The organism is Bradyrhizobium sp. LHD-71, from assembly GCF_031157255.1.
Lineage (GTDB): Bacteria > Pseudomonadota > Alphaproteobacteria > Rhizobiales > Xanthobacteraceae > P52-10.
Genome location: NZ_JAVIFX010000042.1, coordinates 1 through 49,841 on the forward strand (window position 1 = coordinate 1; position 49,841 = coordinate 49,841).

Below are 49,841 nucleotides of genomic sequence, written 5' to 3' on the forward strand. Positions count from 1 at the left end.
TGCGAATTTCTGATCCATAAACGACACTAGAATCATAAACTTGCTAGTGTCCTGATCGAATCCGAAGTTCGCTCTGAGCTCGCTGCAAAGTACAGCGAACTTCGGATTCGGGACACTAGTGTCGTGGATCAGAAATTCGCGCCATCGTTGCCGCGAGTCCATCGTGCGAGTTTCTGATCCATAAACGACACTAGAATCATAAACTTGCTAATGTCCTGATCGAATCCGAAGTTCGCTCTGAGCTCGCTGCAAAGTACGGCGAACTTCGGATTCGGGACACTAGCGACAAGCTCTGCAACATCGAACTGTCGGAGTGACTTCATGGGCCTACGGATCAACCGCTGCGTCGAACTCTTGGCGCAGAACCAGGCGATCTATTATGACGGTCCGCACAGCGGACATGTGCTGACCTATGAGCAAGGTCGCATCGATGCCGGTACCTGGGCCGATTACATGAATGTCGGCATGGAGCACGGCTGCTTTGATATGACCGGGCTTGCGGATTACATCCGCGGCATGGTCGATGCTGGGCCGACACGGTCGGGTCACCGCGCGCCGACGGTGATCGTCGAGGCACCCGTGAATGGAATCGACGCAGCGCATGTGCGCTACAACGCCTGGCAATTTCGGCAGATCCTCGGCCGCGGGGTCCACGGTATCCTGCTGTGCCAGGCGGAAAGCGCCGACGCAGTACGCGCGTTCGTGGAATCCTGCCGCTATCCGCACAACACCATCGGTGTTGATCCCGCGATCCCGTCGCCGATGGCCCGGATGCAGGGAGCGACGCGCGCCAAGGAAGGTGGCATGGATCCCGCCGATCGCAAGCTGCTCGGCGTCGGCACCCGGGGGCGTGGATCAGAAACCACTGCGGCGCCGATTTGGGGACTGTCGACAGAGGACTACATGGAGCGTTGCGATCCTTGGCCGCTCAATCCCAAAGGTGAGCTGTTGCTCGGCGTGAAGCTGGAAAGTCCCGAAGGCGTCGCCAACTGTGAATCGATCCTGGCGGTGCCAGGACTCGCATTTGCCGAGATCGGTCCGGGCGACTTAAGTCTTTCGCTTGGCTACCGCACGATTCCGCGCGAGCCTTTTCCGCCGGAAATGCAGGCGGCGCGCGATCGCATCCTCGCGGCCTGCCGCGAGAATGGCGTAGCTTTCCTTCAAAGCTGCACGGTGGACAACGTGACCGTTCGGATCGACGAAGGAGTGCGGGTGATTGCGGGACATAGCGAGGCATCCGCACGTAAGGGTCGCGCCCACCAGAAACGGACCTTGCCCGTCTAAAACGTCATCCAAGCGAGCCACGACCGTGTCGCGCCCGGCGCCTTTTGCCGAGCCACACGACCAACCGCCGCCGCCATCGGCGAACGCGTGGAATATCGATCGACAGTATTGTCAGTGCAGGCGGCAGCAGGATAAATCCGGCAGGCGGCAGGACGCCACGAATGACAAGAGCGATGCCGAGCGCGATGCGGACGGCGCGGCGCTTGGGAATACGAAGGCGTCTCTTGCCGATGCGCAGGTAGGCCGGCGGCGCCTCACTCGTGCTCGGCGTCATCGGGCACCGCCGCTCCGGCGAGAGCGAGACTTGCAAGACGCTCTGCCTCCTCGACCGTCGCCACGACCCGGAAACGCAGCCCGAAGGTTGCAGCGATTGCCGCACCCTGCACGCGTTTCAAGAGACGGATCGCCTTGTTTGGTTCGACGGCGAAGATTCCGCTGCACTTCGCAGCGAGCCGCGCCTTGTTGGCTTTCAGGAAGACCGTACGCAGCTTCCTATCCGCCTGATCTTCGTCTTCCACCGAATTCGGGAAGATCATCACGAAGGATCGATTCTGACTGAGGAGCGCTTCCAGCTCCCTCGCCCACGTTAGTCCGTAGCCGTGCGGCAACCCACGGCCGTGCAATACCACAACCGGAAAACGCGACAGGTCGTGCAGTTTGAAATCCTCTCGTCTCATGACGCGCTCCTGTTACCCGGCCGTTCAGAACTGAGCCGTCGCGCCGGCGCCGATGAGGCGGCCCTGGTCGACACGCACGGATTGTGTCGTCGGGCCGAAGCTCTGTCCGAATGCCTCGTAGCGCTCATCGAACAGGTTGTTTGCAAAGACGTAGGCGCCAAAGTTCTGACCCTTCCAGCCCAGCTTGCCATTGACGATGCCATAGGATGGAAGGTCGAAGGTGTTGGCGACGTCCGCTGCGCGGGTGCCGACGAACTGATAATTTGCACGGAAGAAAAAGTTGCCGGCCAGCCCGACGGACTCGGCCGAGACCTGATACTGGAATCCGAGATTGGCCGTCAGCGCCGCGACGTTCGGGACACGCGCACCATTCTTCGCACCCGTCGCACTTCCGATTGGGACATTCACCAGCTCGGCCTCGGTCACGCCGACACCACCGAACACTTCGAATCCGGGTGCGACGCGGACGGCCGCTTCTACTTCACCGCCCCACGATTGATAGTCGAGCGTCGCCACCGTAAAGGCCGCTGCAGGAACATTGAACACGAACAAATGTCCGTTCTTCACATCGTTGAAGAACAAGGCCCCGGTCAGCTTCAATCGATGGTCGAACAGTTCGGACTTGAAGCCGGCCTCATAGGTCCAGCTTGTTGAGGCGGCGAACGGGACTTCGGGCTTGCCAAGCGGATTGTTCACAGAATTGGCGGGAAAGCCGCCCGTCACATAGCCGCGAGCGACCGTCGCATAGGTCATGAAATCCGGGGTCCAATCCTGGCTCAGGCCAGCGCGCCCGGTGAGGAAATCGTCAGTCAGGCTGAGATCTTGTGCGTAACTCGGCACCGTGCCTGGCGTGCCGACGCCGCGGTAGCGGTAGAAGGCATCCTTCTCCTCATGCGTCGCTCGCAGGCCAAACGTTCCCTTCAAGGCGCCGACGATCGGAAAGGTCGCTTCGCCGAACGCGGCGTAGCTGTTGGTCGCAAAATCATTAGCGCGATTGCCGGTGGCGGTCGCGAAAGCCGGAGTGACCGAACGCGCATTACCGTCGAGCGCGACCTCCGTGCGAAAGAAGTTCAGACCTGCAGTCCAAGCGACCGAGCTGTCTTTCGATGCCGACAGGCGTAGTTCCTGCAGCCAGGTGTTCTCGTTGATGCCGATACTGGCGAGGTCTGCGCCGGGCACGCTAAAGACCGCAGGCGGCAGGCCGGTCAGCTTCGAAAACACAAGAGAGTCAGTCAAATCCGACAGCTGGAGCGACGTGGTGTGCTGGAAGTTTGAGACCGATTCAAAGACCATCGATCCGAAATCGTGCCGGATCTTCAGATTATAGTTTTCGCTCTCACGATTCACTTCGTTGCGCGGATCGATGGCACTGACGGGAAAATCCACAGCGCCCCGCAGCAGCCAGCGCGGCGCCGTGTCGTCGTCCTTGGCGTACGACCCACGAAACGTGATAGTCGTGCGCTCGCTTGGCGCGAAAAGGAGACTGCCGCGGAAGGCGCCGACCTGCGTCGCCGCATCATTGCCACCGAGCAGGATGTTCGGAACGTCGCCGCCGAAGTTCGAATATCGCAGCGCTACGCGTCCGGCGAGGACGTTGGGAATTAACGGCGAATTCGCGATCAGCTCGCCAGTGCCATGCGTGCCCCACTCTCCGGAGAGAGAGAACGAGCGATCAAATGTCGGAAGGCGCGAGATGATATTGACCGCACCGCCTTGCGCATTGCGGCCGAACAGGGTGCCCTGCGGGCCGCGCAGCACCTCGACACGCTCGGTGTCCAGCAGGTTCGGCGCGATGCCGTAAACCGATTGCGGCGCTTCATCGACGTAGAACACCACAGACGTGTCGTCCGGCGACACCGGCGACAGCGATCCGACGCCGCGAATGTTGCCGAGGTTGGATGACTGTCCACCGAGGTCGACGAAATTGAAATTCGGCACCGAACGGGCGAGGTCCGCATTGGAGCGGATCTTGGAGAGGTCCTCGAGCTGCGCGCCTTCGACGTTGGTCAGGCTGATCGGCACATCTTTCTCGGCTTCGGGCCGCTTGCGCGCCGTGACCGTGATCTCGTCGAGTTGAACCGCCTGTTGAGCGAAAGCAGGACCAGGCAAAACTCCCGACGAGATTGCCACCAGTGCCCCAGCCGTCGAAATGGCCCGACGCCGATACACGGTATCCGTCCCCTTCCGGCTTCCAGCACGCTCGCTCGTCATCGCTCACCAATTTACTGACTGCTTGACCAGTCACCACTGACCGGTTGACCTGTCAAGATCAAATTCGTAAGCAATTTAGAATGCTTAGAAGGTGAGAGATGAAATCGGGCGAGTCCGCAATCGCACTACATCCCGGGCGGCAGGCCATCCTTCAGGCGGCCAGGAGCGAGTTCGCCAAAGCCGGGTTTCACGGCGCGAAGATGCGTGAGATCGCGCAGCGCGCCGGGGTTTCGCAAGGCCTGTTGCACCATCATTTCCAGGGCAAGGAAGGGCTCTGGAACGCAGTGGGCGAGCAAGCGTCTGCTGAATTTCTGGCTTATGTGTCCGGTGTTGTCGCGCAAGACACGCTCGATTCACAATCGATTCCGACCGCGATCCGGACCTATTTGCAGTATTGGCGTGATCATCCTGACGCCTTCAGGATCAATTTGTGGCGCCTGCTTGATGGTCCTACAGACGAACGAAAATCGCGCTCGCGCAGTCTGAACGAACGGGTGGTTCCGCTCATCAAACAAGCGCAGCAATCGGGCTTTCTGCGCACCGATATGCCGACCGGCGTGGTGCTCTGCATTGCCGGCGCCTTGGTCCAGTTCTGGCTGCACAACCGGATTGAAATGCAGGATGCGATCGAGATCGGTGGTGAGGAGATGCCCGATGACGAGACCTTCATTCACCACATCATGCAATTGATCCAGAGACCGACATCCGATGCATCAGTTGTGAAGGGTCCGAAGACGGACTAGTGTCGTGGATCAGAAATTCGCGCCATCGTTGCCGCGAGTCCATCGTGCGAATTTCTGATGCATAAACGACACTAGAATCATAAACTTGCTAGTGCCCTACGGGCGGGCAGCGTTGTAGAACTCCACGTACATTCTCATCGCGCCGAGCGGCTCGACCTCATGTGGTTGATCAGGCCGGACAATGCCAGGTTTGCCAGGCGTGAGCTCAATTTCACATGGCGGTTCTGCCACGCGATACAGAAGACGGCCCTCGATGACATGGATGAGCGCCCAAACGCCGGGCTTCGTTCGGTGCGCACGACGAAGCCCGGCGGGCAAGGTATCCTGATCGAACACCGGGGTCCGCTTGTACGCCTTCAGACCCGATGGCAGGCTGCTCATCGCGCGACGCGCACTTCGTCATCGAGTTCGGGACGCCGGAGCCGCTCGCCCTTGCGGAGCACCCTGCCGTTTGCTCCAGCGACACCAAGCTCCAAACTCTCCGCGATCCTGCGCGCGCGTTCGATGAAGTGATCCGCGGCCTTGGACGAACAGAGATCGCGAGCGGTTGCCTCGAACAGCTCGAGCCATCGATCGAAATGGCGCGCATCGACCGGCAGCGGAAGATGTTTCGGCATTGGTTGGCCGTGATAGCGGCCGGTCATCAGGGCGACCGACGACCAGAAGGCGCACATGCGTTGAAGGTGCGGCTCCCAGTCAGCGATGCGGGCAGCGAAGACAGGGCCGATAAGTGCGTCCTGACGGACGCGGGCATAAAATCCGCGCACCAGGCGATCGATCATGGCCTCATCGATCCCGGTCTCGGCCTGAATCTCCGCAGTGAGTTCGGCGCGGCGCTGGCTCACCGATGTCACGGGGATCGTCATGGCCTGGCCTCACTCGTTTGTACATCTGCCAGCAGACGCTTCATGCGCCGCATGGAGCCGGGATTCTTGACGAGGTCGGCCAGAGAGTAGCGATCGAGCACGCCGAGAAATGCCTGCAACGCCTCCTCAAGCGGCCCGCGCAAGCCGCAGGCCGGCGCCACGATGCAGCTATTACGGACATGATCGAAGCATTCGACCAACGCGAAACTGTCCTCGGTCGCACGCACAATGGCACCGAGATTGATCGATCCGGCCGGCCGGCCAAGTCGCAGGCCACCGCCTCGACCGCGCAGACTGTCGATGAGGCCGGCCTGGGCAAGGGTTTGCACCACCTTCATCAGATGATTGCGGGAGATCCGGTATCGCCGCGCGACCTCTTCGATTGTGTGATTGTCATCCGGCTCCATTGCGAGCAGCATAAGCAGGCGTAGCGCGTAATCGGTGTGGTGGGTCAGACGCATCTTGGCTTCCGCTCCATAAAGAGGTATTCGATATACCTCTTTATGGAGCACCGACAAACTACGGAAGGATACGGAGCGTTGCGAACGTGACGGATGTGGACGACAGGCGGAACTGGAACATGGTGGTCGCCGTCCTCGCACTGGTGTGGGCCGGTCTTGTGATCGGCGTGTCCGGGCTGGCGACTCCGGTAAAGTTCAACGCGCCGTCGCTGACCTTGCCGGTCGCGCTCGATGTCGGCCGCGTCACTTTCAATCTGCTCGCGCGGGTCGAATGGGGACTTGCGACAGCACTCGTTTTGAGCGGAATCGCTGCGCGAGTTTCCTATTGGCGATGGCTGCTGATCGCGCTCGTGGTGGCCATCGTTCTGGCCCAGTCGTTCTGGCTTCTGCCGGCACTCGATGCCCGCGTATCGGCCGTGATTGCTGGGACACCACTACCGCCGAGTTCGCTGCACGGCTGGTACGTTGCCGGCGAAGCCATGAAGATCGGCGCATTGACACTCATCGGCCTTGGCGCGCTGTGGCGTGTTCGCCGCGTTCGCTAAACGTCTAGCAACCCGCGCTTCAGAATTCCACGCGGTCGACCGCTCAGCTCCCGTCGTATTCCGCCCAGCACATCGGCGTCTCGTAGACCCGCACCGCGGCCAGTTGCGGCAATGCGACCTTGGCGCGGCTCCAGATCCAGACAGCGATATTCTCTGCGGTCGGGTTCTCAAGTCCATCGATCTCGTTCAGGCAATGGTGATCGAGCCGGATGAGCAGTGGTCCGAACGCCTGTTCGACGTCGAAGAAATCCACGACGAAACCGCTCTTCGGGTCGACAGGACCCTCAAGCTGCAATTCAACACGATAGGAATGCCCGTGCATGCGATGGCAACGGTGAGTTTCGGGTACGTTCGGCAGGCGGTGCGCCGCCTCGAAGGTAAAGGCTTGAGTGATCCTCATCGAATTCCGATTGTCTTGTGCGTCTGGAGGCTGAGCCGCCATTGCGGATGAGCCAGACAGTAAGCGATGGCCCGCTCGGTGTTTTCGGCGGCTTGCGGCCCGTCCATGGGCTGCAGCGAGAAGCGCTCGAAGGGGAGATCCGCATAGCGGTCGGGCGGTGCATCGTTCTGCGGATAGACGAGCTTGAGCTCATGTCCGCGGTTGATTTTGAGCTCCGTTTTTCCTTTCGGGCTGACGCAGATCCAGTCCAGTCCAGCGGGCGCTTCGACCGTGCCGTTCGTTTCGACAGCGATCTTGAAGCCGCGCTCGTGCAGCGCCGCGATCAGGGCCTCGTCCACCTGCAAGAGCGGTTCGCCGCCGGTCAGGACGCAAAAGCGCTCTCGCTCTTCCCCGACCCATTCGGCCTCGATAGTCGCGGCCAGATCGTCCGCGCCGCGATAGCGGCCGCCTTTCGTGCCATCCATGCCGACGAAGTCGGTGTCGCAGAACTGGCATTGGGCACTGTCGCGATCCGCCTCGCGTCCTGACCATAGATTGCAGCCGGCGAAACGGCAGAACACCGCCGCACGGCCGACCTGAGCGCCCTCGCCCTGCAGCGTCAGGAAGATCTCTTTTACCGCGTAGCCACTCACGCCATCACTCCAACGCATGGTTCGATCGACAGGTTCGCTCGCTTCAGCCGGTCGGGGTTTCGCTGCAGGGCCACGAAAGGACGATTGCCGGAAACAAGCTGTGCGCGGGATGATCGCGCGATCGGCAACTCTTAATCCAGAAATCCCGCGCACACTCAAGTCATCGTCAATTGACGGCGTCCTGACCGGTTCCCGTTTTGGTCGCATGGCCCCGCATTGAGCCCACTGCCCTATATAATGAGCCTTTTCGGATCCATGATTCAAAAGTTGTATTTCTGCACCCCGGCGGAATAGCATTGGTCAGAGAGAACGAGGATCGAATCATGCCGCCCCCGGCGCGCTATAAGAGCACCGCCGATTTCGTGACCGCTGAGATACGGCGCCTCATCCTGTCCGGGGAGCTTCCCGCCGGAGCTCGCGTCGATCAGGAGGAGTTGGCGGATCAGCTGGAGGTGAGCCGGCACCCGGTGCGCCAGGCGATTGACCGGCTGGGAGAGCGCGGTTTCGTCATCCTCCATCCCCATCGCAGCGCGATCGTTGCCGAGATTTCGATCGCCGACATGGAGGAGTTGTACGGCGCACGTCGCATCGTTGAAGACTGGGCTATCCGCGAATCGTGGAAGCGCTCAGCGCCAGTGACAGAGGCGGACCTTGAGCCATTCTTCAAAATTCTCGACACCGTTGATCCCGCAGCCGATCTCGACACCTTTATGGCGGCCAACCGCGACTTCCACCTTGCAATGTACAAGGGTTGCGGCAACCGCCACGTGCTGCGGACGATTACCAGCCTGTTCGATCTCTCCGAAAGATATCAGCGCGCTGCGCTTTATCACTCGCCGCGACAGGACACGTCGAAGCGCGATCATCGCGAGATGATGCAGGCTGTCGCTGCGGGCGATCGGGACCGCTTGCTCACACTGGCGCACAGCCACAATGATGGCACACAGGCGATGGTTCGCGCTCACCACCAGATAACATCGGCCGGCTAGCGCTAAGCGTTACGCCACGCCATCCAGGACCGCGCCCTGATCGCGAAGAACGCCTCGAAGGCGCATGATACCGACCGCACGCATCTCCGCTCTGTGGTTCTGGTTGACCGCGAGCGCCGCAAGCGTGCCTGCGGCCTGGCCCATCGCCATGCAACCACCCATCACGCGCGCCGAACCATGCGCTGCGCGATCTGCCGAAAGGCATCTTCCCGCGACCGCGACATTTGCCAACCCCTTCGGCAATAGGCTGCCGATCGGAATGTCATACGAGCCACCATCTCTCACAGGAATCCGAATCTGCCCCGTTCCATCCTGATGGATGTCGATATGGTGGCAGCCTTTGGCAACGCCATCATCCCGCTTGCGCGCTTCGAAAACATCGTCGCGCGTCAACACATAGTCGCCGACGATCCGGCGCGTTTCACGGATCCCGACGCGCGGCGCTAACCCTGACAGCGAAGCGTTTTCGAATCCCGGTACGTTCTTCTGCAGAAAGGACGCGCACTGACGAACCTGCCCGACCAGCGAGCGCAGCGCCGCGCTCAAGGCCTCCGGGCGTGTCGGATCAGACAAGGAGACGCGCGTGGTGTTGATGCAGACTTCCTTCCGTGCAGCAGATGTCGGCTGCATCATGATGAGAGCGGTCCTGTGCAATTCGCCACGCTCGATCGCAGGCGCCAGAAACGGGCCGTCCCCTTTCAGGAAGATGCACGGCTGACCCTGATCATAGATCGCCTGCGCCAATTGGGCGTCCGTTCGCCCGGCACGGATCGTCTCGCTTTCGCCAACCGCCAGGTACTCCGGATGATCGCGCACGAAAGAGAGGAGCGGCTGGTTCTCAACGCCAGCCATGCGGAACATCATCGAGACCGGCTGCGGCGGTCCATCATCGTCGTGAGGCAGCATCTGCGCGCCGCCCATGAGGCAAAGATCAGCGTCGCCCGAACAGTCGATGAAGATTTTCGCCGACAGCAGCGTCCGTCCATTCTTGTTGCGAACCACAACGCCTTCGATGCGATCTCCTGATTTCACAACGTCATCGGCAAACGTGTAGAGCAGCACGTCGACGCCGCAGTCATAGACGACCTGCGCGATCGCGATCTTGAGAATTTCCGGATCATAAGCGACGTATTGAATCAGGCGAAAATCGTTCAACCGCTCAATGAAACCGCCCATTTCACGGCATTCCTTAAGCAAGTCGTTGACGACGCCGCCAACGACCCATTCGCCGCGGGCATTCAGCGCTCCGTCAATCGTCATACCGGTGAGGAGCTCGCCACCAATCATCGGGCCGGCTTCAACGAGGCACGTCTTCGCACCGTTGCGCGCGGCCGCAACTGCTGCCGCAATCCCCGCACTGCCGCCGCCGACAACGACGACGTCATATTTCCTCGTATCCATCGTGTTATCCGTCCTCCAATTTCATGCTGCGCGGCGACAGCTTCTGGAAAAGCCGATCAGGCGCTTCGCTCAGGGAGCCGCGACGTCGCCGCCCCTCGCCGGCATCGACTTGTGCGAAATGATCGTCCGCAAGACGCGAGACTTGGCGGGCGCCGTCATTGTCTACTCGGCGGTTACGCCGGCGGCCTTCACGATCGGCCCCCAGCGCGCAATCTCGCTCTTCACGAAGGCGGCGAACTCTTCCGGCGATGAACCCACGCTTTCGGCGCCAAGCGTCTCCAGCCGCTGGAGCATGTCGGGCGTCTTCAGGGCCGTGATGATGCCGTTGTTGAGCTGACGGACGATGTCCGGAGACGTCTTCGCCGGCGCGAACACGCCATACCAGGCGGAGGCATCGAAGCCTGCAACACCGGATTCGGAGATCGAGGGCACGTTCGGCAACAACGGTGAGCGGGCTTTCGTGGTCACAGCCAGCGGTTTGAGAGCACCTTCCTTGATGCTGGGAAGCAGCGAAGCCATGTCGCCGAAGGAAAGTTGGATCCGCCCGGTCAGGAGGTCCGGCAGCATGGCCGCTGCGCCACGGTAGAAGACTTGCTGGAATTTGGTGCCCGTCATGCTCTCGAACAGGAGACATGCAAGGTGTTGCGAAGCACCCTTGCCGGCCGAACCATGATTGAGTGCTCCAGGCTTCTCCTTTGCGAGCGCGATGAGTTCTGCGACGTTGGCCACGGGAAGAGCGGGATGGATCGCCAGCACCATCGGCAATCGCGCGACCTGCGTCACCGGCGCGAAATCGGTTTCGATATTATAGGGCATGTTGGCGAACAGGCTGGCATTCACGGCATTTGTGCCGATCGCTCCCATCAGCAGTCGGTAGCCGTCCGGCGGTGCCGTGGCGATCGCTGCAGCGCCGACATTTCCGCTGGCGCCGAGGCGGTTCTCGACAATGACGGGCTGGCTCCAGCGCTCGTGCAAGCGCTCGGCAATGAGCCGCGCGAGCACGTCGGTCGCCCCACCTGCAGAGAAGGGTACGACAATCGTGATCTGGCGGTTTGGGTACGCTTCTGGCGCACCGGACGCAGGGCTGAGCCTTCCCGAAACGGCGAAAGTCATCAGCAACGGCGCTAATCCGGCGACGAACGTCCTTCGGCTGCAACATCCCAAGGATGCTGGCGAGAATTGGATATCGGATTTTGGATCCATGATTTTGTTTTTTAGACAAAGTTTTCGCCGGATACAAGGGCGGACGACGAGGTTTCATCGCTTTTGAGCTCCCGACCCGCTTCACGCGCTTGCTCGGCCCATCCAGGCGAACGTGAACGAGGCGCAGGCCGAGGCATGCTCGGCAGCTTGCACCCGAGCGATAAGAGCTACCGGCGTTAGGGCTTGCTCGCGCGTCTCGCAATTGTTGCGGGTCGTCCAGCAGAGCCCCGATCCGCGGGGTCATAGCCAAAAAGAGTCGGTTCCAATTGAACCTGACCTTCGAGGCGCCGCCCAATGCACACGGCTGCCAGCGGTGCCGGCAAGCACCTCGGAGCTGGATCAAGACAGTTCGTTACGGCGAAGACGACACGTTCGCGAACAGCAATCGTGGCGGGTTCACATGAGACGTCGAGCCTTTATTTCACTGGTCGGTGGCGCGATCGCGTGGCCGTTGGTCGCGCGCGCAGATAAATCATTCGGCCGCCGTCGCGTTCTCTGGATTTCGACCGACTCCCAGCCGGATCCGTTCCTTGATGGATTTCGGGAAGGACTCCACAGCAGAGGTTATGTCGAAGGGCGCAATGTCGTGCTCGATGTCCACTATTCGCAGGGCAATCCCGGCGCATTGCGGCGGATGATCCCTGAGTTGGGCAGCGGGAGCATAGATCTTGTTGTCTCGAGCGGCCCCGCAACGCGTGCCATCAAGGACGTGACAAGCGTCCCCGTTCTTTTTGCACTGAGCGGCGATCCGATCGAATTAGGGCTCGTCAACAGCCTGGCCCAGCCGGGCGGCAACTTTACGGGCAGCACTTTTCTTTCCCTGGATCTGGCGGGAAAGCGGGTCGAGTTGCTCAAGGAGATACTGCCAACGCTTCGCAAGCTGATTGTCCTCTCGAACACGGACCATCCGGGCGAACAATCGGAATGGTGCGCGACGCGACGGGTCGCTCACGCGCTGCGGATCGAACCGATCTATGTTCCGTTCAAGGGTGTGCATGAGCTGCATAACGCACTCGCGGCGGCAGGCAACGCTCGCGCAGAGGCAATGCTTGTCTTCCCTGATGCCGTCACGATGGTGCACCGGGCGCGACTCGCGGAATTTGCGGTGACACACCAATTGCCATCCATGTTTGGATGGAGCGAGTACTGCGACGCAGGCGGATTGGTGAGTTATGGCGCGAACCAGCGCACGACCTACTTTGGGCTGGCAGAGTATGCCGATCGCATCCTGCGCGGCGAAAGGCCTGCCAATCTGCCAGTCCAGCAGCCGGCGGAATTTGAACTGACGGTCAATCTCAAGACGGCTGAAGCCCTCGGCATCGATTTGGTCGCCTCTTCTTTCCTGTTCCGAGCCAACAAGGTGATTGAATGAGGGCGGCATGTTTGGCAACAGGACAACGGTTCTTCATTCCTATTGGACGACCTTGCGGGCAAACCGTCCGCATCGCTCTCTATTCCTCAAATACTTCGTCACGTTATTTGTCGTCGGAGTAGCGCCCCTCATGGTCGGCGCGATCAGCGAGGCCGGGTTCGGCTATCAGGACCGGCGTCGGCAGATCGACGAGGTTCTGGACGTAGAAGCCCGATCGGCTGCCAACCGGATACAGACTTTCATCGACGGAATCCGCGGTCAGCTGGGCTGGACCGTGCAGCTTGCCTGGACGGAAGCGGATGACGAGCGCCGCAGGGTCGATGCGCTACGTCTGTTGCGCCAGGTCCCTGCAATCTCCTCGATCGCATTAGTTGATCATACCGGACACGAGCGGGTCTTCGTCTCGAGGTTGGGCTTGAACCGGATAGGTCGAGGCCCGGACTTGTCGGCTGCCCCCGCGGTTCTCGGCGCGCGCGCCCGAAAGGCCTGGTACGGGCCGTTGCGCTATGAACGAGATTCCGAGCCTTATATGACGATCGCGGTGAGCGGCAATCGTGCAGCAACTGGAGTTGCGATCGCCGAGATCAATTTGAAATTGATATGGGACGTCATCGCCGCGATCAAAATCGGCGATACCGGTCTCGCTTTTGTGTTCGACGACGACGGACGCCTGATCGCCCACCCGGATATCAGTCTGGTCCTGCGTGGCGCTGTAGGCTCGAGTGATTTCGATCAGGTCAAATCAGCGGTTGCGGCCGCGCCGGGAGCAGCGGTCATGACCAAGGATGCGGCCGGAAAAGATGTTGTTGCGGCCTCGGCCCGCATCGCCAGTCTCAATTGGACGGTCATAGCGCAGCAACCTGTTTCGGAAGCCTTGGCATCGATACGTGCCGCATTGTGGCGTTCCTCGGTTCTTATTGCCGTGATGGCCTCCTTCGCGATTGCGCTGGCGTATTGGCTCGCGTACCGCATGTCGAAGCCGATCCGGCAACTCGAAGACGGCGTCCAGAAACTCGGCGCCGGCCAATTCGGTCATCGCATCACGATATCGAGCGGCGACGAACTTGAGCAGCTCGCAGATCGCGTCAACGAGATGGCGAAAGAACTGGCGATTTCCAAGGACAAATCCGAGCGCATCAATCTGCTGAAGCGATTTCTTGCGCCCCAGGTGGCGGAACTGGTCGAACGTTCTGGCCGAGAACGGTTGCTGAGTGGACAGCGGCGTGACGTCGTCGCAATTTTCGGCGACTTGCGCGGCTTCACTGCTTTCGCATCGCGTTCCGAGCCACATGTCATCATGCCGGTGGTGAAAGAGTACTATCGCGCCCTGGGCGCCGTCATCACACGCCACGAGGCAACGCTGGCGAGCTTCACCGGCGACGGCGTGATGGTCCTCGTCAACGCACCCGTGGCCCGCGCAGACCCGGCGCTGCATGGCATTCGGCTCGCAATCGACATGCAGGCGGCGTTGCAGCCTCTCGTCGCCCGCTGGTCCGCCAAAGGTTACACGATCGGCTTCGGCGTCGGCATCGCGATGGGACCGGCCATTGTTGGAACAGTGGGATATGAGGGTCGGATGGACTACACGGCCATCGGAAGCGTGGTCAATCTGGCGTCAAGGCTATGCGACCTGGCAAAGGACACGCAGGTCCTGACAGACCCGGTCATTGCGCGAGAGGTGAAAGACGCCGTCCCGCTCGTTCCGCTCGGTGAGCATCCCATCAAGGGTTACGATCGCCCGTCGCAGGTCTTTATGGTGGCCCCGTGCAGCGAAAGGTCACCCGAGATCACCTTCCGCGCACAGAAATTGACCGAGAAAGCCGAGTGGCGTGAGCATAAAGCGACCGGCCTCGAACCAATCGCGCCCCTTGCCGCACCCTGCCGAGCCGCGCCTGCGGACGTCAGCGCGTAGCCTCCTGTGTCGTGGCAAGCCGTAGGGCGAGCGTGCACGCCCGGTCGTATTCGTCGAGATTGATCCACTCGTCGATCGTGTGCGGCTCGTTCTGCCCGGCGCCGAAGGTCACGGTCGGTACGCCGTGGCGAACCATCCAATTCGCGTCAAGGCCGCCATTCGCAGCGCGCAGGGCTGGCCTTCCGCCGACGTCCGACACGGCTGCGGCCGCACGTTTCACCACCGGCAGGCCTTCCTTCATGCGGAACGGATAATAGTCAGTCTCGGCCTTGAACTTGACCCGGCCTGACTTGCCATCACTGTTCTTGACGCGCTTTGCGGCCTTCTCGAACGCCGCCTTGTAGGCTTTGGTGATCTCCCTGAAGAACTTGCTGTCGTGGCTACGGCTTTCGCCACGCACGTGCACATAGTCGGTGACGACATTGGTGGCGTCCCCGGCCGGCCGCCCATCGCCTCCGGTGACGGGTCCGACATTGCTGGTGCCCTGCCGCTTGCCTTTCACCACTTTGCCGAACCAGCCCCCGGCCTTCACATCGGCAAGCGCGAGCGCAAGGATCATGGTTGAGCTGATGCCGCGCTCCGGCGCGACGCCGGCATGCGAGGCGCGGCCGAAGATCTCGACCTGCCAGCGATCCGCGCCGACGGCACCGATCGTCACATTGGAGGCAGAGCCACCGTCGTAGTTGAAAGCCATGACCGGCGATCCAAGGTCGGCGGTCTTGACGTGGCGCGCGCCCCACAGCCCGCTTTCCTCCCGCACGCAGAACAAGAGAGTGATCGGCGGGTGATCAAGCTGCTGCTTCGCAAGCTCTGCCGCCAGCGTGACGAGAACGCCACAGCCTGCGCGATTGTCGCCGCCAAGCGCGGTCTTTGCCTCGTTGACGATCTTGCGGCCGGCCAGCTTCGGCTTCGCACCGGCGCAAAGCGGCACGGTGTCCATGTGGGTCATGAACATGATCCGCGGCTGGTTGTGCATCGCCCCGCGGCCAGGCAGATCGACGATGAGGTTGCCGGTCTCCGTCGGCACAGGAATGCGTGTGTTGGCATCGTCGAGGCGAATCGCGTCCGACGGCACGCCGCTTTCTTCCAGCGCCGCGGCGAGCTCGCGTCCTATCGCAGCCTCCTTCCCGGTCACGCCCTCGACGGCGAGGAAGCGCATGAGGCGATCAGTTGCGGCTTGAGTGTCGACAGACATGACAAGTTCCCTGATGAGCGGAGCTTGTGAGCATCCTTCGCCACGTCGTGTTTCGCAAGGCTTCTCAGGCCTGTTGTTGCGGTAATTTCGCTCCGGCCCTCGCGTCACGGTGCGGCCGCCGACGGTGCGGCCTCAATCAGTGCCGCCGCGGCTTCCTGACTTGGCCAAATATCGCGAGCCCGGAAGTCTGTTCAACCGGCTTGCGCTTAACGCCCTTATCCTCGAAATTTGAACCTGAGAACGTCAACGGCCAAACTGCTTCGTCGAAACTGCTTTTTGGGGGATCTTCATGCGCACCCTTATCAAGAACGCGACGCTCATCGACTGTGTCCAGCCGACGGCGACGGAGGGAACGACGGTCCTGATTGAAGATGGCCGAATCCGCGAAATTCGCCCCAATGGCGCCCAAATCCAGGTCAGCGACGCCACAGAGATCGACCTGCGCGGCGCATATCTGATGCCAGGATTATGGGACGTACACATCCACCCGGATTATCTTTCCTTACAGGAGATGCCGCTAGCCGACCAGGTCACGTTGTTCGGCCACAGGATGATGGCCGCCCTGACCGAATCTGGAATCGTCGGACTGCGGTGCGCGGGTGCGCACAATCACATGGACGTCGCCTGGAAGCGCGCCTTCGACTCAAGGCAGTATATCGGCCCTCGCCTGTTCGCTGCCGGCCATTTCCTGACGACAACCGGCGGCCATTTCTTGACGTCCGGGCACGCGCTCGAGTGCGATGGTCCCTATGGCTTCGTCAAGGCCATCCGCGAGGAAATCAAGAGCGGCGTCGATCACATCAAGCTCAATCTGTCCGGAGGCATCCTGGGTCCTGCCTGGGACCGCCATCAAAATTCATTTCTGCTGCCCGATGAACTCAAGGCAGCGTTCGAGATCTGCCACCTGCGCGAATTCAAGGTGATGGCGCATGCAACAAATCCCGACGCCGTGAAACACGCCATTCGGCTAGGGGCGCACAGCGTCGAACATGGCTACATCATGGACGACGAATGCATCGAGCTCTTTCTGAAGCACGATACATGGTATGTTCCAACGCTTTCGATCAGCCATCTCACGCCCAAGCAAGCAACGAACAAGTGGGAGCAACTCTGGGCAAAGCATCGCAACTATTCGCACGCATTGTGCTGCCGCGCCGAGGCAGCATCCGATGTACATCGCTATTGGTTCGAAAAGGCGCTCAAGGCCGGCGTCAAGATGGCGGTCGGTTCCGATATTCGGCCGCTCAAGGATGCGGCATTGCTTGAGCTCGGGCTGTGGGTTCGAGATGGAGCCACGCCGTGGCAGGCCCTCGTTGCCGCCACCCGCAATGGTGCCGCTGTCTGTGGAATGGGAAGCGAACTCGGCACGATCGAAGCCGGCAAGCTGGCGGATTTGATCGTGGTCGAAGGCAATCCGCTCGAACGAATTGACAATGTGCGGCGCCTTCAGTTGGTCCTGAAGGAGGGCGTAGTTGTATCTGACAAGCGGAAGGTGATGGATAACGCAGCTGAATTCTCGCGCTAGCTCGATCCTTCGAAGACACGATCACGGCCACGGCGAATACCTGGAAGCGCAACGATCACGATCAGCGTCAGGGCCGCCAACAACAGGCCTGCGCTGATCGGTCGCTCGACAAAGACGGAGAGACTCCCGCGCGACAGGTGCATGGCTCGTCGAAAATTCTCCTCAAGCAAGGGCCCGACCACAAAAGCAAGCAGCAGCGGCGCCGGTTCACAGTCCAACTTGAGAAAGAGGTACCCAAGCAGCCCAAGAACCATGAGCACAAATACATCGAAGGTGTTGTTGCCCACGGTGTAGGTGCCGATGCACGCGAAGACAATGACAGCGGGATAGAGCAGCCGATAGGGAACCTTGAGCAGCATCACCCAGATTCGGATCAACGGCAGATTGATAATCACCAGCATTACGTTGCCGACGAACATGCTGGCGACCAACCCCCAGAACAGCTCGGGCCTGGTCGTGATGACCTGCGGACCGGGCTGAATGCCCTGCATCATCATCGCGCCCGCCATGAGGGCGATGACCGCGTTGCCGGGGATGCCGAGGCTTAGAAGCGGAATGAAGGACGTTTGGGCAGCGGCATTGTTAGCGCTTTCCGGCGCCGCGACGCCTTCCACCGCACCCGCACCGAACCTTTCCGGTGCGGCAGATATCCGTTTTTCCAATGCGTAGGCGACGAACGATCCGAGGTAGGCACCCCCGCCGGGGAGGATACCTAGGCTTGAGCCGATCGCCGTTCCACGCATCGCTGCCGGCCAGGAGCGGCGGAAATCCTCCGCAGACGGCCACAAGCGCTTCACCGTGACCATGCCGGCGCCGCGTGCTTCCGGATCCTCCAGGCTCTTGATCACTTCAGACATGGCGAACACGCCCATCGCCAAAGGAATAAAGCCTATGCCATCCATGAGTGCCGGAACGCCAAACGTGAAGCGTGGAATGCCACTGTTAACATCGGTGCCGATACTGCCAACCAGCAGCCCAAGAACGATCATGGCGAGCGCCTTGTCGATTGGTCCCTGAGCAATCACAACTGCGGCAACCAGGCCCAGTACCATCAGCGCGCAATACTCTGGCGGGCCGAAAAGCAAAGCCAGCTCGATCAGGAGCGGTGAAAGAATCGCAAGAATCAGCGTCGCAACGCAGCCGGCAAAAAGCGATGCCAGCGCTGCGACGGCGAGAGCAGCGCCGGCGCGACCCTGGCGCGCCATTTCGTACCCATCGATGCACGTGACGATCGACGAATTCTCACCTGGCAGCCGGACCAGAATGGCCGTCGTCGAGCCACCATACTGTGCGCCGTAGTAGATGCCAGACAACATGATGAGCCCGGCGAGTGGCGACAAGAAGTAGGTGATCGGCAACAGGATTGCGATGGCAACAAGCGGACCTACTCCTGGAAGCACTCCGATCAACGTTCCGATCAGAGTGCCCAAGAAACAGAACAGCAGATTCTGTGGGACGAGAACTTGATCGAACCCCATCCAGAGTTGGCTGAGAGTGTCCATCGACGAGTGCCTGTTCAGGGCCAAAGCTTGATCGGGAGTCTGAGCAGCATCACGAACAGCAGCGAAGAGAAAATTGCGAGGCCTGCAGCAAGGCTGACGGCTTCGAGACGCCGCCATGCCGGTGACGCTCCGGCAGCGGTCAACGCGGCAAGAAACACCGACAGAAAAAGCCCGGTCCGCTCCACTGTCAGGCCAAACATCAGAGCAGAGGCCAGCACGAAGGAGACAGGCCTTGCATGCCAGCCGGTCAGGGGCGCTGAGCCATTGAGCGCGCCTCGGGCCAGCACGATAAGCCCCAGCCCAGTCAGCACGATGGAGAGCGCTAGCGGCGTGTAACCTGCGCCCATTCGAATCCTGTCACCGATCGGAAGACCAAGTGACAAGGCTCCGCTCAAGAGACCTGCTGCGAGAAACAGCAGGCCGGACAAGGCGTCCTTCGATCGCAGCGCCTTCATCATTACTGTGGCTCAAAGCCTGCGCCGCGCAGCAACCTCTTGCCCTGCTCCGACTCCTGCTTGACGAACTTCTGAAAGTCAGCCTCCTTCATGAACGTGGTGGTCAGGCCGAGGCTCTCAAACCGGCTGATGAGGTCCGGGGAAGCAGCCGTCTTCTCGATCGCGGTTGCGAGGTGCCGCACGATATCATCCGGAAGTCCCGGTGGGCCCCAAACCCCATACCAGGAGGAAATGACCAGATCCGGTATGCCGGCCTCTGCCGTTGCCGGTATTTCCGGCGCAAGCTTGCTGCGCTGCTTGCTTGTCACGGCATAAGCACGGACACGACCAGCCTTCACCTGCGGCAACAGAACGGTCATGCCCTCGACCATGAGCTGTACGTTACCGGAAATGACGTCGGTCAGGCCGAGACCGGTGCCGCGGTAAGGTATCTGCTCCACCTTTGCGCCGAGGTGATGCAGGAATGCGAGGGTGCCAAGGTGACCCGCGGCGCCGGGTGAAGAAATGGCCACATTGAACTGATCGGGCGCATCCTTGATCTTGGCAGAAAGCTCGCTGAGGCTCGTCGCCGCAACCTTGGGGGTCGATATAACGAGAAGCGGAACGTCGCCGATCTGCGCAATCGGCGAGAAGTCCGTAATGGGGTCGTAAGGCACGGACTTCATGACCTGCGGTCCCATGATGAAGACGCTGGCATTGAACATCAGCGTGTAGCCGTCCGCAGCCGCGCGCCGCACCGAATCGCTGCCGACGATGCCATTGCCGCCCGGCAGGTGGGTGACGACCACGGGCACTCCGAGCACCTCGCCTAGCTTTTCACCGACAATGCGTCCTACTGCGTCGACACCCCCACCGGGCGGATAGGGGATCACCCACCTGATCGGCTTGTTTGGATAAGGCTGCGCATGCGCTGCGCCGACCAGCACGAGTGAAAGGATCGCCGCAATCAGGATACGTAAGGTCATGGGTCGCTCCGTATCGACAGTTGAACCGCACAAGCGAGCGGCACGGAATCAATGACTGACGAGATTCATTCCCGTTACGTGTCGACGTAGACTCTGTCTTCATTGATCAAGTCGAACCGAGGCGCAAAGGTCGCAGCAAGGATGCATGGCGTTCGCGCGCATAGGGTCGCGTGGACCACGCCGGCGGGGACGCTGACGACATCGTTCGCCCTGACCTCGCGGATCTCGTCGCCAATTCGAAACGTTGCTTCGCCAGCTAGGAAAACGATGATCTCGTCATGCTCGCGATGATAATGCGGCCGCAGCCCGCCGCCGGGACGAATGAACGCAATGGCAGTGCTGGATCGTTCAGAGTGGTGGACGTGCGTAACCGTAACGAATTCGTCCTGAACGCTAGGCTGTCGGCTCCTTGCCGACAGAGCGGCGACAATCAATGAGTCATAGTCCATGCCGGCATTCCTTTCTCCTGGCATCCGGTCAATTGATGACACAGTCCGCGAGCGATTTCGGAGCAGACGTAATCACCGATGGCTTGCTCTTTGCGACCACCACATCGCCAATGCGAAACCCGCCCAGACCTTTCACGTAGAGTCCCGGCTCAAGCGAGAAGACTTCGTTCTCTTCGATGCTGCGCGGGTTGACCGGAACATCTTCCGGATACTCGTGCGTGGAGATGCCGATGCCGTGGCCGGCGCGATGAACAAGGTAATCATAGTGCCCGGCCTTGAGGGCAGCCGCATGCACCACCTCATCGATCTTTGAAACGCGATTTGTTGCGTAGGCCTGACTGATGGCGCTTTCGTTGAGCTCCAGCGCAGTCTGGAACAGCGCCTTTTGCTCAAGGTTGGGCTTGCCGCAAAAATAAGTGCGATGAACCTCCACGCTGTAGCCGTTCATGCGCGGAACAATCACCGAAACGATCGGCGCATTGGCATCGACGGTCGCCCCGGTCGGCGCGCCGTCGCCATCTGTTGAAGACGACGCCGGCCCCGACAACGTCAGCAGTTTCAGCACTTGAAAATTCGATCCCGGATAGCGCCGGCCCGCTTCCGCCATCACGAGCGCCGTCACATGCGCGCTCAGTTCCTGCAAACCACGGCCGGGCTTAAGATTGTCTCGGACCTTGTTCATGGCCCAGTCGCCGAGCGTCGCCGCAGCTTGCAGGACGGCGATCTCTTCCGGATGTTTTGTCCAGCGTAATTTCTTCAACTCCGCCGATACGCCGATGAGAGAAATCCGCGGCAACAGCACTTGCAGCTCTGCCAAGTGTGGCGTTTTGCTGTCGTATCCGATCGGACCGGCGTCGAGGCCCGCCGCCTCCAACTTTTCCTGCAACATGCGGGTGAACTGCCCCTGCGTATAGGTGCGATCCTGCATGCGCGGCACTTCGCTGTAAAAACTCAGATTCGAGATCCATGAGATCTGGCGTTCGACTTGCATCAAGACGCCATTCTCAGAAACCATATTGATCAGCGCGAATGGCTCTCCGTCCGCCGGGATCACGAGCGCAAAGGGACGCTCCCAGTAGTGCAATGACAGCTGGATGTTGGTGAAGAACTGAAAATTCTCGTTTCCGGAAATAACAATAGCGCGCAAGCCGTGCTTTTGCATCAATTGCTTGAACTGAGCGACGCGCGACTTTCGAATGCCCTGCATCTCAAATGACATGGTATCCTCGCTTCTCCAGATCGTCACAAGGTGATGCCGCCATCGATGTGAAGCACCTGGCCAGTGATGTATCCGGCATCTGGCGAGAGCAGGAATGCGATCGCGGCGGCGACTTCCTCCGGCCGTCCGAAGCGGCCGAGTGGAATCCGGCTGGTGCTCCGGGCCCGGTGCGCTTCGCTCAACGTCGTGTGCTGACCGGGATCCTTCCGGATATAGCCGGGCGACACGCAATTGACGGTAATGCTCTTGCTCGCGACATGGGCAGCTAACGATTTCGTCAAGCCGACCAGCGCCGATTTGGAAGCCGCCGTTGCCGGGAAGCCCTCATCATCCAGTCGGAAGACGTCGGTCAGAAAGGAGCTCGTCGTGACTATCCTCGCCTTCGGCGCGCTTACGAGATAGGGCAAGGCGACAGTAATGAGATTCAGGAACGCTTTGACCTGGGTTGAAATCGATTGTTCGAGGACGTCCGCAGTCAGCGCACCGAATTTGGTACGGTCGGCATACGCAGCCAGGTGCACGACGCTATCGATGCGGCCAAACGCAGCGATCGCCTCTTCGGCTGCTCTGCGGCCCGCGCCCGGTTGCGAAAAGTCTTCGACCACGACATGGCAAACACCACCTTTCTCCGCAACTTTCGCAGCAACGCTTTCCGCATTTTCCCTGTTTGCGCCGGTGTGCACGACAAAGCCGCGACCCGGCCGCGCAAGCAACAGACACAACCGCGCGCCAATTCCTGACGCACCGCCCGTCACCAGCGTCACTTCTCCATCAAAGAAATTCGCGCTTGGCATTTCTGACCTGAGTTGCTGCGCCACATGGCATTCGCACTTGAACGCGTCGCAACGATTGTTTGCCCAGGATTCCCGGAAGGGCAATGCGTAAGCGCTCAAACAATTCCGAAGTTCGCGCCTGGCACTATTGTTCGTCTCGCGAACATCTGCACGATGCATCCGCGGGTCAGAAAACGTCCGTACACCACTCAGAAACGTTTCGGACGCAATTCTGGCCGCACGCTCTCGTGGCGTAACGACTTTACTGCGTCGCGTCGCGCGCAAGCTCCGGCCAAGGAGAGAGGCCAATGCAATCGGAACGCAAATCGACGCTGTCGTCTGAGTCACGTGCTGCAAACGTGAAGTCGTTCACCCGGGGCTTGCGCGTCATCAAAACCATGGCACAGAAGCAAACGCCTCTGACGATCACGGAAGTCGCCGATGGCACTGGCCTCACACGCGCCGGAGCGCGTCGCCTGCTGCTGACATTGCAGGAACTGGGCTATGCGAGGCTCGATGGACGGCATTTCTCTCTTACACCTCGCATCATGGAGCTTGGTTGTTCGTACTCGCCCATGGCTTCGATCTGGGACATTACCGAGCGCTATCTACGTGAACTTGTCGACGACATCAACGAAACGGTGTCGGCGGGCATGTTGGACGACCTCGACGTCGTCTACGTGTTGCGCGAGCGCACGGTTCGGCCGCTGCATTTCGACCTGAAGACTGGATCACGACTTCCCGCGCATATCACCTCGATCGGACGCGTGCTGCTCGCAAATCTGCACCCGCGCCAGCTGGAGCGTTATTTTCAGCGGGCGGTGATCGAGCGGTACACGACAATGACGATTACGGAGCCCGGAAAGTTGCGTGCGGAGATCGAGACGGTACGCGAGCGGGGTTATGCACTCGTGATCGGGGAAGTTGATGAAGGCGTGTGTGGTGTTGCGGTGCCGTTACGCGAGCGAAGTGGTCGTGTCATCGCGGCAATTGGCACAGGCCTTGCCTCGGCGCGTGCAAGTGAACCGGAGATCAGGAACCGGATTCTGCCGCGCATGTTGGCAACGGTTGCCTCCATCAATCAACAGATATGTGCGTGATCTGCCGACGGCTTGAGCTGCCGCCGCGTGGGCGCTCATCGTATGTTGGTCGGGGGCCGCGGTACGTCCATCGGAGGCCTCCGGTGAGTTGCGGAGCGGTAACAATTCAGACACAATTGAGACAAGGGCGAGAGACACCGCAAACTTAGCGTCGGCACGGAAGCGATTGGATCCTGCGTCATTTCGGGGAGAAATGCATGAGGCCCACCGGCGAAAGTCGCGCATTTGATCGCAGAAGATTCATTCAACTCGGCGGCATCTCCCTCGTTGCTGCGCCGACGATCCTTCGTGGCCCGGCGATTGCGCAAAGCGGTGAGCTGCGCGTCGCAAACTGGGGCGGCGATTGGAATGAACGCGTCGTACGCGCATTCGAGCAGCCCTACGTCATCAGTAAGGGCATTCAGGTCATTCACGAATTGTCAAATCCGCCGGAGCGCAAAGCCAAGTTGCTGGCCGAGCGCCGCATGCCGCGCGGCTCGATCGACATCGCGTGGCTGAGCGACGCCGACGCCTACGAAATGAATCAGGCCGGCGTACTCGATCCGATCGATCAGTCAAAAATTCCAAACTGGACATTGATCGACAAGAAACTGCAGGTGCCGCATCTGGTCACCTGGATCTATGGCGGGATTGTCCTGATGTACAATCCTAACAAGATTCCAGAACCGACATCGTTCTCGGAACTTTGGAATCCAAAGTATGAAAACCGCGTCGGCCTCAACGACGGCATCTATTTTCAGTACATCTATGCCGCGTCCCTGGCTCACGGCGGGTCGATGAACAATGTCGACAAGGCGTTCCCTGCCCTCCTCGAGATGAAGAAGTTCATCAAGCCCCGGCTCTACCCGACGCACCAGACACTGGCCGCCGCATTCAATTCCGAGGAGCTCTGGATTTCAGCGAACTATTCCTCGCGCATCATCCAGTGGACCCGGGAAGGCGTGCCGGTGAAATGGGCCTATCCGAACGAAGGGGCTATCTTCACGTCGTTCGGCGCCGGCCTTCCAAAGAAGGGCCTCAATCGCGAGGCGGCCTACTACTATCTCAACGCCATGCTGGAGCCGAAGGCGGTGGGAAAGATTGCCGAATTGACCTCCTATCCACCGTCCACCACCAACGCCGAAATGTCAGACGAACACCGCAAGGCGATCGCGTTTTCACCCGCGCAGCTCGAAAAGTTCAATTTCGTCGACTATGGTTATGCCGCCAAGAACGACAGCAAATGGGTCGAGTGGTGGAACAAGGAGTTCAAGGCGTGACAGCCAGCACGGACGGGCTTGTCGCGTATGAGAATGCGCGGCCTGCTGTCCGCCGGAAGGGCATTAAAACCACCCCCACCCTGCTTGCACCCAGCCTGCTTCTCATTCTGGCCGGACTCGTCGTACCACTGCTATTGATGCTGCGCTACAGCTTCAATAGCTGGACCCCCGGCGAGTTGATGATCTCGGCGCTCACGCTGGAAAACTATGTCCGGTTCTTCAGCGATTCATTTTATCTTGGCGTGCTGTTCCGCACATTGTGGATCTCGCTCGTCTCGACCCTTGCCTGCCTCGTGCTCGGTCTTCCAACAGCCTATTATCTTTCCCGCCTGAAAACGCGTTGGCTGAAGACGGCGCTCATTCTCGCGATCGTCATCCCGCTGTTGATGGGCAACGCCGTGCGCGTGGTCGGCTGGATCGTGCTGCTCGCGGATCGAGGCCTCGTCAACGAGGCAATGATCCATCTCGGTGTCCTCTCACAGCCGGTACGCATCCTTTATACGGCCAACGCCGTCGCGATCGGGCTTATTGCGGTGCTTCTTCCGTTCATGATCATCTCGCTGCAGGCGGTTTTCGACGGCGTGTCGGAATCTTATGAGGAAGCAGCAATGAGCCTCGGCGCGCGGCCGCTCACGATGTTCTACCGGGTGCTTCTGCCGCTGATCATTCCCGGCATTTTTTCCGGCTGCCTCTTGTGCTTCGTGCTGGCGATGAATGCATATGCGACGCCGGTGCTGATTGGCGGGCCGTCCTTCCACATGATGGCGCCCAAGGTCTACGAACAGGCGTTGAAAGTCTTCAATTGGCCGTTTGCGGCGAGCATGGCCTTTATCCTCATGGCTGTTACCCTCGTCCTCACCATCTCCGCATCGCTTGCGCTGCAGCGGCGCTACGGAAAAGTATGATGAGCGCCCTCGCTTCATCGCTTCCGCGCTGGATCCGAGGCTATCCGCTGAAAATCGCGGCCTATCTGGCATTTCTGGTGGTGCTAGCACCCCTGCTCGCCGTGATCTGGGTGAGTTTCTTCGAAAACAAGATCATCGGCTTCCCGCCCACGGGTTACACGCTCAAGTGGTTCGTCAATGCATGGAATTTTGAGCGCTTCCATCGCGGCTTCATTCTCAGCGTCGAGGTCGGCTTGATCGCGACCGGCGTAAGCATTCTGCTCGGCGTACCGGCCGCACTCGCACTTGCGCGCAAGAAGTTCGTCGGGCACGAGGTCGTGCACTCGCTTTTGATGTCACCCCTCATCGTTCCGGGCATCGTCGCAGGCGCCGCGATCTTCATGTTCTTTATCGAAGTCGAGGTCTTGCTGAACGACCGTTTCAAGGTCCAGCTGCCACTGGCCGGCAGCCTGTTTGGCCTCTGCGTCGGTCATAGCTTATTGGCGTTGCCATGGACGGTTCGCCTCGTCACGGCCTCGCTCATCGGGATGGATCGACAGGTGGAGGAGGCGGCGATGTCGCTTGGTGCAACACCATGGTGGACATTCTGGCACATCACGTTGCCGATCATCCGGCCCGGCATTGTTGCTGGCGCCGTCTTCAGCTTCGTCGCCTCGTTTGTCGATCTCGAAAAGTCGATCTTCCTGGTGGGACCGGGCCGCACGACGCTGCCGATCGAGATGATCAACTATCTGGAATGGAACATAGATCCGACGATTGCGGCGGTCGCAACGATCCAGGCGTTGATTATCGCGACCGCACTGATCGTCTCCGACTATTTCTTCAAGATCACGCGCGCTTTCTGAGAGGAAGTCATGGCAACCATTGCGCTGCGTCACGTCACCAAACGATACCACCACACGCCCTCTGTCGACGACATTTCGCTCGACATCGCGCAGGGCGAGCTCGTGGCTTTCGTCGGCCCTTCCGGCTGTGGAAAGACGACGACACTGCGCATGATTGCCGGTCTCACCGATGTCACCAGCGGCTCGATCCTGTTCGATGGCCGAGACGTCAGCGACTTGCCGACCTACCGGCGCAATACCGGCATAGTATTCCAGGGCTATGCTCTGTTTCCGCATATGACTGTCGCCGAGAACGTTGCCTTCGGGCTGCAAATGCGCCGCGTCCGCGGAACGGCCATGGCAGAGCGCGTCAACGACGCGCTCGCCATGGTGCGGCTCGAAGATTATGCGCACCGCTTGCCACGTGAGATGTCCGGCGGACAGCAGCAACGGGTCGCACTCGCACGAGCAATCGCCATCAAGCCCGACGCACTGCTGCTCGATGAGCCACTTTCGGCGCTCGACGCCAAGTTGCGTCAGGAGGTGCGTGACGAAATTCGCCGCCTGCAACGTTCCCTTGGGCTGACCACGGTGTTCGTCACCCATGATCAGGAGGAAGCGGTCAGCATTGCCGACAGGATTGTCGTCATGAACGCCGGCAAGATCGAGCAAGTTGGCTCACCGCAGGAGGTCTACGAAAAGCCGGCGACGCGTTTCGTGGCTCAGTTCATCGGCCTCTCCAATTTCCTGTCCGGGGAAGTCGAGGCGCCGGGGCGTTTCCGCATCCGCGGCGGCGGCCTTTTGACGTACGGTGACGGTAAGGTGAACGGCGGCCGGCAGGATCTGATCGTGCGGCCGGAGAAAATCGAACTCGGCGCGAAACCGGATCAGGGCTTAAATCACCTCGAGGGCGTGATCGACTCCGTGACCTATCTAGGCCCGCTGACGGAGGTCCGCGTGCGTCTGGCGAGCGGCGAAAAACTGGTGGCGCATCGGCAAAATCGTCGGCTTGGGGAGCTCGAAACCTTTCAGCCAGGGCAGCCGACCACGATCGCATGGGCCCCGGAAGCAGGTTTCGTTTTGTAGGCAAGCAGCTGGCAAGCTGGAGGCCGGGATGAACATTCGAACGACAATACCGGCGAAGCTGCGGGTCGAAACGCCAGGCTTCTGCACGCTCTGCCGCTCCCGCTGCGGGTCGCTGAACGTCGTCGAAGACGGCCGCCTCGTTGCCGTCAAGCCGTTGCCGTCGCATCCGACCGGAAAGGCTCTGTGTTCGAAAGGGCGCGCCGCACCGGAGGTGGTGCACAATGCCCGTCGTTTGCAGACACCTCTGATCCGCACCAATTCCAAGACGGCGGCGGATCCCGGCTGGCGACGGATCTCCTGGGACGAGGCGCTCGACCATATCGCCGCAAAACTGCGCGCGATCGCCGACGCAAGTGGACCGGAGGCCGTGGCATTCGGCTTCACGTCACCGAGTGCGTCGTCGATATCGGATTCGCTACCCTGGCTCGAGCGTTTCGTCTGGACCTTTGGCAGCCCGAACATTTGTTGGAGCACCGAGCTTTGCAACTGGCACAAGGATCACGGCCACGAATTCACCTTCGGTACCGGCATGCCCGTGCCAGACTACCGCAACAGCGAATTGATTGTCCTGTGGGGACATAATCCGGCGACAGCATGGCTGGCGCAAGCAGAGGCCATCGGCGAAGGACGGAGCAAAGGAGCACGGCTCGTCGTCATCGATCCACGCAAGACAGCCTTCGCGAGCGACGCGGATCTTTGGCTCCAACTCAAGCCAGGAAGCGACGGCGTCCTCGCGCTTGCTGTTGCGCGATTGCTCGTTGAGCAAGATCGTTATGATGAGACGTTCGTGCGCCGTTGGACCAACGCGCCCTTCCTCGTGCGCACCGACACAGGGCGGTTTCTGCGCGCGAGCGACGTCGATCTCGGAGATGCCGACACATTTGTTACGTGGGACACGACGACGAACAGCCCCGTTTCTTACGATCCGAGGCGCGCCTTTGATCCGGCACATGCCGCGGTTGCCGCACTCGATGGCGAATATCGGGTCGGCGCAAATCGCGTCACCTGCCGTCCCGCATTCGCGCTGTATCGCGATCAGTTACGGGATTACACGCTCGATCGTGCCGCGCGCGAGACCGGTGTTGCGGCCGGAAAGATCCGCGCTTTTGCCGATGCAATCGCCGGTGCAGGCAGCCTCTGCTATTACGGCTGGACCGGTATCGGTCAGCATGGCCATGCCTCGCAGATCGATCGTGCGATCGCGACGTTGTTTGCTCTCAAGGGCCAATACGATGCGCCGGGTGGCAACGTCTGGTGGGCGTCGCATCCGGTGCCGCCGGTCAGTGCGTATGCAATGCTGGCACCAGAACAACGAGCTAAAGCCATCGGTCTCGAACGCCTGCCGCTCGGTCCGCCCTCGCGCGGGTGGATCACCGGCCCCGACATGTATCGCGCGATCACAGATGGCCAACCTTACCGCATACGCGGCCTGATCAATTTCGGTTGCAATTATCTCGTCGCCCAGCCTGACCCCAAACTTGGACGCCGGGCATTGGAACAGCTTGAATTCTATGTGCATTGCGACGTCGTGCCCAACCCAACCTCGCAGTATGCCGACATCGTTCTTCCAGTGAATACGGCCTGGGAACGTGACGGTTTGCGCGTCGGCTTCGAGATCAGCCCGCAGGCGAACGAGCGCATTCAATTACGCAAGGCGGTGATCGAACCGATCGGCGAGGGAAAGCCCGACCACTGGATCGTTGCCGAGCTGGCGAAGCGCCTCGGCTTCGGCGCGCTGTTTCGTGACGGCGATTTCGACGCCGCCTGGAACGACATGCTGGCGCCGCTCGGCATTACGACCCAGGCCCTGCGCGCGCAACCGGAAGGCATCAACCTGCCTCTCATTCATCGCTTCCGCAAATATGCCGACGAAAACGGCGATGCTGTTGCAGGCTTCAACACGCCGACGCGTCGGGTGGAGCTTTACTCCGAACAGTTGCAGCGCCATGGCTATCCACCGTTGCCGCAACCTCTTCCGTCTATGGCAACAAGCGAACAGTTTCCGATCACGTTGACAACCGCGAAGAACGGTCATTTTTGTCACAGCCAGCAGCGTGGCATAGCAAGCCTGCGCAGGCGCTCGCCCCACCCCCAGGTCGATCTCTCGCCGGCCCTTGCGGCCAGCCGCGGTATTGTGGAGGACGATGCGGTCGAAATTCGCACGTCGCACGGACGAATTATTCTTCGTGCTCATCTCGATGAGAATCTGTCCGACGACGTTGCAATCGCCGGATATGGCTGGTGGCAGGGCTGCGCCGATCTTGGCTTGCCGGGTTACCAGGTTCTCGGTGCGGACGATGCGAGCTACAACTCACTCACGACAGACGACGGCCGCGACCCGATCAGCGGGGCGCCGTCCTATCGAACAACTGCGTGCAACATTGCGCGTGTCGATACCGGCCCCCGCCGCTGGGACGGATTTCGCCCGCTCGTCGTCAGCGCACTCGAAAGCCAGACGCCAGATGTTGTGACGGTCGCATTTACGGCTCCCGATCACGCTCAACTACCGTCATTTCATCCGGGCCAATTCCTCACGCTGGCGATCGATGAACCGGCGCGCAGGGACAACATCGTGCGCTCCTATTCACTGTCTGGCGCGGTGACGGTAGACCAACGCTCCTATCGCGTTTCGGTCAAATCGATGGAGGACGGCGCGGTCTCGCCGATGATTGCCAGACTGAGGATCGGACAAAGCGTGCTCGCGCAGGCGCCGGCTGGGCGGTTTCTGTTGCCGCTTGAAAACGAGTTTCCCGTCGTGCTGCTCGCAGGCGGCATCGGCATCACACCGTTCATGAGCTATCTGGAAACACTTGCAGGGCGAGGCACGCGCCCGGAGGTCCATCTCTACTACGTGTCGCGGAGCGGAGTGCATCATGCCTTTGCCGCGCGCATTCGCGAGCTCGTCGCGGCGATGCCGGACCTGCGAGTGACAACGTGTTTCAGCCGGCCGGGTCCGTCGGACAGGCCGGGAGAACATTACGACCGCGCCGGACACCTGACGCTCGCGACGATCGACCCGAAGCTGCTGCAGCGCCGCGCGCGCTTCTACCTGTGCGGGCCGGACGAAATGATGACGTCCTTGACTGCTGTGCTTGTTCGGGCAGGCGTGCCGCGCTTCGAAATCTTCCAGGAGCATTTTGCCTCCCCGCGCGTGTTGCTCGCCCCGGCAGGCGCGACCTCGCATACCGTGACCTTTCGACAGTCGGGGCGATCGTTGATCTGGACCCCTGACAGCGGCTCGGTTCTTGATCTCGCTGAGCGGCACGGCATCAGAATTCCAACCGGTTGCCGCGTCGGTCAATGCGAAAGCTGCGCGGTGCCACTGGCCGATGGCCTCGTGGCCCACAGCTCACCGTCGCAAGATGTCGACACCGACACCTGCCTGACCTGCCGAGCGATCCCACAGAGCGACATTGTCATAGATGCGTGAGTATCAACCGCGTTCGGAATCCGCCAGCCGGTAACCGTGTCCGCGGATGGTCAGCAGGATCTTCGGATCATCGGCGTCGTGCTCGATCTTCTTGCGAAGCCGCGACATCAGCACGTCGACGGCACGCTCGGACTCGGGCGGCTCGGTATGAACGATTGCATCGATCAGTTGCGCGCGCGACATCACGTGCCCGCGATTTTTGACCAGGGCGAGCAGCAGATCGAACTCGGCGGGCGTCAGCGCCGTCGACTGGCCATTGCCATTGCGGAGCGCGTGGCGATCCACGTCAAGCTCCCATTTGGCGAAGCGAAACAGGCTCTTCTTCTTGTCCGCACCGCGATAGCGGCGGATGATGTTTCTGACGCGCGCAACCAGCTCGCGCGGCTCAAAGGGCTTGATGAGATAATCGTCGGCCCCCATCTCCAACGCCGCCAGCCGATCGTCGGTGCCGTGCCGCGCAGTGACAATAACGATCGGCACGTCGGAACGTGCGCGCAGCGAGCGCATGATCGCAAGACCATCTTCGTCCGGCAGATTGAGATCCAGCAAGATCGTGTCGTAGCGGCCGCGCTCCAGCCTGCCGAAGACCTCCCGACCGTGCATGACCCGCGTCGTCTCGTAGCCGGCAACGTCCAGGTAGGCGGCCATGATCATCCCGAAGGACGGGTCGTCCTCGACGATCAGAAGCTTAGGGTTTCCACGCGACGCCACGGCTTCTATTCCCATCACGAGTCCCTCTTTCACGCAAGAACGAGCAAAGGAATGGAAGGGCATTAGCAATGAAGCAGAAATACAATAGCAAAACTCGTGCCGCACCGTCCATCTCAGGTCGTGTTTCGTTCCACGCGCGATCCGCGCCGGTCACGGGAGGCTCAGGGTGAATAGCGGCGAATTCGTTTCGGAAACCTACTTGCGCAACTTGCCATTCGAGACCGACCAGGGCATCGCCGAGCGCGCGGCGCTCGGTCTGATCGTGCTCGCCAGCGACCAGACGATCGAATACGAGTTTCGCCGCATAGCCGGGCTTCCCGGTGTCGGAATATACGAGTCGCGCATCTATAATGCCGCCGAGGTAACGCCCGAAACGCTGCGTGCGTTGGAGCGGGAGATAGCGCAGGGCGCGAAACTCATCCTTCCCGGAGTCCCCGTGGATGTCATGGTGTTCGGCTGCAACTCGGGCACCATGATTCTAGGCGAGGAAACTGTCTATCGGCATATCCGTGCCGCACGGCCGGACGTGGCTTGCACGTCGCCGGTCACAGGCATGATCGCAGCCTTCCAGTGCCTGAACGTGTCGCGCATCGCCGTATTGACGCCTTACAGCGATACGGTGAACATGATGGTGGCTGACTATATCCGAAAGCGCAACGTCGAAGTCGTCGCATTCGGTTCCTTCAACGAGCAGAACGACCACAAGGTGGCTCGGACGTCTCTCCCCTCGGTGCGTCAGGCGGTCTTGAAGCTCGGCCGCATCGAAAGCGTCGAGGCCGTGCTCGTGTGCTGCACGAGCCTCAGGCTCGTGGACGAGATCGGCAGGATCGAGAAAGAACTTGGAAAGCCGGTAACCTCCAGCAATCACGCCATGGGATGGCATGCCTTGCGTTTGGCCGGCATCCACGACACCATGCCGCAATTCGGCAGATTGTTCGAAATATCGCTTTAGCTGGGCAAGGACGATGTCAGACCTCGGCGACAACGGATTCTTTGAAAAGATTGCCACTGCCGTCAAATGCCTTCCCGAAGCCGTCGTGATCTGGGACGAGCATGACCGGCTGCTGTTCTGGAACGAAAAGTATTGCGAGCTTTGTCCAGTCGTCGCCGACATGATGAAGCCCGGCGTCTATTTCCCTGACATTGTCTGGGAAAGCATCCAGCGCAAGCAGTTCATCTTCCAGGAATCGCCGGGGGAATGGTTTTCGCGCCGTCTCGAATTTCATCATCGCTGTGAAGGCTACATGGAGCAGCAGCTCGCGACAGGACAGTGGGTACGCATGTCCGAGCGCCGCACACCGTGGGGTGGCGTCATCAGCATGCGTTCTGATCTCACGCCGCTGAAGGAACATGAAATCGAACTGCGCGCCGCCAAGGATCAGGCGGAAGCAGCAACGGCGGCCAAGTCGCATTTCCTCGCACTCATTAGTCACGAACTGCGAACGCCGATGAACGGCGTCCTTGGTCTTGCGCAGACGCTGATGCGTTCTTCGCTGACCGGCCGCCAGCACTCTTTCGTCGCCACCATCATTTCCTCGGCCCGCGCGCTCGCGAAACTGCTCGACGACATGCTCGACGTCTCATGTATCGAACGAGGTCAACTGCGGATCGAAACCAGGAGCGTGGCGCTGCATTCGGCGCTTGATGAGATCGTGCATCTGTTTGAAGCATTGGCAAAACAGAAGGATCTGGTCCTGCGCGCCCGCATCGACGAGAATCTACCGACCAACGTTCTCGCAGATCCGTTGCGATTGCGGCAGATCCTCATCAATCTCGTCAACAACGCAGTTAAGTTCACTCCCGCCGGCTTTGTGGAGATCAGAACCGAAGCCGCGACGAGCGGCCGTTTGCGCATCAGCGTCGCGGACTCAGGACCGGGCGTCGAGGAGCGCGATCGCGCGGCTTTGTTTCACCCCTTTTCGCGCATTCGATCGACGGCGCTCAAGAACATGGAAGGCGCGGGTCTCGGATTAGCCATTTGCAAGCAGCTTGCCGAAGCAATGGGCGGCTCCATCGCGATGCGCGGCGCTCCTGGAGGCGGCAGCATCTTTACACTCGAGCTGGCGGCCGCAAAGGAAGAGGCCGCCGTTGTGCAATCGGCGAGACCGGGGGCGGCCGGTCATGTGACGCTGAAAGTGCTGGTCGTCGACGACGACCCGGTCAATATCCTCGTTGCGCAGGCGCTGCTGGATCAACTGGGGCATCGCACCACGGTGCGGCAGGATGGCGTGTCCGCACTCGCTCTTCTCGATCACGAGGCGTACGACGTCATTCTTCTGGACATTGCCATGCCGGGCGAAGACGGGGTCAGCATCGCGAAAAAGATCCGCGCACGTGGCGGCGATTGCGGGCGCATTCCGATTCTGGCGATGACTGCGAAGGTGATGACGGAGAGCGTCGAAAGCTACAAGGCTGCCGGCATGAACGGCGTGGTGCCAAAGCCGATCATTATCGACCAGCTTGAATTCGCTCTGGCAGAGATAGGCGCAGCACAGCTTCCGGACAAAGTCGCGCGCATGCGATCCGACATCGGCGCAGAGCGCTGCAGCCGCATCCTGCAGGAAAGCTGTCGCGTCATCGTCGAAGCCCAGGGTGAAGCCGGGCGATATCATGGAGGCGGAAGCGGCAAGACGCTCGCGGCCGTGTTGCATCGGCTCGCACCGACGGCGGAGATGCTCGGCTTCTCGCGTTTATCGTCGGAAGCACTTGCAGTCGAAACGCGACTGAACCAGGCCGAGGAGAATGTCGATCTCGAATCCCTGTCGGACCTTCTTGCGCAATCCAACGACCAGATTGGTCGTTGGATCGATCAGGACGCCATGGGACCGAGCGCGCATTTTGAAGCTCTGATGCCGCCCGGCCAAACCGCGGAAAAGACATCCCTGCGTATGCGGCATTGACGACAGCGTCGCTCCTCCCCGGCTTCGTACAGATACAATTCAGATAAACGCGGGACATGTTACGGACATGGCGGCCTGTCAATGACGGCCGTGGATGTGGTCCGAAACGACCGGTCTGGTCCGGTCCAGGAGCTCGCTATGAACGTTCATGCTCACCCCGGCAGTCTGGCCGGCAATGTTGCGTCCGTTCTCGAGAAACTCGGTGTTCCGATCAAGGCCTTCGATGGCGGCACGCTTGCGGTGCGCTCACCGATCACCGGAGAGGTTATCGCGCAATGCGCCGAGACCAGCGCGGAGCGAGCGAAGGCCACGATCGGCAAGGCCGCAGAAGCATTCCGTGCCTGGCGGACCATTCCAGCGCCGCGGCGCGGCGAGTTGATCCGCCTGTTCGCGGCGGAACTTCGCGCCGCCAAAGCCGAACTCGCACAGGTCATTGCCTTTGAAGTCGGCAAAGTCAGCTCAGAGGCATTGGGCGAAGTCCAGGAAATGATCGATATCGCCGATTTTGCGGTCGGCTTGTCGCGTCAGCTCCACGGGGTAACCCTGGCCTCCGAGCGCGCCAACCATCGCATGACGGAGACATGGCATCCGCTCGGTGTCACCGGCATCATCTCCGCTTTCAACTTTCCTGCCGCAGTGTGGTCGTGGAACGTTGCGATCGGCCTGGTCTGCGGCAATTCCTGTGTTTGGAAGCCTTCTGAGAAGACTCCCCTCTCGGCGCTCGCGTCGCAGGCGATCTTCGAACGTGCGGCAAGAAAGTTCGGCGGCGTCCCGGATGGGTTGTCGAGCTTGATCATCGGCGGCGCCGAGCTCGGTGAACTGCTGGTCGATGATGTGCGCGTTCCACTCGTCTCCGCAACCGGTTCGACTTCGATGGGCCGGAAGGTGGGCCCGCGTCTCGCGCAGCGTTTCGCGCGGATGATCCTTGAGTTGGGAGGCAACAACGCTTCGATTGTGTGCCCATCCGCCGACCTCGACCTCACCGCGCGCGCGGTCGCGTTCTCCACCATGGGCACGGCAGGGCAGCGGTGCACCACATTGCGTCGTCTGTTCGTGCACGAGAGCGTTTACGACAAGCTCGTGCCGCGACTGGTGGCCGCTTGCGCATCCGTACGGATCGGAGATCCACGCGACCAGGAAACGCTGGTCGGCCCGTTGATCGACAAGCGCGCGTTCGACAGCCAGCAACAAGCGTTGCAGGAGGCGAAGGCGCTCGGTGCGTCGATTTCCGGTGGCGAGCGCGTGATGGCCCCCCAATATCCCGACGCCTACTACGTCAGGCCAGCCATTGTCGAAATGCCCAGCCAAGCGGGTCCGATGCTGCGCGAAACGTTCGCGCCCATTCTTTATGTCGTGAAGTTCAAGACCTTCGAGGTCGCGATTCAATTGCAGAACGCCACCGCGCAAGGTCTTACCTCGTCGATCTTTACGACGGACATGCGAGAGGCAGAGTTCTTCCTGTCCGATCAGGGCTCGGATTGCGGCATCGCAAACGTCAATATCGGCCCGTCCGGTGCCGAAATTGGCGGCGCATTTGGCGGCGAGAAGGAAAGCGGCATTGGTCGTGAGGCTGGCTCTGACGCGTGGAAGAACTATATGCGACGCGCCACCAACACCGTGAATTATGGTCGCGAGTTACCGCTCGCGCAGGGTGTCACCTTCGACGTTGCGTGAGCGCCATGATCAAACCGGCTCTTCGTCCCGACGCGCCCGCAGCCGGCATGTTTCGCGCCGCGCACCGGATCGCCGGGATCGGCGTCTCGGAAATCCTGAGCATCACCGCCATCGCCGAGCAACGCAAGCGGGATGGTCGGCCGGTCGTCGTGCTCGGTGCCGGCGAGCCGGACTTCGACACGCCGGATTTTATCAAGGATGCGGCTGCGCGCGCGATGCGCGACGGGCAGACAAAATATACCACACTCGACGGCTCACCGGCGATCAAGGCGGCCATCTGCGAAAAATTCGCGACCGATAACGGGCTGATCTTCAGATCCGACGAGATCAGCGTATCGTCGGGCAGCAAGCAGGTCATCAACAACGCCATGATGGCCACGCTCGATCCGGGCGACGAGGTCATCCTCGCCGCTCCGTACTGGGTGAGCTATGCTGATATCATCCGCCTGTGCGGCGGAACCCCTGTGATCGCTCCGTGTTCAGAGAACAACGGATTCCGGCTGACCCCGGACTGCCTTGAAGAACTGATCACTCCGCGCACACGCTGGATCATCTTCAATTCTCCCTGCAACCCGTCAGGCGCCGTCTATAGTGCGCAAGACTATCGCGCACTGCTCGATGTCATCGTCCAGCATCCGCAGGTTTGGGTCTTGGCCGACGACATCTACGAGCACATCACCTTTGGTGGCACGACCTTCGCGACGCCGGCGCAATGTGCGCCGGAAATGCGCGATCGCATCCTCACGGTCAACGGCGTATCGAAGGCCTTCGCCATGACAGGCTGGCGACTTGGCTATGGCGCCGGGCCGACACCACTGATCAAGGCGATGGCCGCGGTGCAAAGCCAGTCGACCTCATGTCCGTCGTCGATCAGTCAGGCCGCCGCGATTGTGGCACTGCGTGGCCCGCTCGATATCGTGAAGGAACGCTGCGATTCGTTCCGAGCCCGGCGCGATGTTGTCGTGTCGGGATTGAACAGCGCGCCGGGCCTTCGCTGCCCTGTTCCCCAAGGGGCGTTCTACGTCTTTGCGAACTGCGCGGGCGTGCTCGGCAAACGCACGCGGGATGGTGCGGTGCTGAAGACCGACAGTGATTTCGCATCATATCTGCTGCTGTCGTGGGATGTTGCAGTGGTCCCGGGCTCGGCCTTCGGCCTCGGCCCTTATTTTCGGATTTCCTATGCGACCGCTGTCCAGGAGCTCGACGAAGCGCTCCGACGGATTTCGGCAGCCTGTCAGGCGTTGCAGTGAGCTGCAGCCAACATCTCCGCGCCAGACGTTAGCCGTCGGGCACGACCACTCTGCTAAGACCGGTTCATGCCGAGCCGCGCCGAGGCGATCCTTGCGCCTTCGTTGAGTGCGCGCAGCTTCGCCCAGACCACGTCCTCGGCCACGAGGCCACGGCCGGCGGAGGTGTCAAATCCGCAGTCCGTCCCGGCGATCAGGCGGCACGGATCGTCCAACACCCGGGCAATCTGCTCGAGTCGGTCGGCGACGACCTCCGGGTGCTCGATGTAATTGGTTACGGTGTCGATCACACCCGCGACCACGAGCTGGCCTTCCTGCAGCTCGTCGAGCACCCGATATTCGTGCGCATGGCGAGGATTGGCGAACGGAAGTACAAGCGCGCCGACCCGCGCCTGTTTCAGCACAGGCAGAATGTCGCGGAGCGGCACGTCACAATCATGCGGGCCTTGATAGTTGCCCCAGCAGACATGCAGTCGCACCTGCTCGCGCGGCACATTGGCAAGCGCCGCGTTGATCGTCGCAATCACGCGCTCAGCAAATCCGAGGAAATCCGCGAGCGGGCGGTCCTGATAGGTGATGTGCCGCTCCATCGCCAGATCAGGCGCATCGATCTGCAGCACGTAGTTGTGCCGCACGATGGTCTCATATTCGACCCGCAGCGCTTCACCGAGCGCGGCGAGATACGCATCCTCTGTATCGTAATAAGCGTTCAGCATTGCAGCGGCGATGATTCCAGGTGATGGCGCCGTCATGAACGGTTGTGCGAATCCGGCGTCGACCTCAGTCAGGACGTCGCCAAAGTCAGCGCACTCCGCTTCGACCAGACGTCGATCGAGATAGCGGACCTCGCCGATCGCCTTCGGCAGCGCGCCGCGGAGGCTGACATGTTCGGTGGCCTCAGCCTGAGCCAATGTCATTGCCGCATAGGCGGGATAGCGGGTCATGTCAGCGAACGAGCGACGGTTCCAGCTTCCGCCGAAGCCGCTCATCCGTCGCTGCACGTAAAGGAAGAACGCTTCGCGCTGCTGTTCGCCGTTGTTGCCGATGTCGATTCCGGATTCCAGTTGTTTCGGTACCACCCAGCGGAGCGCCGCCCGTCCGGCCTGCTCTATCGTCGCCGGATCAATGGGCGCACCACGGGCCCTTTCGGCATAAAGCTGGATCAGCTCGCGTGGCCGCGGAAGGCTTCCGGCATGGGTGGTCAGGATCCGTGTCTCGCTGCGAAGCATCTCGTACTCCCGAATCCGCACTTCCATTCCCGCGCTACGTCTCTGATGCGATGGGAATGAAAGGAGCAATGGCGCGCGCCGATGATTGCGCAACCACCGTGCCATCGGCCGCACCTTCTGTCTCGTAAAAAGTTGCCGGAATTTTTCACGACCACAGCAGAGCTGACCTGCAGCTGAGCGACCGCTGCTGGAGTTTCAGTGGCAGAGGCCACTGATTCGCCCGCAGAATCCGCGCGCGCCTAAGCTTATCGCTGGCACCGACGCTGCTTCTCGCGCGCCAAAAACGTCGACGGGCCGGCGCAAGCCGGCCCGTGAGGCTACGACCAGAAGCTGTTCAATCCTGCGGCACGTTGGCAGCCTTCACGACGCCGCCCCATTTGGTGATTTCCGCGTCGACGAACTTCGCGAAGTCGGCGCCGAACAGTTTGCCCGGCTCCACGCCCTGGCCGGCAAACTTCTGTTTAATGCCCTCGTCACCAAGCACGTCCTTTATGGCAGCGACGAGCTTGCCGTAGACCGGCGAGTTATTCGCCTGCGGCATGTAAAGGCCGAACCAGGCTGTGGCTTCGAAACCCTTGACACCTGCCTCATCGAGAGTCGGCACGTCCGGCAGCGTCGCGGCGCGCTCCTTGCTCGTGACGGCGAGCACGCGAAGCGTTCCGCCGCTTGCTCCTGGAATGACCGTCGGCAGCGAGTCGAACATCATCGGCACATGGCCGCCGATCAGGTCATTCATCGCCGGAGCAGCACCCTTGTAGGGGATATGCACGATGTCGACGTTGGCCATCAGCTTGAAAAGTTCGCCCGAGAGGTGATTTGCCCCGCCGACGCCGGTGGAGGCGAACGACAGCTTGCCCGGCTCCTTCTTCGCCATAGCGATCAGCTCGGCGACGTTCTTCGCTGCAAACTCCTTGTTGACCACCAGCGCATTTGGCGCGCTTGCGATCACGGCAATCGGAGAGAAGGCTGCGCGGGTGTCGTAGGGCAGGCTCTTCTTCAGGCTCGGGTTGATGACATGGTGGGTCGCGGTGAGCAGCAGCGTACTGCCGTCGGCCGGCTGCGCCGCCACAAACTGCGAACCGATGACGCCGGAGGCGCCCGCGCGATTGTCGACAATCACCGTGATCCCGTGCTTTGCCTCGAGCGTATGCGCAACATAGCGCGCGAGAATGTCGGTCGTGCCGCCCGCCGGGAACGGCACGATCATCTTGATCGTTTTTGGCAGATCCTGCGCATGCGCCGGTGCCAACGCAAATGCAAGCAGTGCGACTGCGATTGCAATGAGCTTTCTCATTATTGTTCCTCTCGCGCCCGACCAGGCGTCGCCAGACGTTCAGGCCGCCTTCGCGACGGGGAACTCCACCATCGCCTCGCCGGCCGCGACCTTCTCGCCGTTCTGGTTGCTGACCATCACGTCGAGCAGCACCCAGCGCGAGCGCGCCGTGGTCTGTTTGGCCTTGATGATCGCGGTCGGACGAATGGTGTCGCCGGGACGTACGGGTTTGAGCCAGCGCGTTTCGAGGCGCCGATGAATGCCGCCGGCGGGAAAGGCCCAATCCGTCAGCATGCGCGAGATAAGGCCGAAATTGTTCATGCCGTGCATAATGATGCCGCCGAAACTGGTCTTGCCGAAGCTGCCCTTCATGTAGTCGTCATCGAGATGCAGCGGATTGTAGTCGAGCGAGGCGTCGCAGAACAGACGGATGGACTCGCGCGAAACGGCGAAGGACGGCCCTTCGATAGTGTCTCCGTCCTTCAGATTCTCGAAAATATCGGTCATCGTTCTCTCCTTACATCGGACGGATCGTCTGGCCGCGGCCGGAACAGATCACGTCGTTTTTCTGGTTGAAGAAGACGTTGTCGTGCACGACGAACAGCCGCCCCCTTTTGATGAACTTGTCGAGCGCGCGCGCTTCGAGGCGGATCACGTCGCCGGGGCGGGCCGGAACGTTGTAGCTCCACGACTGGCCGGCATTGATGGTGCCGGGACTGCGCATCCAGTCGTCGGTCGGCGTGCAGGCGAACATGAGCAGAATGTGGATCGACGGCGGAGCGATCAGCCCGCCAAACGGACCTGCCTTCGCGGCCGCTTCGTCGAGATAGAGCGGATTGGTCTCGCCGACGGCCTTACAGTAGAGCTCTATCGCTTCGCGCGTCAGCGTGTAGGGGATCGTCTTGCGCGGCTCGCCGGGAACGATCTCGTCCCAGACCTTCCTTAAGTTTGCATCTTTCCAGAAGTCGGTTTCGAACTTCGCCTCCTGCGCCATCACTTTTCTCCTCGCGTTCGCCTGGCGAACAATATATTCGTGGTACGAACATCGGTTAGGACAAACGACGTTGACTGGCAAGGGCAGACAGGAGCGATGAGCAAGGACAGCGATGGGTTCGTGCGGGCAATTGCGCGCGGCTTCTGCATAATCGAGGCGCTGGGAAAGCCACCGGGGCGGCATACGCTCTCGGAAGCCGCGGAGCATGCCAACCTCAACCGCGCGACCGCGCGGCGCATTCTCGCGACGCTCGTCAGCCTGAAGTATTGCGATTCCGATGGCCGCTATTTCAGTTTGAGGCCACGCGCGCTGGGCCTCGGGCTATCGTACCTCAACGCCCTTCCCTATTGGGCCTACGCACAGCGCGCGCTGGAAGACCTTCGCAACGAGATCGGCGAGTCCTGCGCGCTTGCCGTGCTCGACGAGCGCGACATCGTCTATGCGCTGCGACTGCCCGCGCGGCGCATCCTGTCGGCAAACCTCGGCATCGGCAGCCGCCTGCCGGCGCACCTCGTGTCGCTTGGACGCGTCCTGCTCGCGGCACTGCCACCGAAAGAGCGCGAAGACTATTTCGCAAATGTCGAGCTTCCTCCCGTGACACCGCGCACCGTGACCGACCGGCACCGGTTGATCGACATTCTCGCAAGCATCGCGGAAGACGGATATGCGTGGGTCGACGGCGAGCTTGACCCCGCCATCTGCGGCATTGCAGTTCCGTTACGTGATCAAGCGGGCCGCGTCGTCGCGGCCATCAGCGTCAACACGATTTCAGGAACGTTCGGCGAAGCCGCAGCCAGAAAGAAATTCCTGCTGCCGCTCAAGCGCACCGCGCAGGATATTCGCACACAAATGGCGTCGGGAAGGTAGCTTGCGTCACTCCGTCGTGCGCGCGTGTCGGCAACAGGTATCGACCATTGTTCACGCGGATCTCTTCGGTTGTCGACTGTCTCCGTCTTGCTCCAAACTCAAAGGCGCGCGAAAGCTGTACGCATGGCCGTGATGGCGCGCGCACTCGCAACGAAGCAGCAAGTGCTCAAAGCGGTGATGACTTACGCATTCCTGGAACCGTGAATGATCAATATTCGGCGCGATGGGCCGGCCGCGTTCACGGCGAATAGGTGGTAAGAATCCGCAGCCGCGCGCTTTCTACATGGTTCAGCATCGCCTGGCTCGCACCCACCGCATCATGAGCAGCGATCTTTTCAACGATGTCGCGATGTTCATGGAGCGAGGGTTGGGGCGCGAGGCTCCGGCGGCGGAATAACGTCAATTCCTTTGTGATCCGGCTGTAGATCGCCAGGAGCCTGCTGTTGCCGGTCATCTCGAAGATGCGCCGATGAAGTCCGAGATTCAAAGCCCCGTATTCGGCCGCTTCGTCTCGAGCGATCGCCTTCTCCATACGCTTGACGATCGCGCGCAACTCTCGGACCTCGTCCTCCGTAATTTTCTCGGCGAGAATCTTGACGGCCAACGCTTCGAGCGCCCCGCGCACGACGTAGTTCTGATCCGCCCGCTCAAGATCGACCTCGCGTACGAAAACGCCGCGGTTCTTCTCGAAACGGACCAAACCCATTTCTTCGAGACTTCGAAAAGCTTCGCGGATAGGCCCGCGGCTGACGCCGAGGCGGAGCGCCATTTCAGCCTCGCCGATCTTATCGCCGGGACGAAGCTCACCAGACAGGATCAATTTCTCAATCTCTTCCTGCGCCGCCGAGGCCAAGGAGCGATTTCGGAGCAGAGCAAGGGCACTTTCCGCCGGCGCAGCCTCATTTGTCATGACAGCAATAGAGACCGACGGGTTCCAGATTGTCAATTGTCTTTTGTCTACAATTGTCATGTCGGCGTAACAGTCGGGGCATATCGAAAGGGCCGACGGTGGCCTCGAGTTCTCGCGGTCAAGAACACGGGCAGTCCGCGGGCTGCGCGAATTTCGTCTCGTGAAGCAGGATCCCGCTGAACATGCGTCGCACGATCATCGTTGTGCTTGATGGATTACGGCGCGATATGATCAGCGCCGAACATACTCCCCACTTGATGGCTTTCGCTGAACAGGCGGAGCGCTTCTCGGGCTATCGTTCGGTCTTCCCCTCGGCCACGCGCGTCGTATCCGCGACACTTGCCACCGGCTGCTATCCGTCCCGGCACGAACTTCAGGGAAACTCCCTCGCTCTTCTCGAAGACGGAGCGCTGGTCCCGCATGATGCGGGCCATCCTGAGTTTCTACAGCATAAGCGGCGGGTCACCGGCCGATCGCTTGCGGTCCCCACCCTGGCTGAACGATTGAAGGATGCTGGCGGGGCGATTGTGTTCAACAACGTCTCGCCGGGAGCGGCCTACGCGCACGATCCCGATGGCTTTGGCTTCGTCTATCACCGCGCCGGTTCGTTCGGGCCAGATCGAACCCAGCCGGGTCGATTGCTGCTTCCAGAGACCGAGCAGCTCCACGTGACGCTCGACACCGATGGTGACCGGCGCATGACCGAGCGCTTTGTGTCCGAGGCTCTGCGTAAACGCCGCCCTGCCCTCGCCGTGCTCTGGCTCGGTGAACCTGACCACATTCAACACAACGCGCCACTGGGCTCACCGCAGCATCTGGCAGCCTTGAGCGAAGCCGATCGCCATGCGGGCCTTGTCATCTCCGCAGTGAACCGGATGAGCGATGAAGGCGATGATCCCCTCCTGATCGTCGCCTCGGATCATGGCCACCAAACAGTCAGCGGTGTCGTCGACATTGACAGCGAACTGATCGATGCGGGCCTGAAGGCGAACGCGGATTCGGGCGACGTGCTCGCAATCTCGAATGGAACGTCTGCTCTTGTCTACGTCCATCCGGATCACGAGCGTATCGTTCCCAGCCTCCATGACTTCTTGCAGTCACGCGCTTGGGCCGGCGAGGTCGTCGACGCCGCCAGCCTTTGCACCGTTGGTCAGGCGCCGCGACACGGGCTCGCCTTCGCCGTATCCCTCAAATCCGACGATACACCGAATGCGTACGGCATCCGCGGTTCGAGCCTCGTTGCAAAACCAAGCAGCGGCAAGTCGGATCGTCTCGGTTGCGGTCAGCACGGCGGACTTGCCGCGTATGAGCAATCGCCCTTCCTCATGATCGATGGTGCGGGTTTCCAGTCCGGCGTCGAGCGCTCCGATCCCGTCGCTGTCGTCGACATCGCGCCGACCGTGCTGCGCCACCTCGGCGTCCAAGCCGATGGCATGGATGGGCAGCCGCTTCAGCGCACGATTCCCGAACGGATGGAGATACGACCGTGACGAACCACGTTTCCTTGATGAACCGCCGCCGCGTTCTGGCCGGCGGAGCCGCGCTTGGCATCGCGACCGTGCTGCCCTGGAGGGCGGACGCCTCAGAGGTGCGGCGCGGCGGCGTGCTGAAATATGCGACTTTGGGCCTCGATACGGCCGATCCGCACCGCCACACCGGCAGCATTGCCGTGCAACAGCTCTATGTCGAAGCGCTGACCTCGATCGGACCGGACGGAAATGTCGAGCCGTTCCTGGCGGAATCGTTCGATCTGTCGGAGGACGGCAAGATCTACACATTCCGCCTTCGCGAAGGCGTCAAATTCCACAATGACGAAGTGCTCACCGCATCCGATGTCGTCGCCAACATCGAGCGCGTCAAGTCGAAGGTCTCGGGCGGCTGGCTCGCATCGGCCATGAAGCTCGTCGACGCCATCAATGCGCCGGACGCACGCACGGTCGTTCTGGCGCTCAAGGAGCCCTATTCGCCGCTACTCAATCTGATGTCCGAGCTATGGATTCTCTCCCCGAAATCGGAGGGCTGGGCCGACACGATCCGCACACCCATCGGCACCGGGCCGTTCCGCTTTGGAGAGTGGCAGCCGAGAGTCAAGCTCGTCGCGCCGGCACACAAGGCATATTGGCGTGAAGGCATGCCCTATCTCGAGGCGGTGGAGGCCGATCTGCGGGACGACGTGGACATGGCTTTGGCATTGCGCGCCGGCGACCTCCACGTGGCAAAGGTCTCCCGCGAGGTTGCGGCACAACTCGGACGCTCTACAGACATCGCGGTAACATCACTCAAGGACAGCAGCTGGTTCTTTGTGTCCTTCAACAACCGAAGCCCGCGCCCTCCCTTCAACGACCTGCGCGTGCGCCAGGCGATCGCCTATGCCGTCGACAAGACCGCTTTCATGCGTTTCGCGGCCGGTGGAACGGGCGTCGTCACCAATCAGATGATCGCTCCGGGCAATATTTACTTCGACAAGGCACAGCATGATGCCGATCCTCATGCAAAGCCTGATCTCGAAAAGGCCAAGCGATTGCTGGCCGACGCGGGTGTGAAGCCGGCGGAAACACGCCTTGAACTCGTCTCATGGCAGGAGAACTATCCGCAGGTCGTGGTGCAGATGATCAGGCGCCTCGGCTTCCAGGTGAACCATGTGGCGCTCGACGACCTTGGCGCACAGAAGCGTCTGGGCCAGTACGATTGGGACCTCGCGGTCATGAGCTCAGGCCCGCGCGCCGACGTGTTCTTGCGCTATGTGCGGCTGATGAGCGATGGCCCCAATCCGGTCTTGTGGGGCGGCGTGCAAGATCCGGAGTTCGACAAGCTGGTGCGGGCGGCGGTCGCCGAGCCGGACCTGCCCGATCGAAAGGCCCTCTACACGAAGGCCTGGCAGCGTGTTCTCGATAACTACTACACCGTCGTGCTCGGCCATGCCTCGGACACCATCGCCCTCCGCCGGCAAGTGAAGGGCTATGAGCCTGGCTTCACCTGGTCGCCGAATTGGGCGAGCGGCGGCATCGCGCAAACCTGGCTTTCCGCGTAAACCGTGTCGCTTGTCCTCACGACAGCGGTGCGCCGCGCCGCTTGGGCCGGGCTTCCGGCCCCGGCCCTCGTTGCGGCCGCCGCAGTGCTTGCGCTCGCCGTCATCGGTGCCGCCGCGCCGATGATTGCACCTTACGATCCGCTCGATCAGGATCTTCTCGCGCTCAACCAGATGCCTGATGCCGTGCATTGGCTCGGCACGGATCACATCGGGCGAGACGTGCTGTCGCGGCTGGTCATGGGCACGCGCACGACGCTTCTCGTGGGCGTCGGCGGCGCAGCCGCTGCCTTTGCCATCGGGGCCGGTCTCGGCCTGCTCGCCCTTGCCCTCGGCAGGATCGTCGAAGGGCTGGTGTTTGGCGCCATCGATGTCGTTCGCGCGATGCCGGGCGTTCTGCTCGCGCTTCTCTTGATCGTCGCGCTCGGAGCCGGTGTCGTGCCGGTGACGATCGCGCTCGGCATCTCGTTTGCACCGTTCTTCGCCCACGTGGCGCGCGCAGCCTACCAGCGCGAAATGGCGCAGGACTACGTCACCGCCGCACGGATGTTCGGCGGCGGCCCGCTTCATGTCTTGTCTCTTCATGTCGCGCCCAATCTTGTCGGTGTACTCGTCACGCAAGCCGCCATCATCCTGCCGCGCTGCATCGTCACGGAATCGGTGCTGAGCTTTCTCGGTCTTGGCGCCTCGCCGGATGCACCGACGTGGGGACGGATGGTCGCGGACGCAAGCCGCTACATCGAGGTCGCACCCCATACGATCCTTGCCCCCGTGCTCGCGATCATTGTTCTCACTGCCAGCCTTTCGCTCCTTGGCGACCATGTGCGCCAGCGACTCGACCCGTTGCGCCACGTCCGCCGACAATCCCCCGTCGAGGAGCCGACGTCGTGAAGCAATCCATCGACATCGGCCTGCGGCTCGTGAAGGCACTCGGCCAAGCGCTGGGAATTGTCGTGCTGGTCTTCTTCTTGTCGCGGATCGTCCCCGGCGACACCGTGGACATGCTGGCCGCGCAAGGCGACCTTACCGAGAGCCAGCAGCAGGCGATGCGGCACAGCCTCGGACTGGATCGGTCTGCCGTCCAGCAGTTCGTGAGCTGGGCGGCAGCGGCCGCTCACGGCGATTTCGGAGAATCGCTGCGCTTCAAGCGTCCCGTGGCCGACATGCTTGCAACCGCACTGCCGACCACGCTGGTTTTTGCCGGCTTGAGTTTTCTCGTCGGCGTCGGCCTTGCGTTCGGCCTCGCGGTCGGTGCGGTCATGACCCAGAGCCGGGCTATCACTGCGCTTGTGGACGCGGTCAACGTCTGGTCGATCGCCCTGCCGACGTTCTGCGTCGGCGTGGTCGGAATCCTGGTTCTCTCGGTCTGGCTCGGGTGGCTTCCGGTTCTTGGCGGCATGCTGCTCCCGGTGCTGATCATCGGCATCGACAGCGCCGGCCAGATGGTAAAGCCGCTGCATGAGGAACTGCGGGAGGCCGCGACCTCAGCGCATGTACGAACCGCCCGCGCCAAGGGCGTGAGCGCGCTTCGGGTTGCCCTCGTCCATCTGCTTCCAGCTGCACTGCCAGTTGCTCTCGCCTTGTCCGGCCTCGTGCTTGCCGGGCTGGTAGCAGGCACGCTGACCATGGAGGTGCTGTTCGGCTTGCCGGGCATCGGCAGCCTGACCCTCAGCGCGATCCACGGACGCGACTACCCCGTGATCCAGGCCGCCATCGTCGTGATCGCCGTGGCACTGGTGGCGATCAATTCGGTCATCGACATCCTGCACCGCCTGATCGACCCGCGACTTGCCACATGACTTCGCCCTCAACCATGCTCCAGATCCGCAACCTGTCCATCCACGGATCCGGTCGGACCCTCGTTCGCGATCTTTCCTTGACCGTGCCGCGAGGTCATACGCTCGCACTGCTCGGCGAGTCCGGCTCGGGCAAATCGCTTTCCGCACTGGCTATCATGGGCCTCCTGCCGAGCGGGCTTTCACTCGGATCCGCCTCGCGCGTCTTCTTCGCCGGGGATGCTCTTCCGCTGCACGATGACGCCGCGATGCGCGCCTTTCGCGGCCGCCGCCTCGCGATCATCTTCCAAGACCCGATGGCATGCCTGAACCCGTTCATGCGCGTGGGCAGCCAGATCGAAGAGGCGCTGACGCGCCTGGGCGTGCGCGCCTCAGCAGAGCGCAAAAGCCGCGTTTTGGAGCTTCTGCGCGAAGTCGAGCTGCCCGAGCCCTCGACCCTTGCGCGCCGCTACCCGCACGAGCTGTCCGGCGGACAGCAACAACGCATCATGATTGCGATGGCGCTGGCCGGAGAGCCGGATCTGCTCATTGCCGACGAGCCGACCAGTGCGCTCGACGCCACCGTCCAGGCCGAGATCGTCAAGCTGCTCGCCGACCTCCAGCGTCGCCGTCAGATGGCGATGCTTTTCATCACCCATGATTTGGCGGTGGCTGCCGCCCTGGCGCATGATGTCGCAATCATGCGCGCAGGCGAACTCGTCGAGTGCGGACAAGCCTCGTCGGTTCTCTCCACCCCCAAGCATTCCTATACGGAGAGACTCGTTTCCGCACGTCGCCAGTTGTTGGCGCATCGTCCGAAAAGCGCCTGGTCCGGACCCGATTCGGGACGGCCACCGCTGTCTCGAAAGGAGCCTGCACTCCAAAAAGGACCGGGAGCGCATCTTGATTCCGTCAAATCGCAATGTTCGCCAATCACGCCGGTCCTGCAAGCGCTCCCGTCCAAAGGCGATCCGCTCGTTGTCCTGAAGCGTGTATCCATCGACTATCCCGCGCGAAATTTTTTTGGCGCGCCATTTCGCGCTGTCAAAGACGCGACGTTCGACCTGAGGGCGGGACGCACGCTTGGCATCCTCGGCGAATCGGGCTCCGGCAAGAGCACCATCGCCGCTTCCGTGGCCGGCCTGCGACGTCCCTGCTCCGGTCGGATCAACGTGCTGGGATGCGAGCTGACGCCGAAGCGTTGGCAGCTACCGCCCGCTCTTCGGCGTCGATGCCAGCTCATCTTTCAGAATCCCTATGGAGCGCTCAATCCGCGGCTCACGATCGAGCGGCTGATGAGCGAACCGCTGCGCCTGGCCAACACCGCGCCGGCCGCCTGTCGTGAGCGCGTTGCGGATGTGTTGAGCGAAGTCGGACTCGATGCATCGTTCCTTGCACGCTACCCGCACCAACTGTCGGGCGGGCAGCGGCAGCGAATCTGCATTGCGCGGGCGCTTTTGTGCCGGCCGGATCTTCTCATCTGCGACGAGGTGGTTTCGGCCCTCGACATGACCGTTCAGGTGCAGATCCTCGCGCTGCTGAAGCGGCTGCAGCAAGAGCACGGTTTCGGCATGCTCTTCGTCGGCCACGACATCGATGTCGTGCGCTGGATCGCCGATGATATTCTCGTCATGCACCAGGGTGCGATCGTCGATCGGCTTGGGGTGGATGATCTCTTCGATCCCGCACGTCACGAGTTCACCAGGCGGCTCGTGGCAGCTCGCCCCGGTCGACGCGCCGCGTGACGAGCGCCAGTGCGAGACGGCAGCGATATGCTAGCTAGTGTCGTGGATCAGAAATTCGCACCATCGTTGCCGCGAGTCCATCGTGCGAATTTCTGATCCATAAAC

General features: G+C 61.1%; 46 protein-coding genes. 23 read left to right on the forward strand and 23 right to left on the reverse strand.

Going from position 1 to position 49,841, the window contains the following annotated elements; genetic code table 11:
* Positions 1–321: 321 nt before the first annotated feature.
* Positions 322–1,284: an aldolase/citrate lyase family protein gene (locus tag RCO31_RS31650; protein WP_308972339.1), complete on the forward strand. Its 963-nt coding sequence runs from the start codon at positions 322–324 to the stop codon at positions 1,282–1,284.
* Between the two features lie 4 nt (positions 1,285–1,288).
* On the opposite strand, the gene RCO31_RS31655 is transcribed toward RCO31_RS31650, so the two are convergent.
* The 3 genes from RCO31_RS31655 to RCO31_RS31665 are packed head-to-tail and all read right to left on the reverse strand — an operon-like array spanning position 1,289 to position 4,130.
* Entirely contained in the window at positions 1,289–1,558 is a 270-nt protein-coding gene (locus tag RCO31_RS31655; protein WP_308972340.1) for a hypothetical protein, read from the reverse strand.
* Positions 1,539–1,961 (reverse strand): hypothetical protein, encoded by a 423-nt coding sequence (locus tag RCO31_RS31660; RefSeq protein ID WP_308972341.1) that lies wholly within the window; start codon positions 1,959–1,961, stop codon positions 1,539–1,541. Before RCO31_RS31660 ends, RCO31_RS31655 begins: the two co-directional genes overlap by 20 nt.
* A gap of 24 nt (positions 1,962–1,985) precedes the next feature.
* Entirely contained in the window at positions 1,986–4,130 is a 2,145-nt protein-coding gene (locus RCO31_RS31665) for a TonB-dependent receptor domain-containing protein (RefSeq protein WP_308972342.1), read from the reverse strand.
* A gap of 140 nt (positions 4,131–4,270) precedes the next feature.
* Here RCO31_RS31665 and RCO31_RS31670 point away from each other — a divergent pair, with 140 nt between their 5' ends.
* Positions 4,271–4,915, forward strand: a complete 645-nt coding sequence (locus RCO31_RS31670) for a TetR/AcrR family transcriptional regulator (protein ID WP_308972343.1) — start codon at positions 4,271–4,273, stop codon at positions 4,913–4,915.
* 96 nt (positions 4,916–5,011) lie between these two features.
* Here RCO31_RS31670 and RCO31_RS31675 read toward each other — a convergent pair whose 3' ends face one another.
* The 3 genes from RCO31_RS31675 to RCO31_RS31685 are packed head-to-tail and all read right to left on the reverse strand — an operon-like array spanning position 5,012 to position 6,242.
* Entirely contained in the window at positions 5,012–5,296 is a 285-nt protein-coding gene (locus RCO31_RS31675; RefSeq protein WP_308972344.1) for a DUF1971 domain-containing protein, read from the reverse strand.
* The gene (locus RCO31_RS31680; protein ID WP_308972346.1) at positions 5,293–5,781 is read right to left on the reverse strand and encodes a group III truncated hemoglobin; all 489 of its coding nucleotides are present in this window, start codon (positions 5,779–5,781) and stop codon (positions 5,293–5,295) included. The genes RCO31_RS31675 and RCO31_RS31680 overlap by 4 nt, the downstream gene beginning before the upstream one ends.
* Entirely contained in the window at positions 5,778–6,242 is a 465-nt protein-coding gene (locus tag RCO31_RS31685; RefSeq protein WP_308972347.1) for an Rrf2 family transcriptional regulator, read from the reverse strand. Before RCO31_RS31685 ends, RCO31_RS31680 begins: the two co-directional genes overlap by 4 nt.
* 86 nt (positions 6,243–6,328) lie before the next feature.
* On the opposite strand from RCO31_RS31685, the gene RCO31_RS31690 reads away from it, so the two are divergent.
* On the forward strand, positions 6,329–6,787 hold the full coding sequence (locus RCO31_RS31690) for a hypothetical protein (protein WP_308972348.1): 459 nt from the start codon (positions 6,329–6,331) through the stop codon (positions 6,785–6,787).
* Between the two features lie 43 nt (positions 6,788–6,830).
* Here the strand turns inward: RCO31_RS31690 and queD are convergent, their stop codons facing one another.
* Both queD and queE read right to left on the reverse strand, forming a co-directional pair.
* Entirely contained in the window at positions 6,831–7,187 is a 357-nt protein-coding gene (gene queD / locus RCO31_RS31695) for a 6-carboxytetrahydropterin synthase QueD (RefSeq protein WP_308972349.1), read from the reverse strand.
* Entirely contained in the window at positions 7,184–7,819 is a 636-nt protein-coding gene (gene queE / locus RCO31_RS31700; protein WP_308972350.1) for a 7-carboxy-7-deazaguanine synthase, read from the reverse strand. The genes queD and queE overlap by 4 nt, the downstream gene beginning before the upstream one ends.
* A gap of 323 nt (positions 7,820–8,142) precedes the next feature.
* On the opposite strand from queE, the gene RCO31_RS31705 reads away from it, so the two are divergent.
* On the forward strand, positions 8,143–8,808 hold the full coding sequence (locus RCO31_RS31705) for a GntR family transcriptional regulator (protein ID WP_308972351.1): 666 nt from the start codon (positions 8,143–8,145) through the stop codon (positions 8,806–8,808).
* A gap of 9 nt (positions 8,809–8,817) precedes the next feature.
* On the opposite strand, the gene RCO31_RS31710 is transcribed toward RCO31_RS31705, so the two are convergent.
* Both RCO31_RS31710 and RCO31_RS31715 read right to left on the reverse strand, forming a co-directional pair.
* Positions 8,818–10,209, reverse strand: coding sequence for an FAD-dependent oxidoreductase (locus RCO31_RS31710; protein ID WP_308972352.1), 1,392 nt, complete (start codon positions 10,207–10,209; stop codon positions 8,818–8,820).
* A gap of 162 nt (positions 10,210–10,371) precedes the next feature.
* Positions 10,372–11,322: a tripartite tricarboxylate transporter substrate binding protein gene (locus RCO31_RS31715; RefSeq protein ID WP_308972353.1), complete on the reverse strand. Its 951-nt coding sequence runs from the start codon at positions 11,320–11,322 to the stop codon at positions 10,372–10,374.
* A 403-nt stretch (positions 11,323–11,725) separates the two neighbouring features.
* Here RCO31_RS31715 and RCO31_RS31720 point away from each other — a divergent pair, with 403 nt between their 5' ends.
* Complete coding sequence (locus tag RCO31_RS31720; RefSeq protein ID WP_308972354.1) at positions 11,726–12,784, forward strand: ABC transporter substrate-binding protein; 1,059 nt, start codon at positions 11,726–11,728, stop codon at positions 12,782–12,784.
* A 7-nt stretch (positions 12,785–12,791) separates the two neighbouring features.
* On the forward strand, positions 12,792–14,696 hold the full coding sequence (locus RCO31_RS31725) for a cache domain-containing protein (RefSeq protein ID WP_374991561.1): 1,905 nt from the start codon (positions 12,792–12,794) through the stop codon (positions 14,694–14,696).
* Here the strand turns inward: RCO31_RS31725 and RCO31_RS31730 are convergent.
* Complete coding sequence (locus tag RCO31_RS31730) at positions 14,686–15,891, reverse strand: M20/M25/M40 family metallo-hydrolase (RefSeq protein ID WP_308972356.1); 1,206 nt, start codon at positions 15,889–15,891, stop codon at positions 14,686–14,688. The two genes, RCO31_RS31725 and RCO31_RS31730, sit on opposite strands and share 11 nt — an antisense overlap.
* Positions 15,892–16,180: 289 nt before the next feature.
* Here RCO31_RS31730 and RCO31_RS31735 point away from each other — a divergent pair, with 289 nt between their 5' ends.
* Positions 16,181–17,416, forward strand: coding sequence for an amidohydrolase family protein (locus RCO31_RS31735; RefSeq protein WP_308972357.1), 1,236 nt, complete (start codon positions 16,181–16,183; stop codon positions 17,414–17,416).
* On the opposite strand, the gene RCO31_RS31740 is transcribed toward RCO31_RS31735, so the two are convergent.
* From RCO31_RS31740 to RCO31_RS31760, 6 genes are all read right to left on the reverse strand, one after another.
* Positions 17,413–18,918, reverse strand: a complete 1,506-nt coding sequence (locus RCO31_RS31740; RefSeq protein ID WP_308972358.1) for a tripartite tricarboxylate transporter permease — start codon at positions 18,916–18,918, stop codon at positions 17,413–17,415. The two genes, RCO31_RS31735 and RCO31_RS31740, sit on opposite strands and share 4 nt — an antisense overlap.
* A gap of 14 nt (positions 18,919–18,932) precedes the next feature.
* Entirely contained in the window at positions 18,933–19,376 is a 444-nt protein-coding gene (locus tag RCO31_RS31745) for a tripartite tricarboxylate transporter TctB family protein (protein WP_308972359.1), read from the reverse strand.
* Positions 19,376–20,338, reverse strand: coding sequence for a tripartite tricarboxylate transporter substrate binding protein (locus tag RCO31_RS31750; RefSeq protein ID WP_308972360.1), 963 nt, complete (start codon positions 20,336–20,338; stop codon positions 19,376–19,378). The genes RCO31_RS31745 and RCO31_RS31750 overlap by 1 nt, the downstream gene beginning before the upstream one ends.
* A 74-nt stretch (positions 20,339–20,412) precedes the next feature.
* Entirely contained in the window at positions 20,413–20,811 is a 399-nt protein-coding gene (locus RCO31_RS34810) for a cupin domain-containing protein (protein WP_374991562.1), read from the reverse strand.
* Between the two features lie 4 nt (positions 20,812–20,815).
* The gene (locus tag RCO31_RS31755; RefSeq protein WP_308972361.1) at positions 20,816–22,006 is read right to left on the reverse strand and encodes a Xaa-Pro peptidase family protein; all 1,191 of its coding nucleotides are present in this window, start codon (positions 22,004–22,006) and stop codon (positions 20,816–20,818) included.
* Between the two features lie 23 nt (positions 22,007–22,029).
* Entirely contained in the window at positions 22,030–22,800 is a 771-nt protein-coding gene (locus tag RCO31_RS31760; RefSeq protein WP_308972363.1) for an SDR family NAD(P)-dependent oxidoreductase, read from the reverse strand.
* Positions 22,801–23,087: 287 nt separating this feature from the next.
* On the opposite strand from RCO31_RS31760, the gene RCO31_RS31765 reads away from it, so the two are divergent.
* The 6 genes from RCO31_RS31765 to RCO31_RS31790 all read left to right on the forward strand — a co-directional run bounded on the left by RCO31_RS31765 (position 23,088) and on the right by RCO31_RS31790 (position 31,383).
* Positions 23,088–23,879 carry an IclR family transcriptional regulator C-terminal domain-containing protein gene (locus RCO31_RS31765; RefSeq protein ID WP_308972364.1) on the forward strand — a complete coding sequence of 264 codons (792 nt, stop codon included), beginning with the start codon at positions 23,088–23,090 and terminating at the stop codon, positions 23,877–23,879.
* A gap of 197 nt (positions 23,880–24,076) precedes the next feature.
* A complete protein-coding gene (locus tag RCO31_RS31770; RefSeq protein ID WP_308972365.1) occupies positions 24,077–25,138 on the forward strand; it encodes an extracellular solute-binding protein in 1,062 nt (353 codons plus the stop codon).
* Positions 25,135–26,043 carry an ABC transporter permease gene (locus RCO31_RS31775; protein WP_308972366.1) on the forward strand — a complete coding sequence of 303 codons (909 nt, stop codon included), beginning with the start codon at positions 25,135–25,137 and terminating at the stop codon, positions 26,041–26,043. Before RCO31_RS31770 ends, RCO31_RS31775 begins: the two co-directional genes overlap by 4 nt.
* Positions 26,043–26,888 carry an ABC transporter permease gene (locus RCO31_RS31780; RefSeq protein ID WP_308972367.1) on the forward strand — a complete coding sequence of 282 codons (846 nt, stop codon included), beginning with the start codon at positions 26,043–26,045 and terminating at the stop codon, positions 26,886–26,888. The genes RCO31_RS31775 and RCO31_RS31780 overlap by 1 nt, the downstream gene beginning before the upstream one ends.
* Positions 26,889–26,897: 9 nt before the next feature.
* Positions 26,898–27,953, forward strand: coding sequence for an ABC transporter ATP-binding protein (locus RCO31_RS31785; RefSeq protein ID WP_308972368.1), 1,056 nt, complete (start codon positions 26,898–26,900; stop codon positions 27,951–27,953).
* Between the two features lie 28 nt (positions 27,954–27,981).
* Positions 27,982–31,383 (forward strand): molybdopterin-dependent oxidoreductase, encoded by a 3,402-nt coding sequence (locus tag RCO31_RS31790; protein WP_308972369.1) that lies wholly within the window; start codon positions 27,982–27,984, stop codon positions 31,381–31,383.
* Between the two features lie 3 nt (positions 31,384–31,386).
* Here RCO31_RS31790 and RCO31_RS31795 read toward each other — a convergent pair whose 3' ends face one another.
* Positions 31,387–32,109 (reverse strand): response regulator transcription factor, encoded by a 723-nt coding sequence (locus RCO31_RS31795; protein WP_308972387.1) that lies wholly within the window; start codon positions 32,107–32,109, stop codon positions 31,387–31,389.
* 151 nt (positions 32,110–32,260) lie between these two features.
* Here RCO31_RS31795 and RCO31_RS31800 point away from each other — a divergent pair, with 151 nt between their 5' ends.
* The 4 genes from RCO31_RS31800 (at position 32,261) to RCO31_RS31815 (ending at position 37,918) form a co-directional block, all read left to right on the forward strand.
* On the forward strand, positions 32,261–33,046 hold the full coding sequence (locus RCO31_RS31800; RefSeq protein WP_308972370.1) for an Asp/Glu racemase: 786 nt from the start codon (positions 32,261–32,263) through the stop codon (positions 33,044–33,046).
* A gap of 13 nt (positions 33,047–33,059) precedes the next feature.
* On the forward strand, positions 33,060–34,994 hold the full coding sequence (locus RCO31_RS31805) for an ATP-binding protein (RefSeq protein WP_308972371.1): 1,935 nt from the start codon (positions 33,060–33,062) through the stop codon (positions 34,992–34,994).
* 138 nt (positions 34,995–35,132) lie between these two features.
* On the forward strand, positions 35,133–36,668 hold the full coding sequence (locus RCO31_RS31810) for an aldehyde dehydrogenase family protein (protein ID WP_308972372.1): 1,536 nt from the start codon (positions 35,133–35,135) through the stop codon (positions 36,666–36,668).
* Between the two features lie 5 nt (positions 36,669–36,673).
* Positions 36,674–37,918, forward strand: coding sequence for a pyridoxal phosphate-dependent aminotransferase (locus RCO31_RS31815; RefSeq protein WP_308972373.1), 1,245 nt, complete (start codon positions 36,674–36,676; stop codon positions 37,916–37,918).
* A gap of 53 nt (positions 37,919–37,971) precedes the next feature.
* Here the strand turns inward: RCO31_RS31815 and RCO31_RS31820 are convergent, their stop codons facing one another.
* The 4 genes from RCO31_RS31820 to RCO31_RS31835 form a co-directional block, all read right to left on the reverse strand.
* The gene (locus RCO31_RS31820) at positions 37,972–39,144 is read right to left on the reverse strand and encodes a cobalamin-independent methionine synthase II family protein (protein WP_308972374.1); all 1,173 of its coding nucleotides are present in this window, start codon (positions 39,142–39,144) and stop codon (positions 37,972–37,974) included.
* A 334-nt stretch (positions 39,145–39,478) separates the two neighbouring features.
* The gene (locus RCO31_RS31825; protein WP_308972375.1) at positions 39,479–40,438 is read right to left on the reverse strand and encodes a tripartite tricarboxylate transporter substrate binding protein; all 960 of its coding nucleotides are present in this window, start codon (positions 40,436–40,438) and stop codon (positions 39,479–39,481) included.
* Between the two features lie 39 nt (positions 40,439–40,477).
* Positions 40,478–40,924 (reverse strand): MaoC family dehydratase, encoded by a 447-nt coding sequence (locus RCO31_RS31830; RefSeq protein ID WP_308972376.1) that lies wholly within the window; start codon positions 40,922–40,924, stop codon positions 40,478–40,480.
* A 10-nt stretch (positions 40,925–40,934) separates the two neighbouring features.
* Complete coding sequence (locus tag RCO31_RS31835) at positions 40,935–41,411, reverse strand: MaoC family dehydratase (RefSeq protein WP_308972377.1); 477 nt, start codon at positions 41,409–41,411, stop codon at positions 40,935–40,937.
* 96 nt (positions 41,412–41,507) lie between these two features.
* Between RCO31_RS31835 and RCO31_RS31840 the strand changes: the two genes are divergently transcribed.
* Positions 41,508–42,278 (forward strand): IclR family transcriptional regulator C-terminal domain-containing protein, encoded by a 771-nt coding sequence (locus tag RCO31_RS31840; RefSeq protein ID WP_308972379.1) that lies wholly within the window; start codon positions 41,508–41,510, stop codon positions 42,276–42,278.
* A gap of 238 nt (positions 42,279–42,516) precedes the next feature.
* On the opposite strand, the gene RCO31_RS31845 is transcribed toward RCO31_RS31840, so the two are convergent.
* Complete coding sequence (locus RCO31_RS31845; RefSeq protein ID WP_308972380.1) at positions 42,517–43,248, reverse strand: FCD domain-containing protein; 732 nt, start codon at positions 43,246–43,248, stop codon at positions 42,517–42,519.
* Between the two features lie 122 nt (positions 43,249–43,370).
* Between RCO31_RS31845 and RCO31_RS31850 the strand changes: the two genes are divergently transcribed.
* From RCO31_RS31850 to RCO31_RS31870, 5 genes are read left to right on the forward strand one after another with little or no spacing between them, the layout of a single operon-like run.
* Positions 43,371–44,678, forward strand: a complete 1,308-nt coding sequence (locus RCO31_RS31850; protein ID WP_308972381.1) for an alkaline phosphatase family protein — start codon at positions 43,371–43,373, stop codon at positions 44,676–44,678.
* Positions 44,675–46,219 (forward strand): ABC transporter substrate-binding protein, encoded by a 1,545-nt coding sequence (locus tag RCO31_RS31855; RefSeq protein ID WP_308972382.1) that lies wholly within the window; start codon positions 44,675–44,677, stop codon positions 46,217–46,219. Before RCO31_RS31850 ends, RCO31_RS31855 begins: the two co-directional genes overlap by 4 nt.
* A 3-nt stretch (positions 46,220–46,222) precedes the next feature.
* Positions 46,223–47,107: an ABC transporter permease gene (locus RCO31_RS31860; protein ID WP_308972383.1), complete on the forward strand. Its 885-nt coding sequence runs from the start codon at positions 46,223–46,225 to the stop codon at positions 47,105–47,107.
* Entirely contained in the window at positions 47,104–48,015 is a 912-nt protein-coding gene (locus RCO31_RS31865) for an ABC transporter permease (RefSeq protein WP_308972385.1), read from the forward strand. The genes RCO31_RS31860 and RCO31_RS31865 overlap by 4 nt, the downstream gene beginning before the upstream one ends.
* On the forward strand, positions 48,012–49,736 hold the full coding sequence (locus tag RCO31_RS31870) for an ABC transporter ATP-binding protein (protein WP_308972386.1): 1,725 nt from the start codon (positions 48,012–48,014) through the stop codon (positions 49,734–49,736). Before RCO31_RS31865 ends, RCO31_RS31870 begins: the two co-directional genes overlap by 4 nt.
* Positions 49,737–49,841: the final 105 nt, after the last annotated feature.

Coding starts and splice junctions, on each gene's coding strand:
- RCO31_RS31650 (WP_308972339.1), top strand. CDS start 322: ATGGGCCTACGGATCAACCGCTGCGTCGAACTCTTGGCGCAGAACCAG.
- RCO31_RS31655 (WP_308972340.1), bottom strand. CDS start 1,558: ATGACGCCGAGCACGAGTGAGGCGCCGCCGGCCTACCTGCGCATCGGC.
- RCO31_RS31660 (WP_308972341.1), bottom strand. CDS start 1,961: ATGAGACGAGAGGATTTCAAACTGCACGACCTGTCGCGTTTTCCGGTT.
- RCO31_RS31670 (WP_308972343.1), top strand. CDS start 4,271: ATGAAATCGGGCGAGTCCGCAATCGCACTACATCCCGGGCGGCAGGCC.
- RCO31_RS31675 (WP_308972344.1), bottom strand. CDS start 5,296: ATGAGCAGCCTGCCATCGGGTCTGAAGGCGTACAAGCGGACCCCGGTG.
- RCO31_RS31680 (WP_308972346.1), bottom strand. CDS start 5,781: ATGACGATCCCCGTGACATCGGTGAGCCAGCGCCGCGCCGAACTCACT.
- RCO31_RS31685 (WP_308972347.1), bottom strand. CDS start 6,242: ATGCGTCTGACCCACCACACCGATTACGCGCTACGCCTGCTTATGCTG.
- queD (WP_308972349.1), bottom strand. CDS start 7,187: ATGAGGATCACTCAAGCCTTTACCTTCGAGGCGGCGCACCGCCTGCCG.
- RCO31_RS31705 (WP_308972351.1), top strand. CDS start 8,143: ATGCCGCCCCCGGCGCGCTATAAGAGCACCGCCGATTTCGTGACCGCT.
- RCO31_RS31710 (WP_308972352.1), bottom strand. CDS start 10,209: ATGGATACGAGGAAATATGACGTCGTCGTTGTCGGCGGCGGCAGTGCG.
- RCO31_RS31715 (WP_308972353.1), bottom strand. CDS start 11,322: ATGACTTTCGCCGTTTCGGGAAGGCTCAGCCCTGCGTCCGGTGCGCCA.
- RCO31_RS31725 (WP_374991561.1), top strand. CDS start 12,792: ATGTTTGGCAACAGGACAACGGTTCTTCATTCCTATTGGACGACCTTG.
- RCO31_RS31730 (WP_308972356.1), bottom strand. CDS start 15,891: ATGTCTGTCGACACTCAAGCCGCAACTGATCGCCTCATGCGCTTCCTC.
- RCO31_RS31735 (WP_308972357.1), top strand. CDS start 16,181: ATGCGCACCCTTATCAAGAACGCGACGCTCATCGACTGTGTCCAGCCG.
- RCO31_RS31740 (WP_308972358.1), bottom strand. CDS start 18,918: ATGGACACTCTCAGCCAACTCTGGATGGGGTTCGATCAAGTTCTCGTC.
- RCO31_RS31745 (WP_308972359.1), bottom strand. CDS start 19,376: ATGATGAAGGCGCTGCGATCGAAGGACGCCTTGTCCGGCCTGCTGTTT.
- RCO31_RS31750 (WP_308972360.1), bottom strand. CDS start 20,338: ATGACCTTACGTATCCTGATTGCGGCGATCCTTTCACTCGTGCTGGTC.
- RCO31_RS34810 (WP_374991562.1), bottom strand. CDS start 20,811: ATGCCAGGAGAAAGGAATGCCGGCATGGACTATGACTCATTGATTGTC.
- RCO31_RS31755 (WP_308972361.1), bottom strand. CDS start 22,006: ATGTCATTTGAGATGCAGGGCATTCGAAAGTCGCGCGTCGCTCAGTTC.
- RCO31_RS31760 (WP_308972363.1), bottom strand. CDS start 22,800: ATGCCAAGCGCGAATTTCTTTGATGGAGAAGTGACGCTGGTGACGGGC.
- RCO31_RS31765 (WP_308972364.1), top strand. CDS start 23,088: ATGCAATCGGAACGCAAATCGACGCTGTCGTCTGAGTCACGTGCTGCA.
- RCO31_RS31770 (WP_308972365.1), top strand. CDS start 24,077: ATGAGGCCCACCGGCGAAAGTCGCGCATTTGATCGCAGAAGATTCATT.
- RCO31_RS31780 (WP_308972367.1), top strand. CDS start 26,043: ATGAGCGCCCTCGCTTCATCGCTTCCGCGCTGGATCCGAGGCTATCCG.
- RCO31_RS31785 (WP_308972368.1), top strand. CDS start 26,898: ATGGCAACCATTGCGCTGCGTCACGTCACCAAACGATACCACCACACG.
- RCO31_RS31790 (WP_308972369.1), top strand. CDS start 27,982: ATGAACATTCGAACGACAATACCGGCGAAGCTGCGGGTCGAAACGCCA.
- RCO31_RS31795 (WP_308972387.1), bottom strand. CDS start 32,109: ATGGGAATAGAAGCCGTGGCGTCGCGTGGAAACCCTAAGCTTCTGATC.
- RCO31_RS31805 (WP_308972371.1), top strand. CDS start 33,060: ATGTCAGACCTCGGCGACAACGGATTCTTTGAAAAGATTGCCACTGCC.
- RCO31_RS31810 (WP_308972372.1), top strand. CDS start 35,133: ATGAACGTTCATGCTCACCCCGGCAGTCTGGCCGGCAATGTTGCGTCC.
- RCO31_RS31815 (WP_308972373.1), top strand. CDS start 36,674: ATGATCAAACCGGCTCTTCGTCCCGACGCGCCCGCAGCCGGCATGTTT.
- RCO31_RS31820 (WP_308972374.1), bottom strand. CDS start 39,144: ATGCTTCGCAGCGAGACACGGATCCTGACCACCCATGCCGGAAGCCTT.
- RCO31_RS31825 (WP_308972375.1), bottom strand. CDS start 40,438: ATGAGAAAGCTCATTGCAATCGCAGTCGCACTGCTTGCATTTGCGTTG.
- RCO31_RS31830 (WP_308972376.1), bottom strand. CDS start 40,924: ATGACCGATATTTTCGAGAATCTGAAGGACGGAGACACTATCGAAGGG.
- RCO31_RS31835 (WP_308972377.1), bottom strand. CDS start 41,411: ATGGCGCAGGAGGCGAAGTTCGAAACCGACTTCTGGAAAGATGCAAAC.
- RCO31_RS31840 (WP_308972379.1), top strand. CDS start 41,508: ATGAGCAAGGACAGCGATGGGTTCGTGCGGGCAATTGCGCGCGGCTTC.
- RCO31_RS31845 (WP_308972380.1), bottom strand. CDS start 43,248: ATGACAATTGTAGACAAAAGACAATTGACAATCTGGAACCCGTCGGTC.
- RCO31_RS31850 (WP_308972381.1), top strand. CDS start 43,371: ATGCGTCGCACGATCATCGTTGTGCTTGATGGATTACGGCGCGATATG.
- RCO31_RS31870 (WP_308972386.1), top strand. CDS start 48,012: ATGACTTCGCCCTCAACCATGCTCCAGATCCGCAACCTGTCCATCCAC.